37 protein-coding genes and 1 riboswitch (1 of these 38 running past the window's edge) are annotated in these 57,671 nt (G+C 63.9%); of the genes, 9 read left to right on the top strand and 28 right to left on the bottom strand.

The window, feature by feature from the left end; translation table 11 throughout:
* The 5 genes from Tam10B_RS09125 to Tam10B_RS09105 all read right to left on the bottom strand — a co-directional run.
* A protein-coding gene (locus Tam10B_RS09125; protein ID WP_198947571.1) for a glycoside hydrolase family 2 protein crosses the window boundary here: on the bottom strand, window positions 1-1,547 show its 5' portion. It extends 1,141 nt beyond the left edge of the window; the window shows 1,547 of its 2,688 coding nt (coding positions 1-1,547); its start codon is at window positions 1,545-1,547; its stop codon lies beyond the left edge, outside the window.
* 77 nt (window positions 1,548-1,624) lie between these two features.
* Window positions 1,625-3,004, bottom strand: coding sequence for a GH1 family beta-glucosidase (locus Tam10B_RS09120; RefSeq protein WP_093960928.1), 1,380 nt, complete (start codon window positions 3,002-3,004; stop codon window positions 1,625-1,627).
* A 4-nt stretch (window positions 3,005-3,008) separates the two neighbouring features.
* Complete coding sequence (locus Tam10B_RS09115) at window positions 3,009-3,956, bottom strand: carbohydrate ABC transporter permease (protein ID WP_233133678.1); 948 nt, start codon at window positions 3,954-3,956, stop codon at window positions 3,009-3,011.
* Window positions 3,956-5,023 carry a carbohydrate ABC transporter permease gene (locus Tam10B_RS09110; RefSeq protein WP_093960927.1) on the bottom strand — a complete coding sequence of 356 codons (1,068 nt, stop codon included), beginning with the start codon at window positions 5,021-5,023 and terminating at the stop codon, window positions 3,956-3,958. The genes Tam10B_RS09115 and Tam10B_RS09110 overlap by 1 nt, the downstream gene beginning before the upstream one ends.
* Window positions 5,024-5,162: 139 nt before the next feature.
* Window positions 5,163-6,557 carry an ABC transporter substrate-binding protein gene (locus Tam10B_RS09105; RefSeq protein ID WP_093960926.1) on the bottom strand — a complete coding sequence of 465 codons (1,395 nt, stop codon included), beginning with the start codon at window positions 6,555-6,557 and terminating at the stop codon, window positions 5,163-5,165.
* 656 nt (window positions 6,558-7,213) lie between these two features.
* On the opposite strand from Tam10B_RS09105, the gene Tam10B_RS09100 reads away from it, so the two are divergent.
* Together Tam10B_RS09100 and Tam10B_RS09095 are read left to right on the top strand one after the other, a co-directional pair.
* Window positions 7,214-9,043, top strand: a complete 1,830-nt coding sequence (locus Tam10B_RS09100) for a sialate O-acetylesterase (RefSeq protein WP_233133677.1) — start codon at window positions 7,214-7,216, stop codon at window positions 9,041-9,043.
* 63 nt (window positions 9,044-9,106) lie between these two features.
* On the top strand, window positions 9,107-10,270 hold the full coding sequence (locus Tam10B_RS09095; RefSeq protein WP_233133676.1) for an SGNH/GDSL hydrolase family protein: 1,164 nt from the start codon (window positions 9,107-9,109) through the stop codon (window positions 10,268-10,270).
* Window positions 10,271-10,324: 54 nt separating this feature from the next.
* On the opposite strand, the gene Tam10B_RS09090 is transcribed toward Tam10B_RS09095, so the two are convergent.
* From Tam10B_RS09090 to Tam10B_RS09055, 8 genes are all read right to left on the bottom strand, one after another.
* Window positions 10,325-10,585, bottom strand: a complete 261-nt coding sequence (locus Tam10B_RS09090) for a DUF2442 domain-containing protein (protein ID WP_233133675.1) — start codon at window positions 10,583-10,585, stop codon at window positions 10,325-10,327.
* An 8-nt stretch (window positions 10,586-10,593) separates the two neighbouring features.
* A complete protein-coding gene (locus tag Tam10B_RS09085; protein ID WP_093960925.1) occupies window positions 10,594-10,851 on the bottom strand; it encodes a DUF4160 domain-containing protein in 258 nt (85 codons plus the stop codon).
* Window positions 10,852-10,939: 88 nt separating this feature from the next.
* Complete coding sequence (locus Tam10B_RS13775) at window positions 10,940-11,872, bottom strand: hypothetical protein (protein WP_093960924.1); 933 nt, start codon at window positions 11,870-11,872, stop codon at window positions 10,940-10,942.
* A gap of 102 nt (window positions 11,873-11,974) precedes the next feature.
* The gene (locus Tam10B_RS09075; protein WP_093960923.1) at window positions 11,975-14,026 is read right to left on the bottom strand and encodes an isopeptide-forming domain-containing fimbrial protein; all 2,052 of its coding nucleotides are present in this window, start codon (window positions 14,024-14,026) and stop codon (window positions 11,975-11,977) included.
* A gap of 25 nt (window positions 14,027-14,051) precedes the next feature.
* On the bottom strand, window positions 14,052-16,982 hold the full coding sequence (locus Tam10B_RS09070) for an MSCRAMM family protein (protein WP_093960922.1): 2,931 nt from the start codon (window positions 16,980-16,982) through the stop codon (window positions 14,052-14,054).
* 610 nt (window positions 16,983-17,592) lie between these two features.
* A complete protein-coding gene (locus Tam10B_RS09065; protein WP_093960958.1) occupies window positions 17,593-20,364 on the bottom strand; it encodes a S9 family peptidase in 2,772 nt (923 codons plus the stop codon).
* Window positions 20,365-20,746: 382 nt separating this feature from the next.
* The gene (locus tag Tam10B_RS09060; protein WP_093960921.1) at window positions 20,747-21,937 is read right to left on the bottom strand and encodes a glycerate kinase; all 1,191 of its coding nucleotides are present in this window, start codon (window positions 21,935-21,937) and stop codon (window positions 20,747-20,749) included.
* An 85-nt stretch (window positions 21,938-22,022) separates the two neighbouring features.
* Window positions 22,023-23,324, bottom strand: coding sequence for a GntP family permease (locus Tam10B_RS09055; protein ID WP_093960920.1), 1,302 nt, complete (start codon window positions 23,322-23,324; stop codon window positions 22,023-22,025).
* Window positions 23,325-23,541: 217 nt separating this feature from the next.
* Between Tam10B_RS09055 and Tam10B_RS09050 the strand changes: the two genes are divergently transcribed.
* On the top strand, window positions 23,542-24,702 hold the full coding sequence (locus Tam10B_RS09050; RefSeq protein ID WP_158214184.1) for a CdaR family transcriptional regulator: 1,161 nt from the start codon (window positions 23,542-23,544) through the stop codon (window positions 24,700-24,702).
* A 136-nt stretch (window positions 24,703-24,838) separates the two neighbouring features.
* Here Tam10B_RS09050 and ilvC (Tam10B_RS09045) read toward each other — a convergent pair whose 3' ends face one another.
* From ilvC (Tam10B_RS09045) to Tam10B_RS09020, 6 genes are all read right to left on the bottom strand, one after another.
* Window positions 24,839-25,891, bottom strand: coding sequence for a ketol-acid reductoisomerase (gene ilvC, locus Tam10B_RS09045; RefSeq protein WP_093960918.1), 1,053 nt, complete (start codon window positions 25,889-25,891; stop codon window positions 24,839-24,841).
* A gap of 410 nt (window positions 25,892-26,301) precedes the next feature.
* Complete coding sequence (gene ilvC, locus Tam10B_RS09040) at window positions 26,302-27,354, bottom strand: ketol-acid reductoisomerase (protein WP_093960917.1); 1,053 nt, start codon at window positions 27,352-27,354, stop codon at window positions 26,302-26,304.
* 323 nt (window positions 27,355-27,677) lie between these two features.
* On the bottom strand, window positions 27,678-29,039 hold the full coding sequence (locus Tam10B_RS09035; RefSeq protein WP_093960916.1) for an MFS transporter: 1,362 nt from the start codon (window positions 29,037-29,039) through the stop codon (window positions 27,678-27,680).
* Window positions 29,040-29,528: 489 nt separating this feature from the next.
* Window positions 29,529-30,488, bottom strand: coding sequence for a class C sortase (locus Tam10B_RS09030; protein ID WP_233133674.1), 960 nt, complete (start codon window positions 30,486-30,488; stop codon window positions 29,529-29,531).
* 386 nt (window positions 30,489-30,874) lie between these two features.
* The gene (locus tag Tam10B_RS13740; RefSeq protein WP_093960914.1) at window positions 30,875-32,566 is read right to left on the bottom strand and encodes a SpaA isopeptide-forming pilin-related protein; all 1,692 of its coding nucleotides are present in this window, start codon (window positions 32,564-32,566) and stop codon (window positions 30,875-30,877) included.
* Between the two features lie 205 nt (window positions 32,567-32,771).
* On the bottom strand, window positions 32,772-37,346 hold the full coding sequence (locus Tam10B_RS09020) for a family 16 glycoside hydrolase (RefSeq protein WP_093960913.1): 4,575 nt from the start codon (window positions 37,344-37,346) through the stop codon (window positions 32,772-32,774).
* A gap of 678 nt (window positions 37,347-38,024) precedes the next feature.
* Between Tam10B_RS09020 and Tam10B_RS09015 the strand changes: the two genes are divergently transcribed.
* Window positions 38,025-39,449, top strand: a complete 1,425-nt coding sequence (locus Tam10B_RS09015) for a glycoside hydrolase family 88 protein (RefSeq protein ID WP_198947570.1) — start codon at window positions 38,025-38,027, stop codon at window positions 39,447-39,449.
* A 4-nt stretch (window positions 39,450-39,453) separates the two neighbouring features.
* Here the strand turns inward: Tam10B_RS09015 and Tam10B_RS09010 are convergent, their stop codons facing one another.
* On the bottom strand, window positions 39,454-41,082 hold the full coding sequence (locus Tam10B_RS09010; protein WP_093960912.1) for an MFS transporter: 1,629 nt from the start codon (window positions 41,080-41,082) through the stop codon (window positions 39,454-39,456).
* 205 nt (window positions 41,083-41,287) lie between these two features.
* On the opposite strand from Tam10B_RS09010, the gene Tam10B_RS09005 reads away from it, so the two are divergent.
* On the top strand, window positions 41,288-41,467 hold the full coding sequence (locus Tam10B_RS09005) for a hypothetical protein (RefSeq protein ID WP_093960911.1): 180 nt from the start codon (window positions 41,288-41,290) through the stop codon (window positions 41,465-41,467).
* A 24-nt stretch (window positions 41,468-41,491) separates the two neighbouring features.
* On the opposite strand, the gene Tam10B_RS09000 is transcribed toward Tam10B_RS09005, so the two are convergent.
* Both Tam10B_RS09000 and Tam10B_RS08995 read right to left on the bottom strand, forming a co-directional pair.
* On the bottom strand, window positions 41,492-42,679 hold the full coding sequence (locus Tam10B_RS09000) for a LacI family DNA-binding transcriptional regulator (protein ID WP_093960910.1): 1,188 nt from the start codon (window positions 42,677-42,679) through the stop codon (window positions 41,492-41,494).
* Between the two features lie 302 nt (window positions 42,680-42,981).
* Window positions 42,982-44,859 carry a glycoside hydrolase family 13 protein gene (locus tag Tam10B_RS08995; RefSeq protein WP_093960909.1) on the bottom strand — a complete coding sequence of 626 codons (1,878 nt, stop codon included), beginning with the start codon at window positions 44,857-44,859 and terminating at the stop codon, window positions 42,982-42,984.
* Between the two features lie 449 nt (window positions 44,860-45,308).
* Between Tam10B_RS08995 and Tam10B_RS08990 the strand changes: the two genes are divergently transcribed.
* Window positions 45,309-47,387, top strand: coding sequence for a hypothetical protein (locus Tam10B_RS08990; protein WP_093960908.1), 2,079 nt, complete (start codon window positions 45,309-45,311; stop codon window positions 47,385-47,387).
* A 217-nt stretch (window positions 47,388-47,604) separates the two neighbouring features.
* On the opposite strand, the gene Tam10B_RS08985 is transcribed toward Tam10B_RS08990, so the two are convergent.
* Window positions 47,605-48,378: a sulfite exporter TauE/SafE family protein gene (locus Tam10B_RS08985; protein ID WP_093960956.1), complete on the bottom strand. Its 774-nt coding sequence runs from the start codon at window positions 48,376-48,378 to the stop codon at window positions 47,605-47,607.
* A gap of 293 nt (window positions 48,379-48,671) precedes the next feature.
* Here Tam10B_RS08985 and Tam10B_RS08980 point away from each other — a divergent pair, with 293 nt between their 5' ends.
* Window positions 48,672-50,066, top strand: a complete 1,395-nt coding sequence (locus tag Tam10B_RS08980) for an NAD-dependent succinate-semialdehyde dehydrogenase (protein WP_093960907.1) — start codon at window positions 48,672-48,674, stop codon at window positions 50,064-50,066.
* Between the two features lie 643 nt (window positions 50,067-50,709).
* Window positions 50,710-52,098 (top strand): NAD-dependent succinate-semialdehyde dehydrogenase, encoded by a 1,389-nt coding sequence (locus Tam10B_RS08975; protein ID WP_093960906.1) that lies wholly within the window; start codon window positions 50,710-50,712, stop codon window positions 52,096-52,098.
* Between the two features lie 181 nt (window positions 52,099-52,279).
* On the opposite strand, the gene pdxT is transcribed toward Tam10B_RS08975, so the two are convergent.
* Window positions 52,280-52,900, bottom strand: coding sequence for a pyridoxal 5'-phosphate synthase glutaminase subunit PdxT (pdxT, locus tag Tam10B_RS08970; protein ID WP_093960905.1), 621 nt, complete (start codon window positions 52,898-52,900; stop codon window positions 52,280-52,282).
* A gap of 87 nt (window positions 52,901-52,987) precedes the next feature.
* Window positions 52,988-53,863, bottom strand: a complete 876-nt coding sequence (gene pdxS, locus Tam10B_RS08965) for a pyridoxal 5'-phosphate synthase lyase subunit PdxS (protein WP_093960904.1) — start codon at window positions 53,861-53,863, stop codon at window positions 52,988-52,990.
* A 268-nt stretch (window positions 53,864-54,131) separates the two neighbouring features.
* Here pdxS and Tam10B_RS08960 point away from each other — a divergent pair, with 268 nt between their 5' ends.
* A complete protein-coding gene (locus tag Tam10B_RS08960) occupies window positions 54,132-55,832 on the top strand; it encodes a ClC family H(+)/Cl(-) exchange transporter (RefSeq protein ID WP_093960903.1) in 1,701 nt (566 codons plus the stop codon).
* Window positions 55,833-55,845: 13 nt separating this feature from the next.
* Here Tam10B_RS08960 and Tam10B_RS08955 read toward each other — a convergent pair whose 3' ends face one another.
* From Tam10B_RS08955 to Tam10B_RS13005, 3 genes are all read right to left on the bottom strand, one after another.
* Complete coding sequence (locus Tam10B_RS08955) at window positions 55,846-56,232, bottom strand: fluoride efflux transporter FluC (protein WP_233133673.1); 387 nt, start codon at window positions 56,230-56,232, stop codon at window positions 55,846-55,848.
* Window positions 56,229-56,831, bottom strand: a complete 603-nt coding sequence (locus Tam10B_RS08950; RefSeq protein ID WP_093960902.1) for a FluC/FEX family fluoride channel — start codon at window positions 56,829-56,831, stop codon at window positions 56,229-56,231. The genes Tam10B_RS08955 and Tam10B_RS08950 overlap by 4 nt, the downstream gene beginning before the upstream one ends.
* A 272-nt stretch (window positions 56,832-57,103) precedes the next feature.
* Window positions 57,104-57,241: riboswitch (Fluoride riboswitch) on the bottom strand.
* Between the two features lie 303 nt (window positions 57,242-57,544).
* On the bottom strand, window positions 57,545-57,671 hold a 127-nt coding region (locus Tam10B_RS13005), incomplete at its 5' end, for an adenylosuccinate synthetase (protein WP_143248616.1).

Here is a 57,671-nt window from a genome sequence, read left to right as displayed (position 1 = left end):
ACGAACGGGGTGAAGCTCATCGGGGAGCTGGGCAGGTACACGTGCGTGGGGTCGAGTTCGGCGAGTAGGCGCGGGAACAGTTCGGCGTAGTAGTGGTCGCCCCAGCCTTTTTCGCCGTAGCCGTAGGCGTTGGCCGGCCTGTCGTCGTCTCGCAGTGCCTGCTTGTAGCCGCCCCATTCGGAGTAGGCCACGTAGTTCTCGTTGGATCCGTTCCATACGATCAGGCTCGGGTGCGGGCACAGTCGGGTGATCTGCTGACGGGCCTCGGCCTCGATCTCGGCGCGGGTCTCGGCGTCCTCCGGGTAGGCGGCGCAGGCGAGCATGAAGTCCTGCCAGACCATGATGCCGAGTTCGTCGGCCAGATCGTAGAAGTCGTCGGTCTCGTAGATGCTGCCGCCCCAGGCGCGCACCATGTTGGAGTTCGATTCGACGAGATCGCGGAACCGGCGTTCGTAGAATGCGCGGTCGCCGCGGGTGATGAACGCGTCGATCGGCACCCAGTTGTAGCCGCGCGCATGCACTGGCACGTCGTTCACGTAGATCTGGAACGGTCGGCCGACCTCGTCGGCGCGGGTGTCCACGTGCGTGGTGCGGAAGCCGACGCGACCGTGCCATGCGGCGGCGCCCTCCTCCGCGGTCACGTCCACGTCGTATAGCGGCTGGTCGCCGTAGCCGATCGGCCACCACAGGTCGGCGTTCGGCACGGTGGCGGTGAGCGTTGCGGTGGTACGGCCCTGTGCGATCTCGCCGCGCACGGTCACGTCCACGTCGTCGCCGTTCGCGTTGCGGCCGCGCACGCGCACGCTTACCGGCACGGCGGGCATGGATGCGGCCCTGTCGTACGGGCTCATCAGTCGCCCGTTGCCGGCGCGTTCGATCTCCACGGTGGTGGTAAGTAGTCCGGTGCCGTCGCCGGTCACGTCCACGAGCGGACGCACGGCGGCGAGACGTACGTCGGACCAGGAGTCGATGCCGATGGCCTGCCAGATGCCGGCGTTGGCCACGTCGATTCCCCAGTCCCAGCCGAACTGGTAGCTGGGCTTGCGCAGCTGGTTGAACGCGTGATGCTCGGTGTGCGGGTAGTAGCCGAGGCGCTGTTCGCGCATGTCTGATTCGCGTACGGACGACGCGAACGTGACGGTCAGTTCGTTCATGCCGTCGCGCAGCAGTTCGCGCACATCCCAGCGGTAGGTGCGGTGGTAGTTCTGTGTGGAGCCGACGTAGCGGCCGTTGACCATGACCGTGGCCACGGTGTCGAGTCCGTAGGCGACCAGATCGTGGCGGTCGGAGCCGTCGTCGTGCCATGCGAACGCGCAGGTGTATCGCCAGTCGACGTCGCCGATCCACTGCTGGCGGGTCTCGTTGTCGCCGTCGAACGGCTCGTCGATCAGTCCGGCACGGACCAGGTCGAGCGTCACCTCGCCGGGGACCACGGCGTCGATGCCGGCGGCGATCGCGTCGCGCACGGGCTCCGGCGCGACCTCGGGGTTCAGGGCCGCGACGGTCCAGCCGGACTGCAGTTCATGGAAGGTGCCGGGTGTGTTCATGATGTTCTCCGTTGAAAGTACGTGGGGTATTGGAATGCGTTGATGAATGCGGGACAGTTGGCGTGATTGCGGAACCGTCAGGCCGCGTCGGGTATCCGACGGTCGGAGATGAGTCGCCGGTACCAGTGGTAGCTGTCCTTCGGCGTGCGTTCGAGCGTCTCGTAGTCCACGTAGACGATGCCGAAGCGCTTGGTGTAGCCGAACGCCCATTCGAAGTTGTCCATGAGCGACCAGACGAAGTAGCCGCGCAGGTCGACGCCCTCATCCATCGCCCGCTTGGCCGCCTCGAAGTGCCGGCGCAGATAGTCGATGCGCAGGTCGTCGTGCACGGCCTTGGTGCCGTCCGGGTTCGTCTCCAGCGTGTCTGCCACGGCCATGCCGTTCTCGGTGACGATGAGCGGGATCTCCGGGTAGTCGTTGTGCACGCGGACCAGCAGGTCGTGCAGTCCGTCGGGATCGATGTTCCATCCCATCTCCGTGTGCGGGCCGGGGGTGGGCAGCCAGTCGACGTCGCTGGCGCCGGGCGCGGTGCTCGCCTCGGTGGACTGTGGGAACTGCGGGCGGTCGCTCATGGCGAGCAGGCCGGTGTTGTAGTAGTTGATGCCGAACACGTCGATCGGCTGGTGGATCTGTTCGAGATCGCCGTCCTGGATGAATGACCAGTCGCAGATGCCGCGCGTGATGGCGAACAGCTCGTCCGGGTAGTAGCCGCGCAGCATCGGGTCGAGCCACACGCGGTTGGCGATCAGGTCGAGGCGGTGCACGGCGTCGGCGTCGCCTCGGTTGAGCTGGAGGTTGCAGGTCACCGAGCATTCGGACCGTTCGCCTACCTCGGCGCGCACCGCCTGCGTCATCAGACCGTGGGCGAGATTGAGGTGATGGACCGCGGGGAATGCGCCGGGACCGAGCCCCAGTCCGGGCGCGTGCTCGGTGGCGCCGTAGCTTAGGTAGGAGGAGCACCAGGGCTCGTTGAGCGTGGTGTAGGTGTGGATGCGGTCGCCGAGCCTGGCGGCCACCACGCCCGCGTATTCGCCCAGACGGTAGGCGGTCTCGCGGTTCAGCCAGCCGCCCTTGTCGCCCAAGTACTGGGGTAGATCCCAGTGGTAGAGGGTGACGACGGGCTGGATGCCCTCGGCGAGCAGGGCGTCGGTGACGCGCTCGTAGAAGTCGAGTCCCCGCTCGTTGACCGGGCCGTTTTCGACCGGCATCACGCGGGGCATGGCGATCGAGAACCGGTAGGAGTTCACGCCCAAGTCGGCGAGCAGCTTGATGTCGTCGCGCCAGCGGTGGTAGGAGTCGCAGGCGATGTCGCCGGTGTCGCCGTCCACCACGCGGCCGGGCGTGTGGCTGAACGTGTCCCAGATCGAGTCGCAGCGGCCGTCCTCGTGCACGGCGCCCTCGATCTGGTACGAGGCCGTGGCCGTACCGAACAGGAAGTCCTTGGGGAAGTCGTTCATGCGATCACTCCTTGACGGCGCCGGCGGCGATGCCGTTGTAGATCTGCTTCTGGAAGGCGAGGAACAGGATGAGCATGGGCAGCAGCGTGATGATCACTCCGGCGCAGATCAGGTTGTACTTGCTGCCCTGCGGGCCGGTGAACGAGTACAGCGATATGGCCACCGTGCCGAGCGTCGATTTGTCCTGGAGGTAGAGGTTCGCCGCGTAGTACTCGTTGTACACGCCCACGCCCTTGAGGATCAGGCAGGTGACGATGGCCGGCTTGAGCAGCGGCAGCAGGATGCGCGAATATACGGTGAAGTAGGAGCAGCCGTCCATGATGGCGGATTCGTCGAGCGAGACCGGGATGTTCTCGAAGTACTGGATGAACACGTAGATCGAGATCACGTCGGTGCCGCACATCATGATGATGTATCCCCACAGCGTGTTGACCATGTGCAGGTTGGTCATGATCTTGTACATCGAGACCTGCATGGCGATGCCGGGCAGCAGGGCCGCCACAGTGAACAGCATGCGGATCACGGCGTTGCCGGGGAACTGGAATCGGCTGAGCACGTAAGCGAGCTGCGTGCCAATCAGCGTGGTGATGACGAGCACCACCACGAGCACGATCAGCGAGTTGCGGAACGCGACGGCCATGTTCGACAGGCGGAAGGCGTCGATGTAGTTCTGGAAGTTCAGCCAGTTGGCCGGCATCTGCATGACCGACGTGGTCTGGTATTCGCGTTCGGTCTTGGCCGCGGTCACGAAGCAGCTGACCACGGGCAGCAGGAACCAGAAGGCGCAGAACACCAGACTGAAGTACTTGAGGAAGAGGAAGAACCAGACCTTGGCGTTGTACAGGAACGTCTTCCAGTATTCGGCGTTCGAGACCTCGCCGCGGGCGACGTGCGACGGCCGGGGGGCGTTGGTCTTGTTCATGGTGCGAGGCGTTTCGGTCATGGCGGTCATCACGCCACCTCCTTGGTTGCTGCCGACGCGGTCGCGACGGCCGGGGAAGAGTTGCGGAACAGCGGGGCCTTGCCGGCGGCCACGCGCTGACGGGCGCGGCTGGCCTTGCGGGCCTTCTTGCGGGCCTTCTGCACGCCGTCGTCCGCGTCGCGGAACAGATAGTTGAAGAACAGCTGCTGCAGCATGGCGCAGATCAGGATGATGATGAGCAGCACCACGGCCATGGCCGAGGCGAGACCCACCTTCTGGTTCACGTGCGCCAGTCGGTCCATGAGCACGAAGTACGTGGCGGTGCCGTTCGCGCCGGAGGTAATCACGTACGGCCCCTCGAAGGCGGAAAGCGAACCGGTGATCGCCAGGATCACGTTGAGCACGAGGATCGTCTTGATGCTGGGCAGGATGATGTGGAGGAACTGCTGGAACTTGTTCGCACCGTCGAGTTCGGCCGCCTCGTACAGCGAACCGTCGATCGACATCATCGCGCCGATGAACAGGATCACGGTCTGGCCGAGGTAGCGCCAGATGGACGCGCCCACCAGCGACCAGTTGTTGATCGACTGGTCCATGAGCCAGTAGGGCAGGTTGTTGAGGTCGAACCCGCACCATTGCAGCACGGTGTCGAGTACGTAGCCGCGGGTGTAGAAGAACTTGAAGATGAAGCCGACTGCGATGCCGTTGATCAGATAGGGGAAGAAGAACGCTCCCTTGAAGAAGTTGCCGGCCTTCACCTTGAAGCTCAGAATGGTGGCCAGATACAGGGCGAGCGCCACCTGGATGAGCGCACCCACCGCGTAGTAGAGGCTCAGCTTGAGCGAGGAGAGAGTGTCGGGGCGGGTGAACACCTGCACGTAGTTGTCGAGGCCCACCCAGCGGGGCGTGCCGATGTACTTCATCTTGTAGAAGCTGTAGCTCACCATGCTGCCGAAGGGCAGGTAGGTGAACACGATGAGCAGGGTGAGCGGGATCGCAGCGAAGGCCACGATGATCAGTGCCTTGCGCCAATCCCTGGGGGTCTTGTTTTCGGGAACAGCGGCATATGCCGTCGCATCCATTGTTGTCGTCGTCATGACGTGCTCCATGTTGCCGATGCGGCCGACTCAGCCGCCGTTGTGATTGGGGATGGGAATGATGTGGGATGCGCCCCGGAACGGTTCCGGGGCGCATCGTCCGCATAAGCGGGAGTTGGATTGGAGATGCCGGGGCGGACTACTTGGCGGTGTCGTACTTCACGTCCACGCCTTCGGTGTCCAGCGCGGAGTTCCACTTCTGGTTCCATTCCTTGACCAGATCGCCGTAGGACTTGGTTCCGTTGGCGGCGGCCTCGATCAGGGCCTGCAGGCGGGAGCTTCCGTCGGCGTTGATGGCCAGCTCGGAGTCGGAGTTGAGGTCGTTGAACAGGTCCTCCTCACCGTCCACTGAGGGCTCGTCCTCGAGGAAGGTGACGTCCTTGAAGTGCTCGTACACGGCCGGCAGCTCGTCGTCTCCCTGCTTGACGGGGATGCCGCCCTCGTTCATGGCGTAGCCGGACTTCTCGGTCATCCACTTGACGAAGATCATGGAGGCCTCCTGGTTCTCCTTGGAGGAGTCCTTGTTGATGCCGTAGGCGTAGTCGGCGGAGGAGGAGCTGTACTGCTTGCCGTCAACGCTGATCGGGAACGGCATGTAGGCCACATCGTCGCCGTGGTCGCCGGCGGCCTTGATCTGGGAGACCGCCCATGCGCCGAGCACCATGGTGGCGTATTCGCCGTTGTTCAGCTTGGCCTTGCTGGACTCCCAGTCGGTGGTGGAGTAGTCGTCCTCGGTGAGCTTGTCGGAGACGGCGTCGTAGAGCACCTTGTACACGTTGTAGGGGTGGGTGCCGTCGCCGGGGTCGGAGAACGGGTTCTTGGTGTGCAGGAGCTTCTGGTTCAGGTACTTGGCGTCGCCGGTGGAGGTGCCGCCGATGTAGGCGTCCCATGCGGTCATGGTCCAGCCGGCCGCGTAGTTGGTGTACAGCGGCGTGACGCCGGGATCCTTCTCCTTGATGGTCTTCAGATCGTTGATGAACTCGTCCGGGGTCTTGGGCAGATCGGTGATGCCGGCGTCGGCGAACACCTTGGTGTTGTACACGATGCCCATGCCGTTGCCGGCGCTGGGCACGCCGTAGGTCTTGCCGTCGTAGCGCTGGTTGGTGGCGTACTTGATCACCTTGCCCATGTCATCGACCGAACCATAGGGGAGGAAGTAGGTGCCGAGTTCGGAGGCGTCGACGGCGGGGATCATCATGATGTCACCCCAGTCTCCACCCTGCAGACGGGTGAGCGCGTCACTGGAGTAGTTGGAGCTGGTCTGCACCTCCACCTTGATGTTCGGGTAGACCTTGTTGAACTCCTTGATGTAGGCGTCCCAGTTCGTGCCCGGATAGGTGGACTGTGCCATATCGGTGCGGTGGTTGAACATCTTGATGGTGGTGGAGATGTCCTTGCCGGTCTCCCCCAGCTTGATCTCGGGGTAGGTGAGATCGGTGGTCTCTCCGCTGGCGCTGCTGTTCCCGCAGGCAGCCAGGCTGATCAGGCAGGCGCCGGCGACGGCGGCTGCGGCGATCTTCTTCAGTACGTTCATGTGTTCGTCCTCTCAATCACTGAGATCTTCCCGGAGGTCTTCGCTGTCCCTCCGATCCGCATGGCATCGACTACGAACCATGTGGATGTCCAGTCTCGGAACGATGCGTCGTGAATGAGATGCCCGAAGGCATTGATCGGTTCATGTCATGACGTATCGCGTGCTCCGCGACTTGATGACTTTCACCATAATCCAATGTTTTCAGTATGTCAACCGCTTAAGTTGTTTCAGACGGCGACGTCGCTGTCTTCGTTGATATTCAACGCCAGCGCCGGCGTGTCTCGATTTCCATAACCAAGTCAACAAACACTGGTATTTCAACGATGATTGATTATTGGTCGAGATCGGAGATCGTATGTTCCGTATGTTTTTCGCCATCACCATCGCCATCACCATCGGCATATCGCACTTGCTTCAGCAATGAATCGATCAAGTTACAACTAACGTCGCTCCAGACAACGACACACCGCTGACCATATGATTGAAACATATATAAACGTTGAAAAATAAAGGATTGAGACACGTATCAGTTTTCAGATCACGAAATTATCGATGCACAATATGCCTTAATCGGTTAAGGTATATATCAGCAGTCGACATCAATGACGGGAAGATACGGATTCACCCGCCCACGACCATGTCAAAGGAGAATGAACGTGGCACAGACATCCATCGTCACCGGCCCCGCACCGGGCAGCACCCTCAGCGACGCCACCGCAGGTGACGCACACTCCGCACAGTCGGATAGTGCCACGGCACGCCGCAACGAACGCGCGAACTTCTCCGTGGCGGCGGTGTTCTCCGACCATATGGTGCTGCAGCGTCACCAGCCCGTCACCGTATTCGGAACGGCCACGCCCGGTGCATTCATCACCGTCAGCATCGCACTGTCCTCCGAGGAGTCTCCGATGAGCTCGGGCAGCGCTCTCACCGACCAGACCGGGCAGTGGACGATCACACTGCCCGCCATGGCGGCGAGCGCCGCACCGCACCGTCTCGCCGTGACCGACGGCACGGATGCGATCGTCTTCGACGACGTGCTCATCGGCGAAGTCTGGCTGGCCGGCGGGCAAAGCAACATGGAGCTCGAACTGCGCAACAGTCTGCACCCGGAATCCACGATGGCTGAGGCATTCGATCCGCTGCTGCGCTTCTATAACACCCCGAAGACCGGATCGATCGACCTTGACGCCGAGAACGCTTCCGGATGGGAGCTCTGCACGCCGGATGCCGTGGGCGTGATGTCGGCCGTCGGCTACTACTTCGCCAGCACGCTGCGTAACGGTCTGGCGGCCGAGCGTTCCGACGACATGGACGGCGTACCCATCGGCATCGTGGACTGCTACATCGGCGGCACATCGATCACCTGCTGGATGGGACGGGCACGCCTGGAGGAATCCGAAGCGGGACGCGAGTATCTGGATCGCTACGATCAGAAGGTCACCGGCCGGGATCTTGATGAGATGCGTCACGAGTGGAACCGGTGGCAGGTGGACTTCAACGCGTGGAACGCCAACATCGCGGCCGCGCGCGAGGTCGATCCGAATGCGACGTGGGAGACGTTGAACGCGCAGTACGGCGAATGTCCGTGGCCGCCGCCCATGACCCCGTTCAGCCAGTACCGTCCGTGCGGCGCGTTCGAGGCCATGGTCTCGCGCGTGGCACCGTACACCATCCATGGCGTGCTGTGGTATCAGGGCGAGGAGGACGAGGCGTACTGCGATCGATACCGATTCCTGCTCGGCGAGATGATCGACGAATGGCGCGGACTGTGGAACGACGCCAGCCGCGGCAACGGCCGCGATATCTCCGGCCCCGTCCACGCGCAGCTGCCGTTCCTGATCGTGCAGCTGCCGCGATGGATCGCCAGGACCGATGTCGGACGGGACTCGTTCCATTGGCCAGTCATCCGCGAGGCGCAAATGGATGCCGCCCGCACGATCGACGACGTGCATACCGTGGTGACGCTGGACTGCGGCGAATTCGACAACATTCATCCATTGGACAAGCAGACCGTGGGCGAGCGTCTGACCGCGATGGCACTGGCTCGGGTCTACGACGAGGAGAGCGTGGTCGCCGATGCGCTGCGTCCGGTCAATGGCCCGGCGGCTGCAACGATCACCGCCGATGGCGCCGATCACCTGATCGTGACATTCGCGCATGCCGATTCCCTGCACTTCGGCCACTACAACGGTGATGCACTCGGCACCGATGTGGATGTGCCGTTGGGCGAACCGATCGATGCGGACATGCTACCGGCTGGCGAGTCCGGCTTCGCGGTAGTCGACGAGCACGGCGACTGGCATACGGCGGAGGCACGCATTCTTGACGGTCATGGGGACACCGATTCCGTTCCTTCCGTGATGGTGTGGAGCAACGACGTGCCCCATCCCCAGGGCGTCCGCTACGGCTGGTTCAGCTGGGGCCCCGCTCCCCTGTTCAATGAGGCGGGCCTGCCCGCCGAACCGTTCACGTTCAGCCTCTGATCCGGCGTCTGTCCGCAGACACCACGCCTCCAACGTAACCATATCCATTCGAAGGTGATCATCATGCCTGACAACACCCAGTCCACGATCCGGGCCACGCCTCAACCCATAAGCATGAACCCCGATCTCATGAACGCGACGAGTGCCGGCACCGATACCGGCCGCGCGCTTCCCCATCATCTCGATATCCTGCCGAACGACCCGGTGCTGCGGTACACCGGCCGTGTGGATTTCGACGACCCTCTCCGCCCGGTACTCATCTACCCGTATACGCAGATCGCATTCCGTTTCCAGGGCACCGCGCTGCGCATGCGGCTTGTCAACCGGCACAACTACTGGGAGAACTCGATCGGCGTGGTCGTCGACGGATGTCAACGAAAGGTTGACATTCCCACCGACGACCGCGAGGTCGAGATCACGCTGATCGACGGACTGACCCCGGTGATGCATGACGTGACGGTGTTCAAGCGCCAGGACGCCTGTCACCATGTGGAACTGCTAGGCTTCACCGTCACGGGCACCGACGCCGGAGTACGAGCGCTGTCGCCGGCCGATCCCCGCCCGGCGCTGCGCATGGAGGTGTATGGCGATTCGGTGTCGGCTGGCGAGGTGGCGGAGGCGCTGCACTGCTGCGGCGCCACCGACCCGGCCGACAACAACGGACAGTACTCGAATTCGTGGTATTCGTATGCGGCGTTCGCGGCCCGCAAGCTCAATGCCGAACTGCATGACATCGCGCAGGGTGGCATCGCCCTGCTGCCCGGGACCGGCTGGTTCAACGGCCCGGACTACGTGGGCCTGGAGGACACGTACGACAAGCTGGAGTACAACCCGACATTGGGCGATGCCAAGCCTTGGGATTTCAGCCGGTTCACGCCGCATGTGGTCGTGGTGGCGATCGGCCAGAACGACAATCACCCTGACGATTACATGGCACGGGACTATCACTGCGAACAGGCCGAACAGTGGCGCACGCACTACCAACGATTCGTGGGGCAGCTGCGCGAACGGTATCCCCGTGCGCTGATCGTGCTGTCCACCACCATCCTGTGCCACGACGTGTCATGGGACCGGTCAATCGATGAGGTATGCGAACGGATCGACGACCCGCGAATCGTGCACTTCCTGTATTCGGACAATGGGTCGGGCACTCCCGGTCATATCCGCATTCCCGAAGCCGAACGCATGGGCCACGAACTCGCCGACTTCATCGCCGCACGCCTGTAGAGCCGTTGCGGGCAGCACACTTCATGGCATATTCGTTCCGATATGGCGCCGCAGTCAGTCCAACTGGATCGGCATCATATCGGAGCGAACGCGTTCGGGAGCGATGTCGATCCCGTTCGGCCATGTGGGCGCACCGGCCACCAGCCGAACGCCACGAAAGACCGCGGGATCGCGCAATGCCCGGAAGTCTCCTCGATCAAGGTACCCCGACATGTCAAAGACCCCGCAGGCCCCATCCGAACAGGTGACTTGAAGTCGGTATCCCTCCAAAGGCACGGCTTCCGTGACGTCACAGAGATATTCCATGAACGACATACATCCTCCTACCGCAATGGCTCGATGCGCATGGGCTGTTCTCCACCGTGACATACCGTCCGTGCCGCCTGCAACTCTTCCTGATGCAGCATGATCCACGCAACTACCAGTGTATGCTGCTTCCTTGGCAGCTTGCCGGTCAGGCATTCTCCATCGAACGCGTACACGGCCTTTTCGCTTTGGTATGCAACGTGGATGTGCGGCGGATTATGATCGTCGGCAAACATGCGCACGACAATGCCATAAAACATACTGACGATTGGCATAACAAGACTCCTTTCCCCCGAATTCTCATCGGTCGCGTTTCAGCTACGGCCTGGTGCCGCCGGCGGGGTGGGCGGCACGGGACTCGGCTCAGGCGGCGTGGTTTTCAGTTCGTGCGGATGCTGGCGACGCTGCGGTCGGTACCGACGCCGGACGTGCGGCGTGACGGGCGAAGGAGTGTTCCATGACGGCGGTGGAACGGGTCACGGCGTCGCGTAGCTGTGCGATCTCACGTTCCAGCTCGTCGATGCGGCGAGCCTGCTGGTCGATCAGCAGTTCGTGAAAGTCCGGCCTGACGCCGTTCCACATGTTCGACGTGTCCTCGCCATGGGCCGCGCTGGCCACGGCCTCCCCGCGAATATGAAGCACGTCGCCCTTGGACATCACCGTCGGCTCCCCCGGCAGCCTGGTGTGCAGGCACCCGTCGTCGTGCGTCATGCAGACGGTGCGGAACGCGGCGAGATCGACGTCAGAGCCGTTGTCGTCGGTACGATCGGTCGCGTCAACGTTAGTACTGGTGTCAGCGTCGCCGACACGGCCGGAGGAACGGCTGAAAACACCATCGGCGATGGCGTCTGGGAGACCGGCGTCGGAGGACGCCATGGCATCAGTACCAACCGACACCGAGCCGCCTACCACCATGCCGGCTGCGATCACGCCGTTGGGGGCGTCGGGCGGCGTCGCCCCGCCGGCCGACGTCGAGACCGGTCCGGCATCCGGCATCGTGCCAATCGGCATCGCACTGCCGGCGCGCTCCTGCTGCATGCGGATGCGGTCCACCGACAGCCGTCGGCGAATCCCCTCCGAATCACGCCAACGGGCGAAGCAGCGCTCGATGCGCTTGCGCCCGACCAGTTCCGGGTCGAGTCCGGCATCGCGAAAGATCGAGACGGGCGACTCACCGTCCATGTACCGGGCGATGCACGCGTACTTGAATTCGTCGGTGTACAGGATTCGTTCGGTGCCGACGTGGTACACGGCCGGCAGCGAGCTGAGATATTGGCGTTCCTCTGCGGTGAACATGACGATCTCCTTTGATCGATGTTGGGTTGATGTTGGCTGGTTGCGTTAGAAAAATTGACCGGCGGCGGCCGGCCGCGGCGCTATCGACAACGTCGATCGGCGTCACTCCGACGCATGCAGTCCGTTGCGTTGCAATGCGCGTCCGTGCAGATAGGAGATGACCGCTCCGGCCACGAGCAGCGCCGCGATCGGAACAAGCATCACCACGCCGGCCGCGCCAGTCTTCGGCAGCGCGGACACGTTGCGCACGTTGCCTACGGTGTACTGGAAGGTCGGTATAGCGTCCGATTCACCATTCGCATCACCATCAGCGCTGGCACCACCGCTCACGCCGCCCTGTTGCACGAGCTTCCACGTATCCCCTTCGGGCGCGCCGAAGATCACGTTCCCAAGATGATGGTCGCCCCACGCGGCCACGTCGTCCGGCCTGGTACTCGCATCCTGCCGGTACGCGGCAACGATGGTGAAGCTGAACGTGGGTAGCACGGCGTTCTGATAGCCGTCGGGCGCCCTGGTCTCCGTCACGGTATACGTGCCGGCGTCCAGCCCGTCCAGTCCGTCGATCATGCCGGCGGCGTCCGACGTGAAGATCATGGCGTCGGATTCGTTCGGCGTATATCGCCATCCGCCGGACCTGACGTCGCTACCCGCCCGATCGACATTCACACCCTCACCAGCACGCTCGGCGCTCGCCGGCTCGTACGCCCTGAGGTATCCGCGGTCTGCGGATTTCACGATGAACTCGGCGCCCTCGAGCGGTCGGCCCGTGCCGAGGTCGGTCTTGCGAATGCGGAATCGGAACGTGTATGCGTTCACCTCGCCGCCGGGGACCGTGGTCTGATCGGTCAGGTCCTCAGGATTGTGCGAGTAGATGAGATCCACCTTGTTCGGATTGCCCTGCGGCAGTCCTGGATCGGAGACGACGGCGTTGTCGTTGAGCGTGGCGTCGATCAGCACGGTCACGGTCGCACCCTCCTGCAATGGGTTGGCGTTGTTGGTCTGGTTCACGTAGTTACTCAGATCGACGGTGATCTCGGTGGCAGGTTTGCCGATCAGCGCGTCGGGCACCTGGCCGGTCGTCCCCTGCCGGGATTCGTATGTGACGGTCCGCACGCTGACCGTATAGTCGCCGGCACCGCCATTGGTCGATTCCGCGAGCGTCGTTTCGCCGATGCTCACCGAGGCGACATCGACGTAGGTGAGCCCCTGACTCATGGTGTCGAGTATGCGGTACACGCGGCCGGTGGGCGAATACCCGGTGTAGATGGGCACGGTGGAGGTGATTTCGTAGTGGATGGTGTCGCCGATCGTGTAGTCGGGTTCGGTCTGCGGCCGGCCGTCGGGGTCCACGATCTGCTTGTAGATGGGAACGGACTGGTTCTTGAGATTGACGACGCCGTCGGCGAGTGTGGTCGAGGAGTTTGCGACGGCGTCCCAGACCGCGAGTCGCGTACCGACCACCATGCGGGTGGAGTTGGTCCATGACGCCGTTCCGTCGTTCTCCGCGCTCTTCTCACTCCCCGTGTTGCCGACGTCTTCTGCGTTCCCCTGCGATTGCCGTCCGGTGACGTCGACGATCATATAGAGTCCGGGTTTGAGACCGTTGAACGTGACCGTGACCTGTTCTCCGGTGGTGACGATGCTGTCGTCGTTCGCGGTGACGGTGGTGGGAGTGCCGAGTTCGGCCGGATTGAGTGCGGTGGCGAGCGCGCGGGTGAGTCCGGTCCATGGCGAGGCCGTGCTGTGATCGAGTCGGCCTTCCACCTGCACGGCCCAGGCGAATGGGTCTCCGTCGCGTTCCGCGTTGTATGCCGGATTGGCTTGGGCCATGGCGTTCTGAATGTGCCGGTAGGCGGAGGCCGGTTCGGCGATGGTTGTCAGCCCCACGGCTCCGGCTGTCTGTGTGGTGTAGTCGGCGAGCTGGTAGACGGCGAACGTGTGGCCACGGATCTGTGCGCTTGTGTCGGCGGTAATGGTGATCGACGTGCCGATGATCGGATGGTCTGCGGTGACGTCGGCGTCTTCGCCGACTGCCGCATTGGCCGTAGGAATGGCGGATCCCGTCATGCCGATCGTCAGCAGCACGATGGCGAATGCCGATAGAGCGATGCGCGCAGCCGCCTCGAGACGGGTGTGGCGTGCGATGTGATTCATGATGTTGTCCCTTCGTGAATGGTTGTCAGCGTGACTGTTCCTTCCGCAACGCTGCGGCGAGAAGATGGGCGCCAACGGCCATGGCGAGTAGCGTGATTCCGGCGATCATGCACGGTATCAGCCCTCCGCTGCCGCCGGTCAGCGGCAGTTCCGCCACCTGGTTGACGCGATGGTTGGTGGCGGTGGCCACGCAGATCGGTGTCGTCGGCGTATCGTCGGCGGCGATCATGCCGGTTTCGGCGTTCGTGCAGCCGACGGCGACGTCGGGGCCGATCATTGCGGTGCCGTGAGTGTCGGATTCGCCAGCGCCGGCTCCTTCTGACGTACCGATGTCGTCGTCCTCGTCGGCGAGACGAATGGCGCCTTCGTGAACGGTGACGAGGAACCAGACGTCCTGCTTGTTGGCGTAGATCTCCCGACCGTCGGCGTCGATCGGCGCGCGGATCTCCCGAATCGTGTATGTGCCGTCGGGCAGGTTATGCACACGAATCGACCCGTTGCCGTCGGTGGCGAGATCGGTCACGGTGCCGTCAGCGTTGTCGACGTCGGCGGCTGGCGTGAAGTTGTATGATCCGACATTGCCGTCAACCGGCACGAAGGCCAATGGTTTGGCGGGAATTGTGCCGTCGTCGTTATCGTTATCCGGCAGTTGCCGGCCTTCGAATATTCGGAATATGGCGTCGCGCAGCGGATTGCCGTTGTCGTCGACCTTGAGGAAACGGAATCCGGAATTTACCACTATGAATCGGCAGTCGTCATCGTTACCGTTTTCGCATAGTGCGCCGGTGCGCTCGGAGATCGCACGGTAGACGATCGTGCCGTCGGAGTGAAGAGTCACCTTGAATCTTGGCGGCTCGCCGGCCGGCAGTACATAACCGGGCGGAGCCTTAGTTTCAGTGATCGTATAGCTGACGGAGTCACCACGCAGTTTGCCGTACCGGTCCGAATTCGGATCATCGTCGTAACCGAATATCTCGGTCAGATCGATGTCGGTGACATGCACCCGACCGTCGGCACCCGACGTCATGATGTGTGACGCATCGGGCGTGTTCTTGCCTGCGTATCGGTATGCGCCCGGCTTGTCGCCGGACTGGGTGACGGGCAGATCGTCGGCGGTGAATTCCGCGCCGGGCAGCGACGTTCCCTGCTCGTTCTGCTTGGTGAACGACAGATGCCCGCGTATGGAGTTGACGAATCGCGGTGTGAACGTGAGCGTTTCGGCATCGAATCGGCCGCGCTCGCCTTCCGTGGTGCCGCCATTGGTCAGATCGTTGCCGTGCCGGTCGTGTGTTCTGACGATGAAGCTGTCTGTGGACAGGCGCATGGCGTTGCGTTCGTCGATCTCGCCGCGCACCCAGATGACGTATCGGGACAGGTCGTAGGTCACGGTGTTGGCGCTGCCGGACTTGGTACTGCCGGGCGCATTGTCCTGCTGAGTGGCGCAACCGCCGTTGGGGCCCTGCTCGCACAGCTGGTAGGAGAACCAACGTGAGGATGACGAACCATATCCCGGCGAGACGTCGTACGTGGTGGTGGCGATGGTGAGGCGTGCGTCCAGACGGCTTGCGCCGTGGGACGATCGGGAATCGGACGAAGGGGCGTTGTCAGCAGCGTCACTGCGAGTGCCATCATTGCCATCATTGGGCTTGATGGTGAATGAGAGAGACTGATCGTTGGAACCGTACCAGTCCTCGCCCATCGTCATGCGATCGTCATTGATACGGAAACCGCGATTCGGCATGGGTGTCATTTCTGCCGTGGTCTGCACGCCATCGCGATCGTTGGGCAGCGCGGTCAGCAGCAGTTTGAACTCGCCTGGCTTCTGCGCCCGACCGACCATGAGCTTACTGGGGTTGAGGGTGATCGAGTCGATGTTGGAGACCTGCGGGGAGACGATGCCGCCGGTGGCAACAGCACTTTGGCCGTTATCTTGTTGGGGAACCGCATCGAGCAATTTTGGTTCAGCAAGAGAGCTTGAATCCTCCCCCTGAGAGGAATTCAAGTTCGGAGTATCCGGAGTATCAGACTGAGCTCCGATTTGGTCTTTTCCGGTAATATCGGTCAACTGCACGACATACGAGCTATTGACTCTCCAATATGAATCTTTTCGATGGCTAACTTCCGCCGTAATTTCGGTAACGTCACGGCCAAAGAACACATTCACATCAATCTCATCGGACGGGGCAGGCCGAGACAACGCCACACGATACTTAAACGGATGCGCCTCATATGGCTGCGTGTAATCATCAACTTCGACTGGGAAATGTACTTTCGACTTACTACCGTTATTCCCCCAATATGCATATCCAATCTTGTCCATCTGCGAGGCCGTGCAGTATCGAGCTCCATTGCTCAGTTTGCCGTCGCATCCTTGTGGCATTGGGGACCAGGACCCACCATCATCGAGGTTCGGCGGATCCGTTTCGATCCACGCATCACCCTCGAAACCGTCGGCGCTTAGCGTGCTCTGATACCAACGCCCCTCGTCCTTCCACGTACCGTCGCTGTTCCGCTCGGTGAAACGCTGTTCATAGACGTACCAGGTGCCGTCGGCGGCACGGTATTCGGGCCAGAGCACGAACTGCACGCCGCCATCTCGGACGCCGACAGTGCCGTCGGGATTGATGGCGTGAGTTTTTGAAGCGGCGACCACGTCATTGAAGTCCACCGCGTCCGGTTCGATCTTGGCGACGATGAATCGGCTACTGGAAATGTGTACGCGCTTGCCACCGGTGTCGGTGGCCCGCGTCTTTGCGGGGTCGACCTGAGCCTGGACGGAACCGCCGTCGGAATCACCGTTTCGTATGGAGATCGAGCGTGAGTCATCGTAGGCACCGGGAGGAACGACCAATGCGGCCAGAAACAGCAGCAGTGCGGCGACCAGTTTGCCGATCATGCTGCCAAGCGATGCGGTGAGCAGCGTGACGCACTTGACCAAAATGCGAAAACCCTTCATATTCAGCCTCCATTGCCGATCTCTCGTTCAGGTACGGCCCATCGTATGGCCCCCATTTCGGGAGATATGCCCCCTACGGGCTACATGACAAGGATCAGCAAGGAAGACGGAAATTCAAGCTCAATGATTGCAATGGCTGAGCTGGAGGGGGTTACGTTTGACCACATTGGGGAGCAGGGCCATGGCACCCGAGGAAGGGGGTATAGAGAGAGCAGGTGAATATGGAAAAGAACCCTTGTCGCAACGAAGCGACGTCATCTCATCCGTCCGACTCCGTCGGCCACCTTCCCCTCAAGGGGAAGGCCAGTATGTAGCGCAATGCCAACTTCCCCTTGAGAAACTGCGCTGCCAAGAAAACACCAAAGCCGTTTTTAGGCAAAGTCGGCTTCCCCTTGAGGGGAAGCTGTCACGCGTAGCGTGACTGATGAGGTGAACGTTTCGCGTCAACGAAACCATAATCACGCATCGCCCGCAAGGCGATACCAACCCCGTGGCGGTACAGGCCCGTACTCGTCCATCCGGCTATGCCATGCGGCAACGGCTTCCCTGTCAGGGGAAGCCGGCTGCACCATGCGCATCACGCGCCCCGGATACCCGCCGCGCGCCCCGACTACTCGGCGAGCGCCTTGCGGAGGAAGTCGCGCTGGAACAGCAGCAGGTTTTCGGCCACGGTCTCGTCGTTGGTCATGTGCGTGATGCCGGTCAGCGGCAGCACGGTGTGCTCACGGCCGGCGGCCAGCAGCGCGGAACTCAGGCGCAGCGAGTTCGCCACGGTCACGTTGTCGTCGGCGAAACCGTGGATCAGCAGCAGCGGTCGACGCAGGTTCGGCGCGTCCTTGATCAGGCTGTTGCGCTCGTACACGGTCGGGTTCATGCCGAGATAGCGTTCGGTGTAATGCGTGTCGTACAGCGTCCAATCGGTCGGCGGAGCGCCGGCGCAGGCGGCATGGAACACGTCGGGCGCACGCAGCACGGCCAGCGCGGACAGGTATCCGCCGTACGACCAGCCGATCATGGCCACATGATCGAGATCGGGCGCGGGCACTGTCAGGCCCTCCGTCCCGCCGAGCGAGGCCATCGCCTCAGGCAGGGCATGAACGGCGTCGATCTGATCGTCCAACGCGATGTCGAAACGTTCGAACATGGCGTGATCCCAGTGCAGGCCGCGCGCACCGGTGCCGTGACCGTCGGCAGCCACCACGATGAAGCCCTGATCGGCCCACCACTGCGAATCCCAGTAGTACGCCTGACTGAACATGACCTCGCGGTGCATCGGACCGCCGTACGGCTTCATCAGCACGGGCAGCTTCTCCGCATGCGCGTACGGGCTGGACTCGGACGGCAGCGTGATCGCCGCGTACATGCCCTGCGTGCCCAGCCGCACGAACTCGGTGCGGGGCGTGAATCCGGGAACGGCGGCGTGATTCGCTACGGTAGCGGAGTATCCGATGTCCGCGTTCTCGCCGTACATGTGCAGCATCACACTGTGATCGTCGTGCATGGTCCGGCCGGTCAGCACCATGCCGGTGCCGGAGCGCGACGCCGTCCACACGCCCATCTCCGGATTCATCACGATCGGCTCGGGACAGTCGCCGGACGCGGAATCGGCCGCGAAACGATTGCCGAAGCCACCGGCCCCATTCCCAGCGCCACTCCCCTGCGCCGCGGCGCCGCACGCGTTCTGCGCGTCGAAGTGCCTGTCGACGGTCAGCTCCTGCCAATACGAACCGATGAATTCCTGGCCCTCCTCGGGCAGGCGGAAGCTCACCACATCCACGGCGCGCGCATCACGGGTCGCGCGGGCGAGCACGTCATGATCAGTCACATCGAGCACGTCGAGAACCTGCCACCCGACGGGGGTGAACGCATGACCGTCCACCGCCAGACGCATGGTGTCGGTCTCCTCGTCGGGCATGGCGGTGATCAGGCGACCGCCGGGCGTCCACGCGGGGCAGCCGTGGATCAGATCCAGCCAATACCGGCTGCCGCTCACCGTCAGCGTGCTCGTCGGCAGCCAGCGTTTGCGCGCCTCCTCGCCCGCTAGCGAACCACCGTCGTCGGCGAGCGCGAACCCGTCGAGGATGCTGTGCTGCGATGCGTACCCCACGTGCGGGTCGCTGCCTTCGGGCTTCACGGCAAGCACCTGATCGGCGGTCTGGCGGCGGTTCTGCACGAGCAGCAGCGGGTCTCCGCCACGGCTCCAATGCACGTCTGCCAGATATTCGTAACCGCGACGATCCCACCACACTTCGGGCAGGTCCTCCACGCTGGCAAACGCCATGTTGCCGGCGCGGTGTTCGGCGGAACCGATGTCGAAACGGAACAGGCGCACGTCGGCGTTGCGTGTGAGCGCCTGCGGATAGTGGCGCGACTGTGCGGGCTTGGTCGGGTTGGCGGGGTCGGAAATGTGCCACAACGGTTCGGGCGACTCGTCGGCGCGTTCGATGAGCAGGCTGCGCGAGTCGGGCGACCACCAGAAGCCCTCATACCGGTCCATTTCCTCGCCGGCGGCGAATTCCGCCAGACCGACGGTGACGTTCGGGTCGTCGGCCACGCCGCAGATCGAACGCTCGTCGTCGGGCTGGCCGTGCTCGCCGATCACGACGAGGTTGATCATACGGCCGGTGGTGTAGGCGACCAGACGTCCGTCCGGGGAGATGCGCGGATTGAGCACCGGGCGGAACAGTCGTCCGCGGTGACCGCTGACCGCCATCGCGGACACGTACCAGGTGTCGCCGAGCTCACGGGTCACGGCGTGGAGTTCGCCATCCTCCACGGTCACGCGCACCGGGGCGTGGCGGGAGGGATCGTTGCGGTTCGCGTTCGGGGAATTGGGATTTGCAAGGCCGGGAATGTCAATGTTTTCCAGCACGATGTCTGCGTCGGTGCTCTCCGGCTCGATGTCGGAAAGGAATTCGATGTCGCCGTCGAACACGAACGTGGTGAGCCACAGTCGGCCGCCGACTGTGAACACCACACGGTTGCCGGATTCGTTGACGCTGTATGACACGATGCCGCCGGCGGATTCGCGCGCGCGTTCGCGACGGGCCTTCTCCTCGTCGGGGACGTCGGAGTCGGCGGGATCGGAGGCTGACGCGCCGGCGTAGGTTCCGTTGCCGGCGGACAGCAGCGTGCGCGGGTCGGCCAGCAGTGTCTCGTGATGATTGCCGGCGCCGTCGAACCAGCTCAGCCACAGGCAGGTGACGTCGTCCTCCGGGCCGCGCGAACGCAGGAACAGTGCGTGGGAGCCGTCGTCGAGCACCGTTGCGGAGCGCGGCGCACCGAGCGAGAACCGTTGGGTACGTGCCTTGGCCCGCGGGTATGCGGCGATCGCGGCACGGATCGCTTCGGACGATGATGCGGCGCTCTCGGGCGCTGCCATCGCATCGTCGGTCGTCATATCATCAGTCGTCTGTTCCGTCATAGTCACGCACCTCGAAATAAGTGAACCCCAAACCATTATGCGTGACGGACGGATGAACGACGCATCTGCCGAACATACCGTGTCGGCTTCGCCAACATGCCGCCGGGCACTCGCCTTCAGGCTGCGGACGCGTCGTTTTTCGCTGGATTTCTCGTCAGGAAACCGGTGATTCGCGGTGAGATGCCGAGTTTTGTGGTTTTCCCGGAATACGTAGTCATATGGTGAGGGCTCACACGGGGCTCCGCCCACGAATAGGCGCGGAGAAAAACCACAAAACTCGGCATTGCGATCGGTCGGGGAAGAAATCGCCTCGGATTTCGGGACTTTTGACGCCGGCAGGTCAGCGGGCCAGGGCGATCAGGCGGCCGACGTTCTCCGCGGTGCGTTCGAGGTTCGCCGGTCCGTCGGCGAGCGCGCGGTCTAGGGAGACGGCGGCGGGGACGATGCCGAACACCGCGTTGATGCCGAGATCGTACAGCTGGTCGATGCCCTCGCCCACGTATCCGGCGAGCGCGATCACGCCGATGTTCGGATTGTCACGGTGCGCGGACTGCGCCACACCCATCGGGGTCTTGCCGTACTGGGTCTGGAAGTCGATGCCACCTTCGCCTGTGAGGCAGTAGTCGGCGCCCTTGGCGCGATCGGACAGTCGCACGGTCTGTGAGACGATCTCGACGCCGGAGCGCATGGTCGACTTCGTGAAGGCGAGGAGTCCGGCGCCCAGTCCGCCCGCACCGCCGGCGCCCGGCGTATGCGCCACGTCGATGCCGAGGTCGCGCTTGATGATGGCGGCGTAGTGCGTCAGATTTGCATCGAGCTGCGCGACCATATCCGAGGTGGCGCCCTTCTGCGGGCCGAACACCGCCGACGCACCCTTAGGACCGACGAGCGGGTTGGTCACGTCGGAGGCGATGAGGATGCGGGTCTGTGCGATGCGCGGGTCGATGCCGGACGCGTCGATGCGGTCGAGCCGGTCGAGGAATCCGCCGCCGCGCGGGATCGGGTTGCCGTCTGCGTCGAGGAAGCGCACGCCCAGCGCTTCGGCCATGCCGGCGCCGCCGTCGTTCGTGGCGGATCCGCCCACGCCGAGGATGATCGTGCGGGCGCCGTCGTCGAGTGCGGAACGGATCAGCTGACCGGTGCCGTATGTGGTGGTGACGAGCGGATTCTTGGTGTCGTTGTTCACGAACTGGATGCCGCTGGCCGCGGCCATTTCGATGACGGCGGTGGGTCCGGCGGACTCGGTCTCGTCCGCGCCGGCATCCGCGGCACCCGTACCAGCGGCAGCTCCCAGCAGTCCGTATTCCGCAACGGTCTCCCGCTGCAGCGGGTCGAGTACACGGGCCTGACGCAGCGCGCCGCCGGTGGCGTCGACCAGCGACTGCACGGTGCCCTCGCCGCCGTCGGCCATCGGCACCATCACGTATTCGGCGTCGGGGAACACGCGGCGCAGTCCCGCGCGCATCGCCTCGGCGGCCTGCTTGGCGGTCATGCATCCCTTGAACGAATCCGGTGCGATAACGAACTTCATGACGATCTCCTTTGATTTCAACGATTGATGTTCAGTGGCAAAGCTTGGATATGGGAATTCGGGTAGAGAACGGAAATAGGAACGGTCAGAACAGGGTGTAGATGAGGGTGGCCACGATCGTCATCGTCAGACCGACGATCGATTCGAACGGCACGCTCTTCATGCGCTCGCCGACCGTCATCTTCATCGCCTGTCCGCTGACGTGGAAGTAATTGCCGTGCGGCAGGTGGTCGATCACCGTGGCGCCGGCCTGCATGGTCACGGCCGCGGCGACCGGGGTGACGCCGAAATCGAGGATCGACGAGCCGAACGAGCTGCTGCCAAGGATCACACCAGTGGAGGTGGATGCCGTGGCCGCCGCCATGAGGATGCCCGCGAGCGGAGCGAGCAGGGAGCCGGACACGCCCCACGCCTTGATGAGGTTCACGATCTGCGTGGACAGGTCCGAGTTCGTGATCAGGCCGCCGATCGCGCCGGCGCCGATCAGGATGAGGACCACGTCGGTCATGCGTGCGAGTCCGGCCTTGGTGTAGTCGAGCAGGTGACGGCCCTGCCCCATGACGAACAGACCGACCACGGCAGCGAACGGCAGAATGTACATGGCGTCCACCTGGAAGCGCGTCAGCAGACCGATGCCCAGCACGCTGCCGATCGGGTTGACGAGCAGCAGCACGATGGCGATGACCGGCGCGACCAGGGCGCGGCCGATCGTCGGCAGTTCGCGAGTGGATTCAGCGGAATCACTGTTGCCGGCTTCGGCAAGAGTCGGCGCGGCGCCATGATTGCGCAGCAGTGTGGCCAGCAGAACCGCCATGGCAAGGCCGCAGACGGCCGGAATGAAGCTGCCCACCATGACCGCGGACGGCTGGATGCCGAAACCGGAGGCCGCGGCGATGGTGTTCGGGTTCGGGGAGATGATGTTGCCGGCCTTGCCGCCGCCGGACAGCGCCACGAGCAGCGCCAGCTTGGAGATGCCCAGACGATTACCCACCTCGAGGGCGATCGGCGCAACGATCAGCACCGCCACGGGAATGAACACGCCGACCGCGCAGATGATCATCGTGGCGAACGCCAGCGAGAAGATCGCCAGACTTTCGCCGAACTTCGCGACGATGGTCTTGGCGATGCGGTCGGCCGCACCGGACTCCATCATCACACCGGCCAGCACGCCGGCGGCGAGCACGCGCACGATGGTGCCGACCACGCTCTGGCCGCCGGCGACCACCACGTTCACCGTCTGCGCGAGCGACGCGCCGCCGATCAGGCAACCGACCACCGCGCCCAGCAGCAGCGCGTACGTGGCATTGAGCTTCTTCAGAATCAGCACGATCGCGACGGCAAGGCCGACCAGCGCCGCCCACCATGCGATCGACACACCCTCCACCATGGGAATCTCCTTTGACTGTAGTACACGAACCAACATCGATTCCGGAAGGCCGCTCCCGCATTGGAGCACCCATCCGTCACGATTGATCTTGATAGCTCTATTTTCCAAGGAAAAACGACTGTTTTCCATATTCCAAGGAACGGAAAACCAGTAGAAAAACCATGGTGGAATGGTACGCGTACTATTTTCATGCCGGAAAATCCTCTACACTGACGGCATGAACATCGATCCGCGCATCGCACAGACCATAGTGGAGAATCTCAAGGGCATCATCCGGCACGACATCAATTTCTTCTCCCCCGACGGCACCATGATCGCCAGCACCGATCCGACGCGCATCGGCACGCTGCACGACGCGGCACTGCTCGCCGCGCAGCAACGACGCACCATCGCCGTCGACAATGACGAACAGTTCGCGGGCGCACGGCATGGCATCAACGCGCCCGTACTGCTCAACGACGACGTGGTGGCCGTGATCGGTGTGACCGGTGAACGCGCGCAGGTCGAGCCGTTCAGCGACGTGATCCGCAAGATGACCGAGATTCTGGTGCGTGAAAACACGGAACAGATCAGCCGGTTCGACGAACGCATGATGACCACGAATCTCATCAGCCTGCTCACCGCCGAGCAGCATGACCACGGATTGGTGACCTATCTCGCCGATGCGCTGAACGTCGATCTCAACATGCCGAGGCTGGTCGCCGTGGGACGATGCACAGCGCAGGACGCCGATCATTCCGGTCGGGACACGATATACGACGTGCTGCACCGGCATCTGGGGCAGCGGAGCGGAACCCTGTTCACCGTCTCCGCGCAAGGGTTCTGCGTACTCATGCCCGACGGCGACACCGCAATCAACGAAGCTGCCGCGACCGGCGCTTCCACGGAAACGCGCACGCTGATGGATGCCATGAGAGTCGATATGGAACGTACGCTGAACCGGCCGATCAGTCTGGGACTGGGGTGCGTGGCGGATACGGCCGACCAGTACTGGGTCAGCCATCGCCAGGCCGGCACGGCAGTCGACTGGCTGCGATTCATCGGCAGCGCCAGCACGATCGAATATGACGAGCTCGACTACGGGCTGCTGTTGTCCGCCATCCCCCAGACGGACGCGGCACGATTCGTCGAGCATGTGTTCGCCGGCATTCCCGACGCCGACATCGACGATCTGCAGCGCACGTTCGACGTCTACACGAAGCACAACGGCAGCATTTCGCGCGCGGCCGACGAACTGTTCCTGCACAAGAACACCCTGCAGAACCATCTCAACGCCATGGCGCGCCGCACCGGATACAATCCGCGCACGCTCGACGACCATACGGTGCTGGCGCTCGCGTTCCTGCTGCGCCGGTATCTGGCGTTCCACAGGGCATAAAAAGCAAAACCGCCGCACCCGAATGAACGGGGCGGCGGTTTGATGCGCTTGATACGCCCGATTCGTCAGTCGGTATCGGACCGACGGATCGGCGAGCGGGTCAGTGAATCACCGAGCGGTGCTCACTGCACAGTGCTCACTGAACCTGGGCGCGGGCGATCTTGCCGGTGAAGGAGTTGGCCTCGTCGGCGTCCTTCACGCCATCCTTGTTCCAGGAGAACATGGCGCGCAGCTTCGGGCCGACGGTCTCGATGCGCTCGTTGGAGTACTTCTCCTGCAGCTCCTTGAAGTGCGGGGCGCCGGCGTCCTGATCGTCGATGAACTCCTTGGCGAAGGAACCGTCCTGGATGCGGCCCAGGTGGTACTCCATGCGCTTGCGGCAGTCCTCGTTGATCACGGTGTTGGTGTAGTCGCCGTACTGAGCGGTGTCGGAGCAGGACCAACGGGCCTTGTTCAGACCACCCTCGTTCATCAGGTCGACGAGCATCTTCAGCTCGTGGCAGACCTCGAAGTAGGCGATCTCCGGCTGGTAGCCGGCGTCGGTGAGGACCTCGAAGCCCATCTCGACGAGCTTGTTCACGCCACCCATGAGCACGTTCTGCTCGCCGAAGAGATCGGTCTCGGTCTCTTCCTTGAAGGTGGTCTTGATGGCGCCGGCGCGCAGGGCGCCCAGAGCCTTGGCGTAGGCGAGGGTCAGAGCCCAGCCGTCGCCACGCGGATCCTGCTCCACGGCCACCACGACCGGGACGCCACGGCCAGCGGCGTACTCACGACGCACGATGTGGCCCGGGCCCTTCGGGGCAACCATGAACACCGGGTGATCCTCGGTGGGCTTGATGTAACCGTAGTGAATGTTGAAACCGTGGGCGAAGGCGACGGCGGCACCCGGCTTGATGTTGGGCTCGATGTCGTTGGCCCAGATGGTGCGCTGGTACTGGTCGGGGGCCAGGATCATGATCACGTCGGCCTCGGCGGCAGCCTCCGGCACGGACTTGACCTCGAGGCCCTGCTCCTTGGCGAACTCGACGGACTTGGAGGTGGGGCGCAGGCCGACCACCACGTCAACGCCGGAATCACGCAGGTTCAGCGCGTGAGCGTGACCCTGGGAACCGTAACCGATGATGGCAACCTTCTTGCCCTGGAGAACGGACAGATCACCGTCGTTCTCGTACCAGATCTGTGCAGCCATGTAAGCACTCCTTAACTACTGCGAATGTTGTTGTGGTTGCGCATAGTGCGCCGCGCGTGACGCGCGTTTGTCCGATGCGTGATTGCCGCGATCCCGTTGGACCGGCCGAATCACTTACCCAGACGAGCTCATCTGAGGATTTTGTCCTGCAAACTGCCCACTATCCTACCGATAATGTCGCTTTCGTCACATTCCCGTCCACAACGTGGGCGCACTCCTGAGTCGGCGCAACTCAACCTGCATCGTTTGACGCACGCCGATACGCGGTGAACGACGAACCGTCGTCCGCCGCAAACCGTCACGATACGCAAAAGCCGCCGCCCCGAATGAACGGGAGCGGCGGCTTTTATGCGTTTTATTTTGCCGCACTCAACGGAGAGCGGCAATCACGACCGGTTGGTCGGCGGCAATCACTGAACCTGGGTACGAGCGATCTTGCCGTTGAAGGACTCAGCCTCATCGGCGTCCTTGGCCGGGCCGTTGTTCCAAGAGAACATGGCGCGCAGCTTCGGGCCAACGGTCTCCAGGTGCGGGTGAGAGTACTCTTCCTGCAGCTTCTTGAACTTCGGAGCGCCGGCAGCCTGGTCATCCATGAACTCCTTGGCGAAGGAGCCGTCCTGGATGCGCTTCAGCTGGTACTGCATGCGCTTCTTGGTCTCCTCGGTGATGACCGTGGAGGTGTAGTCGCCGTACTGAGCGGTGTCGGAGCAGCTCCAGCGAGCCTTGTTCAGACCACCCTCGTTGGCGAGGTCCACCAGCATCTTCAGCTCGTGGAACACCTCGAAGTAGGCGATCTCCGGCTGGTAGCCAGCCTCGGTCAGCACATCGAAGCCCATGTCGCACAGGTGGTTGATGCCGCCCATGAGGACGTCCTGCTCGCCGAACAGATCGGTCTCGGTCTCCTCGGTGAAGGTGGTCTTGATGGCGCCGGCGCGCAGAGCGCCCAGAGCCTTGGCGTAGGCCAGGGTGATGGCCCAGCCGTCACCGCGAGGATCCTGCTCAACGGCCACGACCACCGGGACGCCACGGCCAGCGGCGTACTCACGACGCACGATGTGGCCCGGGCCCTTCGGGGCAACCATGAACACCGGGTGATCCTCGGTGGGCTTGATGTAACCGTAGTGGATGTTGAAGCCATGAGCGAAGGCCAGAGCGGCGCCCGGCTTCAGGTTCGGCTCAACGTCCTTCTTGTACACGGCGGCCTGGTACTGATCAGGCAGAAGGATCATGACGATGTCGGCCTCGGCCACGGCCTCCGGCACGGACTTGACCTCGAGGCCCTGCTCCTTGGCGAACTCCACGGACTTGGAGGACGGACGAAGACCGACCACCACGTCAACGCCGGAATCACGCAGGTTCAGCGCGTGAGCGTGACCCTGGGAACCGTAGCCGAGGATGGCCACCTTCTTGCCTTCGAGCACGGACAGATCGGCGTCCTTCTCGTACCAGATAGTTGCTGCCATGATTGGCACTCCTTTATTAGTTGGTGATTGCCGAGCGATGGCGTCCGGCAATCGGTTGAGATTGCTGACGGCCTTCGGCGAGAAGGATTGTGTCCTAGACGTTGAAAGTCATCGATCACTGGGAACTATTTCTAGTCCTCCAGCGGCCGGCAGAAAAGCCGGCGTCCAAATATTGAATTGTTTTTGCCCGGGTTGCGGACTGGGGGTGGGAGCGGTCACATGCGACCGTTCCCATCATGTGTCTCCCCCATCGAGTTTCCCCGATGGAGAAGGCACCGGTCAAGTAGTCGAAGATGACTTCTTGGTGAATTTATTGGCTGACTTCACTTGGTGAAGTCGACGTTCTTAGTCTCATGGCAGGAGAGCACGGCGACGAGGCAGCACAGGGCCATCACGCCGAGGTAGATGCCCACGGAGTGCACGCCCCAGTGGGAGCTCAGCCAGGTGGCGATGGTCGGCACGAACGCCGCGCCGACGATGGCGGCCAGGTTGTAGCCGATGCCGGAGCCGGAGTAGCGCACGTTGGCGTCGAACAGCTCGGGCAGGAACGCGCCGATCGGGCCGAACGCGGTGCCCATCAGGGCGAAGCCGATGCACAGGAAGGCCATGTTGGCCACGAAGTTGCGCTGGCCGACGATCTCACCGTTCAGCAGGAACGGGAACAGGGCGGCGAACACGACGAGCAGCACGGAGGAGGTGATGATCACGCGCTTGCGGCCGAACTTGTCGGCGTTCACGCAGGAGATCACGATGAAGGCCGCGAACACGCAGATGGCGATCATGAGCATGAGCAGGTATTCCTGGTTGGTGAAGCCGAGGCTGCCACCGCCTTCGCCCTTCTCCTTGGTGCCCCAGGCGAGGGACCAGGTGGCGAGCGTGTAGAACAGCGTGTAGGTGACGGCGACGAGGAACGTGGCCTGCAGGACCTGCTTCCAGGACTTGCGGAACACCTCGGTGAGCGGGGACTTGACGACCTTCTTCTGCTCCTGGGCGAGACGGAAGATCGGGGTCTCCTCCATGTGGACTCGAACGACGAGGCCGATGATCACGAGGATGGCGCTCAGCAGGAACGGCACGCGCCAGCCCCAGGCGAGCATGGCGTCGGAGTCGTTGAAGGACTCGAGCACGAAGTAGGTGCCGTTGGACAGGAAGAAGCCGATCGGGGCGCCGAGCTCCGGGAAGGAGCCGTAGAGGGCGCGCTTGTCTTCAGGAGCGTTCTCGGTGGCGACCAGAGCCGCGCCGGACCACTCGCCGCCCAGGCCGATGCCCTGGACGAAACGCAGCAGGCAGAGCAGCGCAACCGCGGCGATGCCCCAGGTGTTGTAGGTGGGCAGGCAGCCGATGAGGAACGTGCCGATACCCATGGTCATCAGGGAGACGACCAGCGTGGTCTTGCGGCCCATGCGGTCACCGAAGTGGCCGAACACGAGGGAGCCGAGCGGACGAGCGATGAACGCGATGGCGAAGGTCAGCAGGCTCATCAGCAGGGCGACCGTGGGGTTCGCCTTGTCCGAGAAGAAGATGTGCGGGAAGTAGTTCGCCGCGGCGGTGCCGTAGGCGTAGAAGTCGTAGAACTCGATGGCCGTGCCGACCATGGAGGCGGCGATCACGGTCTTGACCGAGTCGCGCACCAGGGTGGCGGGATTCGCGGAGTTCTCCGCGACAGTCTTGTCGACTGCTGTCATTTCTCTAATCTCCTGTTAATCACATGCGCGTGAAACATCGCCGAGCTACCGCAACGTATGTTTGCGTTCGCATGTGTGGTAATCAGTAATTTCTCTTCTGTTCTAAATTGACTTTGCTGAACGATTTCGCCCGGTAAAACATCTGCCGAGCATTAAAAAAGCCCCGCTTTTGGCAGGGCTAAAACAGATTGTGTCCGTTCGGGCCCCGCCTTTCGCTGGCGTGCTCGAACAGTGTGAATGCCGAATCAGTCCGCCAACGAAGACGGAATAATAATTCGGCCGGACACAGCGGCAAACGCGGTCATTCCGTACATCATGGCGAACCTCCCTTCGGTATCAAAGTCATTTCCACGGGCCTTGCGACCCGAACCACTTGAGAAGATAGGCCCGTGCCGAAGCGTATGCCACCCGGGGGTCACTATGTGGACGCGGTCGGTGTCACTATGCGACCGCAGTAAGCCGGAGGCGTTGTGGGAGTAGGGCTCCGCGTCACTGCGCGGCGGAGGCGAGGTGGGAGCCGAGGGGCGGTTCGGGCGGGCGGGAGACGAGCAGGTACATGACGCCCAGCATCACGATCACGGCGGTCACGCCGGCCGCATACTGCCATGAGTGGCGTATGCGTGCCGGGGATACGCCGGTCGATGCGGGCGTGGAATCGGACGTGCGGATGGCGGAGACGAGCAGCCGGTGCGTATTGACGCCGTACGGCGTGCACGTGACGAGCGTGACGCGGTCCTCGCCGGGCGTGATCTTGAGCTGGCTTACGTCGTCGGGGTCGACCACGCTGATGCGGTCCACGCGATAGTTGAGGGTGTTGCCAAGCACGTGAATGGAGAACGTGTCGCCCTTGCGCACCTCGTCGAGACGCGTGAACAGGTCGGCGGTGACGAGTCCGCGGTGGGCGGTGAGCACGGCGTGCGAGTCGGTGCCGCCCACGGGCAGCGACGTGCCGTACAGGTGGCCTGCGCCGGACGACAGCGCCTCGTTGGACGTGCCGTGATAGATGGGCATGGTGGCGTCGATGGATGGGATGGTGAGGGATCCCATGATGCCGTCGCCGATGTTGACGAGTCGGTTGTAGTCGGCGTCGGAGGCTGATTTTTCGCCCTGATCGGCGGCGACGACCTCGGCATCGGTGCGGCGGGCGGAGGATGCGCCGGCTCCGCTGCCGCCCGAGCCCGCGGTAGCTTTGCTGACGGCGGCCTTCTGCAGTTGGATGGCGGCGTACGGATCCTGGATGGAACCGAGATCATCCTGACCGTCTTCGAAAAGCTGGTGATTGTAGGCGCGGGCTTCCTTGAGCGCGCGCGACGACTGCTCCCCGGTGAGCTGGGATGCGGCCTGATTGGCCTGTTCGACGGTGCGCTGCTGCGTGACGTCGGACTGCATGCGCGAACTGATGAGCCAGCCGGCGAGCGCGACGACGAGAACAAGAAAAAGCACCGCCATGATCCCGCTGATCCACGTTCCCGCTCCCCCGCGGCGCGCCCGCGATGGTTGCCGTGTGGCGGGCGCACCGGATTCGCCGCGCCGGGCGTCCGGGCAGTCGGATCCGTGAGGGTTGGAGTGTGGATCAGCTGAGATCATGGTCGGTGCTTGGATTCGTTGTGAGATTGGGGGTGGGGCTAGTTGGTTGGACACCTCATCAGTCACGCTGCGCGTGCCAGCTTCCCCTCAAGGGGAAGCCGGCGTCGCCGCCATACCTGCCTTCCCCTTGAGGGGAAGGTGGCCGGCGAAGCCGGACGGATGAGGTGGGGCGTTTCCGTGTCAGCGAAAACGGGGTTCAGTATCGCCCGCAGGGCGATGCCTCACCGCAACCCGCGCCCCGACCGCTGTTACATGCGGGCGGTGCGGCGGTTGCGGATGGTCTTGGCGGCGAAGAAGACGCTGCCGCCGGCGGCCAGCACGATCGCGGCGGTGATCACGCCGAGGCCCATGCCGCCGGTGCTCGGCAGCTGGGTGACCTTGTTCACGTTGGTCACGGTGACGTTGGCCTGATCGGCGTTGTTCACCAGATCCCACGTGGCGTCCTTGCCGAAGACGATCGTGCCGTTGTCGTTGACGGTCATCTCGAAGCTGGGCTTGATCTCGCTGTAGTAGCCGTCCGGCACGTTGGTCTCGGTCACCACGTAGGTGCCGGCGCCCAGGCCGGTGAAGGCGACCACGCCGTTCTCGCCGGAGGTGACGGTGCGCAGGGCGGTGGTGGAGGTGGAGCCCTTGAGCTTCAGGGAGAAGGTTGCCCCGGCCAGCGCCTTCTTGGTGTCGGCGCCGATCTTGGTGAACTGGCCGCCCTTGAATACCTTGACGGTGGCGGCAGCGGACTCGGTGGACTTGACCGTGGTGGCGGCAGCGGCCTCAGCGGACTGCGTGGAGGCGGAGGCGGCAGCGGGGCCGTACTCGATGTGCGCGGCGTTGGACACCTCGCCCACGCCGGCCTCGTTGTACTCGGGTTCGGCGGTCACGTAGCCCTGGTAGGTCACCTTGACGGTGGCGCCGGGGGTGAGCTTCTCGACGTTCTTCAGCGCGATTTCGAAGGTCTTGGCGCCGTCGCCGACGACCTGGCGGCGCGGGGCGGTGACGTAGGTGGCGGAGAGGTTCTCGTACACCGAGTTGCCGTCGGCATCCACCTTGAGCTTGCCGTTTTCGTCCACGGACTGGATCTGCGCGGTGAAGCCGCTCGGGGTGACGGTCAGGCCCTTCTGCGGCACGTCGACGAACTTGTAGGTGTAGCCCGCGGTGGCGTTCTTGGGCAACACGCCGGTCAGCGTGTAGGTGATCCAGTTGGCGTCGCCCTTGGCCGGGGCGCTCGACACTACGGACACGGACGTCTTGTCGGCGGTCTTGGTCGGGGCGGCAACGGTGTCGGTCTCGGACGGCTTGACCGTGGCCTCGCCGAGGTCGACGCCGTTCAGCGAGACCTTGCCGGTCCAGGTGGAGCCCACGAGGATCGGGGAGCCGAGCTGGGCGCCGTTGGCGTCGGTGTCGGTGATCACGAACCAGCCGGCGTTGGCGGCCACGTTGCCGAAGTCGAAGACGGCGGAGTCGGCGCCCTCGGCGCCGGTCACGGTGGCGGACGGGTCGCCGAGATCGTCGGAGGCGACGTACTTTTCGGTGAACAGACGAACGGCGGTGGCATCGTTGGTGCCGTCGGCGCCGGTCCAGCTGGACAGCCAGCCGGCCGGGTTGCCGGTGTAGGCGGCGGGCAGGGCGGTGGTCTTGTCGGCGCCCACTCCGCCGGCTTCGGCGGCGGCCGCTTCGGCGGTGGTCTTGATCAGGTCGGCCTTGGCACCCACGGTGGCGAGCTCCATGGAGGTGATGTCCGTGCCATCGGACTTGACCTTCTCGTACGTGGCCAGCTGGTAGGCCTTGAACGTGTGGCCGGCGACCTCGCCGCTCAGCGTGATCGTGGCGTCGTTGGGGTCGGTGTCCGCGGCCTGCGCGGTTCCGGCACCGAGCGCGAAGCAGCCGAGCGAGATCGCCGCGGCGGCCATGCCCGCAAGGGTGCGGGAGACTATGTTGCGCTTCATCTGATTCCTTTCCTCTGTTGCTGTCAGATGTCTGTGTGGTCTGTTCCCCGACGGGCCGCGCGTTCCGTGGAGCGTGGCGGCCCGTGAAAGTATTGGTTTGGGTGGGCTGAGGGAGGGGTGTTGAGTAATGCCCCTCCCTCAGCCCGGCTTCGCCGGACAGCTCCCTCCCTAGGAGGGAGCACGAGAAGGCGCCCGGCTTGTTCAGTTATTTGTGGGTGGCGACGGCGACCCAGCTGATCACCGGGTCGGCGCTCACGCCGCTCACCGTGAGGGTGACGGTCTGGTCCTTGTCGAGGGTGATGGTGCTCGTGGAGGTCACGTCCACCGCGTCGGAGGACAGATCGGCGTTGCCGTTCGACAGTTCGGTGCCGTCGGCGGCGGTCACGATCACCTTCATGTTGCGGCTGACGCCCCACCACTCGTGGAATCCGGCGGACAGATCGTACGTACCGGCCTTCAGCGGCAGGTAGTAGGTCGTGGACTTACCCTTGCCGGCCCACAGGCCGGTGGAGGACTTGTCGTTGATGTCACCGGAACCGTAGGTGTTCTGGCCGTCCGCGTTGTAGCCCCACGTGGAGCCGTCGGACGTCTGGTCCACCTTGTCGTTGAGCAGGCCCTTCACCGCGTTCTTCACGGCCGTGTACTCCGGGGAGTCCTTGCCGTTCGTACCGGAATCGATGAAGTACTGCACGCCGTCGGGGATCACCTCGACCTCGGCGGTGAAGGCGCTACCGTTGGCCTTGATGCCGGAGACCTTGACCTTGCTGTAGTTCGCGGCGTTGGCGATGGCCTCGGTGGCGGACTTGTCCCACGACTTCACATCGAAGGTGAGGCCGTCCACGCTGACCTGCTTGGGCAGATCGGCGCCCTTGACCACGGCGGTGGCCAGTCCGTAGTCGGCGGTCTCGGCCACGCCGAGCCAGCTGATGACGGGCTTCTGCGCGTCGCCCACCTTGGAGACCACGTACTTGACGGTCTGGTCGGTAGGCACGCTGAACTCGACGGTGCCGGTCAGGCTCGGGTTGGCCTTGCCCAGCTTCACGTTGTCGCCGGTGGCGAGCACGGTGCCGTCGGCGGCGACCACGGACTGCGCGGACTCGCGGTTGTCCATGCCCCACCATTCCTGGAATCCGGCGGTGAGCTTGTACTTGCCGGCCTTGAGCGGCAGGTAGTAGACCACGTCGTCGTCATCGGAGTAGAGTCCGGTGGACTGCTTGTCGTTGATGTCGGTGCTGCCCTTGACCCTCATGGCGTTGGCGTCGTAGCCCCACGTGGAGCCGTCGGACGTCTGGTCCACCTTGTCGTTGAGCAGGCCCTTCACCGCGTTCTTCACGGCTGTGTACTCCGGGGAGTCCTTGCCGTTCGTACCGGAATCGATGAAGTACTGCACGTTCGCGGGGATGGCCTCCACCTCGATCGTGAACTTGTACTTGTTGCCGTCGGCCTGCTTGTCGGTGGTGATGCCGGAGAGCTTGACCTTGCTGTAGTCCGCGGCGGCGGCCAGCGCGGTCTTGGCGTCGGAGTCCCACGTCACCGCGGTCTCCTTGCCGTCCTTCACTGCCAGCTTGGCCGGCAGCTTGGAGACGTCGGTCTTGTCCACGGCGAGTCCGGTGAAGCCGAGCTCCTGCACGTCCTCGGAGATGGAGCCGTCGACCAGTCCGTCGCGGGCGGCGGCGAGACGATCGATGATCGCCTGTGCGCCCTCGGCGTCGAGTCCGTAGCCGGCCGGATCGGCGAGCGCGGCCTTGGCGTCGTTGAGGTTGTTCTCGAACACCTGCCAGGTCTTGATGTTCCAGTCGGTGGCCTTGAGGCCGGCGTAGGAGTCCACGGCGGTCTTGAGGGCGGTGGTGTCCACGTCGCCGACGGCGGTGTTCTGGACCACGCCCACGGTGTCGACGGAGATCGCGTCGTCGGTGGCGGTTTCGAAGGTCACCGTGTGTTCGCCGTCGGACAGGCCGCGCAGCTCGTACGTGGTGAGCATGCTGCTGGCGCTCTGCGTCTTGCCGGCGGCGACGATCTTCTTGCCGTCCACGGTCACGTTGAGCTTGGTCTTGCCGTTGTTGGCGCCGTTGATGTCCAGTCCGGTGCCGGTGAAGGTGTAGGTGAGCTGGGCTCCCTTGCCGGTGGAGTTGGAGATCGAGCGCTTGTAGACGTACATGCCCTGGCCGTTGAGGTGCTGCCACTTGTCGTTGTACTGGAGCACGGGGGTGGCCACGTCGTCCCAGCTGCGCATGTGCATGTTGTCGATCAGGTCGGTGTAGTACGGCGTGTAGCCGTCCACGGTTTCGACCTTGAGGTTGTCGTACTGCACGTTGGTGTAGCCGCTGCCGATCTGGATGCGTCCGGTGGCCTGCGGACTGGCGTCCTTGTATTCGGCCACCTGCACGCCGTTGACGTACGCGGTGTACACGTTGCCGGCCACCTGCACGGCGATGTTGTTCCACTGGTTGGATCCGGCCTTCCAGTTCACGCCCTCGACGTCGGCCGCCTTGCCTGAGGCGACGACGGCGCCGAAGCGTCGCAGCGTCCAGTTGCCGTCGGGGTCGATGCGGATCTCGGCCGCGGAGATGCCGACGCCGTTGTTGCTGTTGCCCTGTTCGCGGGCGCCAAGCGTGGCGTACCGGCCGGAGCCGTCCTCGAACAGCACGTCGGTGGACACCTTGTAATTGGCCCAGCGGTTGTCGCCGATCGTGGTGATCGGATCGCCGCCGTTCCATGCGCCGCCGTTCCAGCCACCGTTCTGCATGCCGGCGGAGAGCTGCTGGCGCAGCACGTAGTTGCCGTCGGAACGCTTGACGACCTCGAACGCGCCGTTGGTGTCGTTCGTGTAGAGCGGGGTCGCGCCGGTGTCGCCGCCGCGGGACTTGAGGAAGTCCTCGGTGATCATCTTGCCGGACTTGGGATCGTACGACTGCACGGTCTTGCCGCTGTAGTCGAAGTCATCGGCGTACAGGGTGTTGTCCCAGGTCACGCCGTTCTCGTCGCCGGACTCGTCGGTGTCGAGCACTGCCTGGTCGGCGCCGTTGGTGTACTCCTTGGACGCGGCGACGCGGCTGCCCTGGCCGTCCTTGGCGGCAAGGGTGCCGTCGGCGCTCTTGGTGGCCTTGTCGAGCGTGGTGGCGGTGGCGATGGACCACGGGGCGATGGTGAACGTGTAGTAGCCGTCGGCGTCGGCCTTGGTCTCGGCCACGGGCTTCATGTAGTTGGAGGCGTAGCTGCCGGACGTGCCTGCGGCCTGGGTCTCCCACAGTTCCATGGTGTCGCCGACGTTCATGTCGGTGGCCTTGATCTTGTAGGTCTTGGTGTACTGGCTGTCGTTGACGATCACCGTGGAGAAGGCGGACTTGTCGGGGGCGGCCAGCGTCATGTAGCTGGTGGCGCCGCCGCGGGAACGATTGCTGCCGGTACCGCGTCCCGGCGGGTTGCCGTCGGTGATATCGCTCCTGGAAGCGGCGGGAATGCCGCGCCAGATGCCGTCGGCGTCCACGTCGTCGGCGTTGGTCTCGTAGCCGGTCTTGGCAAAGCCGGAGACGTGTTCGAGCACGCTCATGCCGGTGTCGTAGTACAGCCATCCGCTCCACGGGTCACGGGCGGAGACCAGCTCCTTGGAGGAGTACTGGAAGCCGTCGTAGAACGAGCCGATGGCGGGCTGGTACACGAAATTGGTGCGACGGGAGCTGGTGAAGCCCTTGACGAAGGTGTTCGCCATTTCGAGCGGCGAGTTGATGCCGCCGATGCCGGTGCCGGACGTGCCGTCGTACTTGCCGTTGTTGGTGCCGTTGCCTTCGCCCGAACCAAGGTTCATGGTGTTGTTGGGTCGGTCGGCGCCCACGGAGAACGTGGACTGGGCCTCGGAGTTCCAGATCTCCTTGTCGTACTGGTCGGCGAGGGTCTTGAAGTTGTTGCCCTGGTCGGCGGTGTTGTAGTGGTAGCCGGCGATGTCGACCGCGTCGCGCAGCGCCTTGTCGCTGATCATGTCGTCGCCGAACGAGCCGGTGCTCACCTCGTCGGAGATGACGGTGCGGATCTTGTGGAAGGCTTCCTTTTCGGCGTCGCTGCTCCACGCGGGCACGTCGTTGCCGTTGAGGTCCTTGGTGGTGTCGGCGCCGATGAAGCCGACCTCGTCGGTCTTCACACGGTTGGCGAAGTCCTTGGTCCAGCTGAAGTTCGGACCGGTCTCGTTGATGTGCGGGTTCACGGAGTCGACCATGTAGCCGTACTGGCGGTACACGGCGAGGATCGTGTTCTTGTACCACTTGTAGACGTCGTCGTTGCTCTTGACCCAGGCGGGGCTGCGCCAGCGCAGGATGCTCACCCTGACGTTCGGGTTCACCTTCATGGCGTCGGCGGCCAGCTGGAAGCCGGGCTCGCGCGCCACGTCCGGATACTCGTCGGAGGAACGCATGGTGGCGGCGTTCGGACCGGTGGAGTTGTTCTGGTCGTTGCCCATCTCGATCTTCACGGTGTTCATGATCGGGTTGTCCCCGCCGAACAGCGTGTTGATGAGATCCCAGTAGGCCTCGGGGTTCTGGGACTTGTAGTCCATCAGCAGGGCGCTGGTGGAGTTGGCGCTTAGCACGCCGAAGCCCTTGAATGTCAGGCCGTTGCGGTTCTTGGCGGCGGCCGCGACGTCGCTGCCGTTGACCGTCACCTCGACCGGGTCGGTCGGCGCGGCGGATGCCGTTCCGACGGCCACGAACGGGGCGAACATCGCCACGGACGCGACGGCCACCGCAAGTTTCTTGGGAGAGGAGAAACGCCTGGGCTTGTGCTTGCTCATACGATCCCCCTCCCCCGATTGATATGCATACGCATATGCTTCACCTCCTCGTGTAGGGCGAAGACACGCTCCTCAATGTGCCTCCGTCTTTCATTACGATCAGAGCCGATCAACCTCAATCGTCAGTAATCGTTACCGTTCAGGATAGTCGTAAAACATTCACTTCCGCAAACCGAACAATGTCGCTGTGCATTCAAATTTCAAGGGTTTTCAAGGGCTCGGGGGCGATGGGGGTCGCGACGTCACGAGGAAATAAAACGATCAATTACATGCATGTTTACGCAAACACAATACTTGAGTTGGGGACGCAAGGGGTGGTTGACGACGATCCCGAATTTTCGAAATCCCACGCGACGCTCCGCATTTTTCTCCGTCCCGCCGAACTCCGCAAAACCTCGGCATTGCAAACGTCGCCACCGACGCATACGACGACGCTCAACGCAAACCGGCCGCACCCATCGCACACCCAATTGCCGTCACCCCCGCCAAGCGATCAACCGCCGCCGACGCCGATCTGCCGACTCAGGTAAACACGTTTACGGAATTATCAAAAATGATCAACTTTGATCTCAATTGACGGTACAATGGCTGGCAGAATGTTCGCGTGCACAACGGACCGCCCGCAACGGGCGTGCACGCAGACGATACGACGATGGATGACGGCCCAAAGGAGGGACGATGACGTTCGATGCGCGTGGCGTGTTCGGCACGCAGCTGCCTGATGGAGAATCCGCATGGATCAACAAGACCACCGATCGACTGGTCGAGAAATTCGCCGCCGAACGCGAACGCGTGGGAGCGCAGATCCCGTACATCGCGCACGACGGCCGTTACGACGAGAACATGGCCGAGGTGTTCCCTGGCTGGTGGGTCAACGGATTCTGGCCCGGCATCCTATGGCAGATGACCGTCGCCACCGCCTGCCTGGACAAGAAGGCGGCCGCAGACGCGGCGAACGGGACCGGAAACCCGACCGCCGACCGCGCCGCGAACGCCGTGCTGTTCGGACGCTCCGAACGCGTCCGCGTCTCCGGCGACGATCCGGCTGACCCGAAGGACCGTCTGGCCGATCTGCGCGATCCGCACGAACCGGGAAGCCTGTCCCGACTGCCGTCGTGCGCGTTCGCGTTCGCCGCGCCGGCACGAGAGATCGAGGAGACCGTGCTCTACCCGGTGCTCGCCGACTACGAACGCGTGGACCACGATCTCGGATTCATCTGGCTGCTTTCGGGCGTGGCCGACTGGCGCGTCACCGGCAACCCGACCGCGCGCATCCACGCGCTGCACGCCGCCACCATGCTCGCCGGCCGGTTCAACCCCATGGGCCGGTTCATCCGCGCATGGAACGAGCCGGGCCGCGAAGGATGGGCGATCGTCGATTCGATGATGAACCTGCCGCTGCTGTTCTGGGCGAGCCGTGAGACCAACGACCCACGGTTCGCAGCCATCGCGCGCATGCACGCCGACACCATGCTGCGCACCATCGTGCGCGACGACGGCTCGTGCAACCACATCGTGCAGTTCGACCCGGAGACCGGGGAGTTCGTGGGCGCGCCCGCCGGTCAGGGGTACGCGGCGGGATCGTCGTGGAGCCGCGGCCAGAGCTGGGCGATCTACGGGTTCGCGCTCGCCTACCGTCACACCGGCGACCGTCGGTATCTTGACGCCGCATGCCGTGTGGCACGGTACTTCGTGGAGCAGGTGAAGGTCACGGACGGTCTGGCGCGACTGGACTTCCGTCAGCCCGATGAACCGCTCGACTACGACGCCATCGCATCGTGCGTGGCGGCCGACGGACTGCTGGAACTGGCCCGCGCGCTCAAGGAGGCCGGCGAATCCGAAAACTGCGCCGACGTTGTTGACGCCGCCGGGGACGCCGACTCGCTCACCCCCGACTGGTGCGTCTCCAACGCGCTGTTCATGCTGCACGCCGTGGACGATCGCGCCTGCGACTGGGATCCCGATCGCGACGGTCTGGTGCAGCTGTGCTCGGTGGAGTACCACGACCCGGAACGCATTCACATTCCGATCGTGTACGCCGACTACTTCTTCCTCGAGACGGTGCTGCGGCTCAAGGGCCTCGCCGCGGACCTGTGGTGGTGAACGGTCAGCGGACGGCGCGCATGGTGGACAGCAGCACCACGGCCACGGCGATCATGGCCAGCGCCACGATGAACAGCCACGAATAGCTGCCCAGCACCACCGCACCGGCGCCGACCACGGCGGAGACCACCACGCTCAGCGTGTTCGTCAGATTCAGCACGGCCAGCTCACGGCCGGCGTCGGACGGGTCGGGCAGCACCGTCATGCTCAGCGCATGGTCGACGGCGTTATACAGGCCGTAGCCGAATCCGGCGACCGCGGCGAACAGCCACATGCCCAAGCCACTGGGCAGGATCCACGGGAAGACCACGCCGATCAGGCACAGCAGGCAGCACACCATCACCAGATTGCGGCTCACGCCGAACCGGTCGACCAACGGCCCGGCGACGAACGCGGCGATCAGCGAGGCGGCGAGCGCGATCACGGCCATGACCGCGATGACGACGGCGACCGGCAGCAGTGCGGGCGCCGAGGTGACGAACGCGCCCGGTCCGGCGATCACGCTGGCCAGCGAATAGTACTTGAGGATGTACAGCTCGTACATGGGGATCATGCCGTAGCCGGCCATCATCAGCGTGCGGGCCACCAGCATGCGGTAGTAGTCGGGCGCGTGGCGCGGCGGACGGAAGTCGGCGAGCAGCGCGTGCACGTCGAAGCGCGTGTTGGCCTGCTCCACGCTGGAGGGTTCGCGCGGCCAGATCAGCACGACGGCCAGACCGATGAGCGCGAACAGGATCGCGGCCGGAACAAATCCGATGCGCAGCGGCGAAAGATCGGCGGCGAGATTGACCGGGCCGGCGGGACCGGCCGGATTGGTGATGAGCGACGGGTCCATGCCACGCCCGGAACCGGCGAGGATCACGGCGCCGACCAGCAATCCCAGCATCTGGCCGACGGCGATGCCCGTGCCGTAGCAGCGGGCGACCCGGCCGCGCACCTTGTCCGGCACACGATCGGCCATGGCCGCCACGAACGGGGCGAGCATCATGTTGTAGCCGAACTGCATGCCGCACCAGGCGAACAGCATCGCCGGGAACGCGCTCGTGACGCCGAACAGCAGCACGAACAATGCGGTGAGTACGCCGCCGCCCACGATCCACGGGGTGCGACGGCCGAACGGAGTGCGCGTGGTGTCGGACAGCGCGCCGAACAGTACGTTGGAGATCAGGGCCACGATCGCACCCACGGCGTTGATCGCGGCGAACATGGCTTCGCGGCCGGCCGGGTCGATGCGGTCGAGCATCTCCGGGAGCACGACCGACCCCAGGGCCATCCACGGGATGGCGCACAGCACGGCGCTGAGCGTGAATGCGATGGTCAGGCGTGTGATGGAGAGCTTGTCGGGACGGGTGCCGTCGGCGGCCACCATCGGATCGCGCATGTCGAGGAACGCGGAGTTCGGATCGGGCACAGCGGCGTCGACGGTGGCGAACGATGCGGCGGCGGCCATGGGCGCGGCGGCCTCGGCGGCGAGCTTGGTGGACTGCACGGCGGCGTCGGCGCGGCTCGACTCGGGAGTCGTGGATTCAGGCAATACGGCCAGACGCGCGATCGACGCCTTGTCCTGATCGGTCAGCACTTCGTCGGGGTCGGGCCTGTCGTCGATGCCCGGACGTTTGAAATCCTCGTTCATGGGTCTTTGGTCTTTCCTTCTCGTTTCCGCGCGCTCCCGCGCACGTCACGCACACGCGCATACCACTCTCGCACATGCGTACTCCCTACTTCCGCTTCGCATATTAGACCGTGCACTTGTCCATTTCACTAGACAGAGTTCACTAGCCAGAGCGTCCGCATCTCTGATTAAATGGAGAGTGACGACGCAGCAAGGAGGCTCGATCATGAAAAAACCGGACGACCGCGCTCGAAGGGGTTGGATTCGCACGGCGCTGATCTGGGTGGCACTGATCGCCGGCGTCATCGTGTTTCTCACCACCGACTTTCTTTGGCTGACGTTCTCGCTATTGACGATCGCCGCTGCCGCCGGGCTTTTCGGCATTCCCGGAAGAAAACACGACTGACATGTTCAACGGCACGTTCAGTGCCTAGCGCGTGGTCTCGCCACGCATCAGGGTGACGGGCACCAGATCACAGGATGCGGCGACCTGGGCCGGGGCATCGGCGGTGCCGTAAACGTCGACGGCCGATGCGGACACGGACTCGGACGCGGCGGACTCGGACGCATGCTCGTCGGCGATGGCCTCCTTCATGCGTTCCACCAGTTTCACGGCGATGGCGTCGAGATCCTGATGCACCGACGTGACGCGCATGCCCGCGAGATCCGCGACCGGGGTGCCGTCGTAGGCGATGATCTGCAGATCGTCGGGAATGCGGCGGCCGACATCACGACTCCCCCGCGTGTCCGCATCACGCAGCTCCCGCAGCGCCAGACGCACGCAGTGCGCGGCAGCCAGATCGGGCGCGATGATCGCGTCTGTATCGGGGAACCGGCGGAACACCTCCTCGGCGGCGCGCTCGAACAGCGACGTATCGCTCACATGCTCCACGGACACGTAGTCGCAGCGCACACCGGCCGCCGCCATCTCCCGCTCGAACGTCAGGTGGTAGCGCACCGTGGGAAATGTCGTATCGTTCACATCCGTCACGGCGTCGGCGGCGGCCGACAGCACCGATTCGAAACTGCCGTCCGCGGTCTGCGCCTCGGCAAGATCATGGAACTGCGAGCGCGGTCCACCGATCTCAACCACGTGCCGCACGCCGGATTCGATGAGCAGTCGCGCGGCCAGATGCGCGCCCTGCACGTGATCGGAGCAGACGGAGGGGATCTCCTCGCCGAGGAATCGGTCGAACGCCACGACCGGACGGCCGATGCCCTGCCAGTATTCGGGGCGCTGGTTCGTGTGCGAGCCGATGATGATGCCGTCCATCATCTGCCGCTTGAGCATGTCGATGTATTCGCTTTCGCCGCGCTCCTGGTCGGCGGTGGAGCACAGCATCATGCGCAGGCCGGCGTCGTGCAGATGACGCTGCAGGCTGGCGGTGAGCTGCGCGAAGAACGGGTGGGCGACGGTGGGAATGGTCACGCCGATCAGATTGGTGCGGCCGCGGAACAGATTGCGGGCCAGTTCGTTCGGCACGTAGTTGAGTTCGGCCATGGCCTCCTCGATGCGTGCGCGTGTGGACTCGGCCACGTATCCGGTGCCGTTCACCGCCAGCGAGACGGTGCTCAGCGAGACCCCGGCCCTGCGCGCCACGTCACGCATTCCGACCATTCGCAACCTCCTGAAAGCATGATTCGTCCGGTCGCGATCGGGGTCCGGTCAGTGTCGGATGAGATCGCGTCGTTTCACCGCACGTCAACATTGTCGGCGGGAAAACGCATCCGCCAACGTTTCATTGTAACGGATGGGCGACGGCGACGAAGCGGCCGCCAGCGGCACCACGCCCCCGCTTCCCCTCGAGGGGAAGCTGTCAGCCGTAAGGCTGACTGATGAGGTGTCCCGAGCGATCCCTCCCCTCAGTCGGCTAACGCCGACAGCTCCCCTCCCTTGGAGGGGAGCCGAAACGGGTGGGTCTACAGCTCGTAGGCGAAGGCCTCCCAGGGGGCGAGCTTGCCGAAGAGCAGGTCAGCGGCCGTGTCCTCGGTCGGGTAGGTGCTGATCAGGATGCGGTCGGCGCTCACGCCGCCCAGCGTGGTGCCAGCCAGGCCGAGTCCGAGCATGTCCGCGGCCTCGGCCGGGATCTTCGCCGACTCGCTCGACATGTTCACCACCACCACGATCCTGCGCTCGCCGGACCCGTCGATGCCGCCGCCGACGCCGTCCTCGCGCAGCGTGCGCACGAACGCGTACACCTGCGGGTCGTCGGCATCGAGCATCTCCCATTCGCCGGCGGCCACCACCGGGTTCTCGTGGCGCAGCGCGATCAGCTTCTTGTAGAAGTTGTACACGGAGTCGGGATCGCGCTGCTCCTTCTTCGCGTTCACCACGTCGCGGTTCTCATTGACCGGCAGCCACGGGGCGGCGGGCGCGTACGGCGCGGTGAAGCCGGCGTACTTGGTGGCGTCCCACTGCATGGGCGTGCGTGCGTTGTCGCGGCTGATGGCCTTGAGCGCGTCCATCATCTGCTCCGGGGTCATCACGCCGGCCTCGGTGAGCTGATGGTACATGTTGATCGACTCGAGGTCCTGGTACTGGTCGAGCGAATCGAAGTAGGCGTTGGTCATGCCCAGTTCCTCGCCCTCGTACACGTACGGGGTGCCGCGGTGCATGTGCAGCAGCAGGGCGATGGCCTTGGCGGAACGCACGCGCAGCTCGTCGGTGGAGTCGTCGCCCCAGCGCGAGACGACGCGCGGCTGATCGTGGTTGTTGAAGAACAGGCTGGTCCAGCCGGTCTTCTTCACCGCGTGCTGATGTCCGGCGAGGCAGTGCTTGAGATGCGCGAGCTTCCACGGTTCGGCGGTCCACTTGGACTGGCCGCCGCCCGGCTCCACGTGGTCGAACAGGAACAGCATGTCGAGCTCGCGGTTAGCGGGATCGGTGATGTGCTGGTTGCGTTCGGCGGTGATGCCCGGCGCCTCGCCCACGGTGAGCGTGCCTTCGCGGCCGTCGAACACCTCGCGGTGCATTTCGGCGAGGAACTCGTCCTGACGCGGACCATCGGCGCAGAACGGGTTGGGGCTGGAGTAGCCGTCGGGGCCGATCGGGCCTTCGGAATCGGTGTTCGCACCCACGCCCGGCAGTTCGCCGTTGGCGTCCACATGCTTGGAGATCAGCGTGATCACGTCCATGCGGAAGCCGTCGACGCCGCGGTCGAGCCACCAGTTCATCATCTTGTACACGGCGGCGCGCACCTCGGGGTTCTCCCAGTTGAGGTCGGGCTGCTTCTTGGAGAACTGGTGCAGGTAGTATTCGCCGCGCTTGGGATCGTACTGCCACGCCGATCCGCCGAAGTACGAGCCCCAGTGGTTCGGTTCGGCGCCCGGCGTGCCCGGCTCGTGGCCCTCCTTGGCGGGACGCCACCAGTACCAGTCGGCGTGCGGATCGTTCTTGTCGCGCGACGCCTGGAACCATGCATGCTCGTCGGACGTGTGGTTGACCACCAGATCCATGACCACCTTGATGCCGCGGTCGTGCGCTTCGGCGAGCAGTTCGTCCATGTCGTCGAGCGTGCCGAACATGGGGTCGATGTCCTGATAGTCGCTGATGTCGTAGCCGTTGTCGTCCTGCGGGGACTTGTAGACGGGCGACAGCCAGATCACGTCCACGCCCAGATCGGCGAGATAGTCGAGACGGCTGGTGATGCCGGGCAGATCGCCGTAGCCGTCGCCGTTGGTGTCCTGGAAGCTGCGCGGGTAGATCTGGTAGACCACCGCGTTGGACCACCACGGGTTCTGTTCGGCGCCGTTGGTGCGGATCGTGTCGGGTAGCGGTTTGCGCTGTTCGGTCGTCATTGTCGCTCCTGTCTGTCCTGTTTCGTGCTGCCTGTCGTCCGCCCGCCCGTCTTGTGCCGATCGTCGACTGCTGACGATCACGGACGGGACGGGCGGCGACGGTATCGTTCGCCACGCATTCGTCGCGATATGGACGAACGTACCACCGTGATTATTTTAACGTTCAAAACGCCGATTGCGAGAAACCCCTCGTTCCATTGGCACCTCTCTCTGGGAGGGGAGCTGGCCGCCGTATGGCGGGCTGAGGGGAGGGATCCAGAGGAAGAGACGAGCTCGACTCCCGTCCAGAAAGGACGAATCCTCAGCAAGGGAGTCAATGAGGCGATCTTTCTGCGAAACACTTGTGTCTCCGGCACAAATCGGGCCTAAGATGAGGCACTTGGAATCCGAACGAGGGACGGGCGACCGCACGAGGAACGGCCGACCCGGTTATGTGGGGAAGTGAAGACATGACCGGCAGCGGAAACAGCGAAGATCGCGACAACATCGGCAGCGCATCAGGCAATGGCAACGCATCGAACAACGGCAAGCGTGACAACGATATGACGGATGGCAGTGTCGGCTCTTCCGAGCACGACGCATCTAATGCGCGTAAGGGCGCCACGTCGTCAACGGGTTCCTATGATCTCCTTGACGATTCATGGGATATTCCCGATCTGACATTCCCCGAACCGTCCGGTAGTTCGGCAGCGGCCGACTCCGGCCATGAGGGCACCGACCATAACGCGATACCGGACCTGGGATCGCTGGCATCCGGCACATCGAATGAATCGATGCCGACCACGGCAGTCGCCAAGTCCACGGAACCCAAGGCGGCCACGGAACCCAAGGCGGATGCAGAATCTGCCGATGAGTCAGTCATGACAGCGTCGGCAGACGAAACCACCCCGACGGCTGCGCCCACCATGACGCCCGAATCGGAGCACTCGGCAGAGTCGGCTCCGGCAGCCGAGACCGCAGCCCCCGCAGAGCCGGTATTCGCATCGAATGACGCAAACGGCACCGGGGACATTCCCGATACACTCAAGTCCGATCTGTCCGCCGACACGGAGGTGATCGGTAATCTGCCGCAGGAGCTGGACCATCTGTCCGCAACGCTGGACGATTTCAGCACGCCGATCGCGGCGGCGGGCGATGTGGAGGAAGGCGCCACCACGCCCGTGGCCCCGGCGTTCGCACCGACGGGGAACGTCCGTGAGACGGCCGAACCCACCACCGTGGTCGCGCCCGGAGAGCATGTGGCCGCGGAGGCCGGAACGGAACAGCCCGCGGCGGCTGGATCCGGAGCGTCATCGGAAACCGTGGTCATGCCGAAGATCTCTCCGGCGACGGAAGCGACCGCAAACAACAACGGCGGCAAGCGCGGCGGCAAACCCCGCACCTCACATCCGGGCAAGGGCGGCGTCAAGCAGCGCAAGCGTCGCCTACGCATGATCATCGCGGCCGTCGCGGCCATCGTGCTGGTCATCGCCGGCACATTGGTCTGGAAATACGTGAGCGACAATCAGGCGCATTCCACGGCGATGATGGACTGCTCCGCGTCCGCGAGCGCCTACGACAAGGCCAAGAAGCAGTTGGACATCGCCATCAAGAACGCGCAGGACGAGGCTGCGACCGCCGCCGGGGACGTGTCCGACGCGACGACGGTCAGCACGCTCAAGCAGACGATCAGCGATTCGAACATCTCCGGTCAGGTGCGCGACTGCCGCAACTCCATGCCCACGTCGGAGCTGCAGGCGGCCACGGACGCGAACAGCAAGCTCGCCGCCGCGGCGAGCAAGGCGGCCAAGAACGTGAACGCGGCGGCCAAGAAGGTATCCACCAGCAAGGACGCACAGAAGACCAACGCGCTCAAGCAGCAGATCACGGCACTGCTGCCCGGCGCGCAGACGGCGTACGAGGACAGCGACGGCGTGGTTGACGACGTGACGCGCGCCACGCTGAAATCGGCGATCGACGAGGCGCAAAAGGTGGAGAAGAAGTCCGGCGCCACGGTGGCCGAACTGGAGAAGGCGAAGAGCGCGCTGGAGACGGCCAAGACGAACGTGGAGGATTCCATGCCGAGCGAGGAGTCGACCGCAGGCAGTGGTTCGGGTTCGTCGAGTTCGGGCAGCAGCTCCACGCGCCGGCGTTCGAGCAGCGGATCAAGTTCCAACGGCTTGTCGTCGAACGGTTCGAACAGTTCAAACGGCAACGGTTCCGGCAGCTCGTCGAACAACCGGTATTCGGGCAACGGCTACTACAACCGCCGCCAGTACAGCAACCAGAGCGACGGCGGTTCGAACAGCCAGACGCAGGGCAACACCAATTCCACGCAGGGCAACACCACCACGCAGCAAGGTCAGCAGGGCGATCAGAACTCGACCCAGAGTGGCCAGTCGGGCCAGGGCGGCAACGGCGGCTCCGGCAATTCAGGCAACCAGTCGAACAGCGGCAACGGCGGTTCAACCCAGACCGGCGGCAACCAAGGCTCCAGCAATACCACGCAGGGCAACACTGGCACCTCGACGCAGTCCAACCAGCAGTAGGGCGGATATCCGCCCTTCGCTAGGTTCTTTTTCGCCTCATGCGGGGTCTAACCATCGTTCGCTAGGTTGTTATTCTGCAAAAACCATCCCGGAATATCTGCAGACTGAAGTCCTATCGGGAAAGTCTTCTTTGCCAAGGACCTAGCGAACAGGGGGTTAGGCTCGTGCAACAAGGCTGAGCCACCTAGCGAAGCGGGGATATCACCGGGCACATTCCCTACTTGCGCACGAAGCGCTCGCGCAGACCCGGGGTGATCTTCACGGCGGTCCAGAGGCTGCGCACCAGCAGCACGCACAGGTACAGCGCGAACAGGTTGGCGCCCATGCGCGGCGAGACCGCGCCCGCGGCAAGCGTGCCGAGCGGCGCGATGATGGCCGCGGTGATGCCGATGGTCAGTCCGTTGCGCAGATGCACGAGCTTGCGCTTGGTGTTGGCGATGGTGCCGGCGATCGAACTGGGGAACATGGCGAGCAGCGACGTGCCGCGCGCAATCAGATCGCTCGCGCCGAACAGCACGGACAGCGCCGGAACCATCACCGCGCCGCCGCCGATGCCGAGCAGGCCGGCAAGCGTGCCGATGCCCACGCCGAGCAGGGCGAGCAGCACGCCGGTGATCACGGTCATATGGATCGTATGGTCGCGCGACGGCGTGAACACAATCTGCGACGTGATCACGAACACCAGGAACACGACGAACACCCAGCGCAGCACCACTTCGGGCAGTCGCGCGAGCAGCCAGCTGCCGATCTGAGATCCGACCACGAGTCCGCATGCGAGCAGCAGCGCGGCGATCCAATCCACGTCGTTGCCGGTCGCATACGAGATCACGCCGGTGATGGACGTCGGGATGATCGCGGCCAGCGACGTGGCGGCCGCATGGCGCTGCGACAGTCCGAGGAACACCAGCGCGGGCACGATCACCGTGCCGCCGCCGATGCCGAACAAGCCGGACAGGAATCCGGACAGAACGCCCACGCCGATGAGCATCATCCACACGTGGCTCGCGGGACAGCCATCGCCGAGCGTGGACGATCCCTCGCCGTTGTCGGCGGGCTTGTCGGACTTCACGAACTCCACGCCGTCCACCGTGTCGTTCCCGCCGTTCTTCGTATCGTGCTTTTCGTTCTTTGCCTCACTCACGTCGGACACATTACTCTCCGCCGTTCCCGGCAAAGACCTCACTCCGAGGGATAATGGCATCGTATCGGCACTGACGACAACAACGGCAATATTGTCGGCAACGATCGGCAGTCGCACGGCAGGTTCTCAGAGAGGAGACCGCAATGGCATACGCAACAACCAATCCATACACCGGGGAAACGTTGAAGACCTTCCCCATGGCCACGTTCGAGGAGGTGGATACCGCGCTCGACGTGGCGCATCACGCGTTCGAGTGGTGGCGTGACGAGCCGATCGCAGAACGCACGAAGGTGCTGTCGGCCGCGGCGGACATCCTCGAGCACGAATGCAACGCGTTCGCCTCGATGCTCACACTGGAGATGGGCAAGATCACGAGCGAGGCCGTGGCTGAGGTCAACGTGTGCGTGGCGATTCTGCGCTACTACGTGAAGCATACGGAGACCCTGCTCGCGCCGAGGCTGCTGCCCACCGTCGGGTTCGGCGACACGAACGTGCAGCTGGTGAACGATCCGATGGGCATCATCTTCGCCGTCGAGCCGTGGAACTTCCCGTACTATCAGGTGATCCGCGTGGCTGCGCCGCAGCTGGCGGCCGGCAACGTGGTGATGCTCAAGCATGCGTCGAACGTGCCGCAGTGCGCCGCGCTCATGGCCGACCTGTTCCGCAGGGCGGGCGCGCCGGACGGCGTGTTCACGAACCTGTATCTGCCGCACGAGCTCACCGAGCACGTGATCGCCAGCCCGTACGTGCGCGGCGTGGCGCTCACCGGATCCGAGCATGCGGGCGCGGTGATCGCGTCGCTGGCCGGCAAGCATCTGAAGAAGAGCACGCTCGAGCTGGGCGGCATGGACGCGTTCATCGTGCTGAAGGATGCGGATGTGGCAGCCGCGGCGGAGTGGGCCGTGCGTGGTCGTTGCCGCAACGCGGGTCAGGTGTGCGTCTCGTCGAAGCGGTTCATCGTGGTCGACGACGTGTATGACGAGTTCGTGGAACGCTACCGCGCCGAGGCGGCGAAGCTCGTGGCCGGCGACCCGGCGGATCCGGCGACCACGCTGGCGCCGCTGTCGAGCGTGGGAGCGCGCATTCAGGTGGAGCGTCAGGTGGCGGACATCGTGGCGCAGGGCGCGTCGGTCGAGTATCTGGCGGACGTGCCCGGGTGGCACGCCGACGGCACGCCCGGTGAGGGCGCGTTCTATCCGCCGGCGCTGATCACGGATATTCCCGAGGGCACGCCAGCCGCGCGTACGGAGATCTTCGGACCGGTGGCGCAGCTGTATCGCGCAGCCGACGAGGAGGATGCGATCCGCATCGCGAACGATTCGCCGTACGGTCTGGGCGGTTCGGTGTTCAGCGAGAACGTGCATCATGCACAGGAGATCGCGCGCCGACTCGACACCGGCATGGTGACGATCAACCGTGCGAGCGCGTCCGGACCGGATATTCCGTTCGGCGGCGTGAAGAACTCCGGATACGGTCGCGAACTGGTCGATCTGGGTCTCAAGGAGTTCGTGAACCAGAAGGTCGTGATCAACGGATAGCGTCCGGCAGACGTCATGCTGCGAGCGCGGGCATGAGTCCCGCACAGGATCCGCGGTTTGTGGAGCACAACGATCGTCCCCTGCACGGGTGTCTCCGGTCTCCGCGAACCGCGGATTCGCATGACAATGCTGGCAACATAGTGGCGCATCGCCTCCCCGTGTCCGCATAATGATGGCGTTACATTCACCGTCAATGCAGACGATCAAGGGAGACAACAATGGCATATCCATAGTGATGGCAGATCCGCAACGAGAACATTCCGTCGGACGATCCACAGCCGACGAATCCACGCCGATGCCAGGCCGGCGGCCGCGGTAGCCGTCTTGTGCCGTTCATTCCATGTAATCGTCAATAGCGGTATCGTATCGGCAATGTTTGGGAAAGCGTTTTCCAAATAAAGGCCACGGCGCTGTCTGACAATGAGTTGAACGATGACGGCGACGCTGGAATCATGCTTGCCGATCACTCATATTTCAATAATCATACAAAAAACAAAGTATACACAGACGTAATCGCATCGACAATACAACACCATATCTTCGGTAAGCGTTTTCTCATTGAGCGGAAACCACTACCGACGAAGTCCATCCTTCAATACCATTGGCATTGGCTGCCGACGACGACAGCCGGAAGGGGAAAATCATGGCATACGCCACAATCGATCCGTACACCGAACAGACCATCAAGACGTTCCCGGACGCCACCGAAGCCGAAGTGGATGCCGCGCTGCAGACCGCGCACGACACGTTCCTCGAATGGAGGAACAAGCCGATCGCCGATCGCGTGGCCGTGCTGGCCAAGGCCGCGGACATCCTCGAGCAGAACCGCAGCGACTACGCCGCGACGCTCACCCTGGAGATGGGCAAGATCACGGCCGAGGCGGAGGCCGAGGTCGACCTGTGCGTGGGCATGCTGCGCTACTACGTGAAGCACGGCGAGGCGCTGCTGGCCCCGCGCCTGATCCCGGCCAAGGGCTACGGCGACACCGACGTGCAGCTGGTCAACGACCCGATGGGCGTGATCTTCGCCGTCGAACCGTGGAACTTCCCGTACTATCAGGTCGTGCGCATCACCGCGCCGCAGGCGACCGCCGGCAACGTGGTCGTGCTCAAGCACGCGTCGAACGTGCCGCAGAGCGCAGCCCGCATGGAGCAGCTGTTCCTCGAGGCCGGCGCGCCCAAGGGACTGCTCACCAACCTGTATCTGCCGCACGATCTCACCGAGCACGTCATCGCCAGCCCGTACGTGCGCGGCGTGGCGCTCACCGGTTCGGAGAAGGCCGGCAGCATCGTGGCATCGCTCGCCGCGAAGCATCTCAAGAAGAGCACGCTGGAACTCGGTGGTGCCGACGCGTTCATCGTGCTGGACGACGCCGACGTGGACAAGGCCGCCGACTGGGCGGTGTTCGGCCGCAACTGGAATGCCGGTCAGGTGTGCGTCTCGTCGAAGCGTCTGATCGTAGCCGACGCCATCTACGACCGCTTCCTCGCCCGCTACCGCGAGGGTGCCGCCAAGCTAGTGGCCGGCGATCCCACCGACCCGAAGACCACGCTCGCGCCACTGTCCAGCACGGGCGCCGTCGAGAAGCTGAAGAAGCAGGTGGCCGCCGCCGTGGAGCAGGGCGCCAAGGTCGAGTATCTGGCGGAGGTGCCCGAGCAGGGTGCGTTCTTCCCGCCGGCGATCGTCACCGGCATCACCGAGGACAACGACGCCTTCCACACCGAATTCTTCGGACCGGTCGCGCAGGTCTACCGCGCCAAGGACGAGGACGACGCCGTACGCATCGCCAACGACTCCCCGTTCGGACTGGGCGGTTCGGTGTTCAGCAACGACATCCATCACGCGCAGCAGGTGGCCCGCCGCCTCGACACGGGCATGGTCGCCATCAACCATCCGACCGTCGTCGCGGCCGACATCCCGTTCGGCGGCGTGAAGAACTCCGGATACGGCCACGAACTGCTCGACCTGGGCCTCAAGGAGTTCGTGAACCAGAAGGTCGTCGCCGTGGCCGACATCGACGGCACATTCTGATCCTTACGCACTCTTTTCAGAGCCGTAGGAAGAGTGCGCCGAAAAGCCAAGTCACATGAACACGAAAGAGCTGCGGGAATTCCCTGATTCTCACAGCTCTTTCGCTTGCAATCGCGCTTTTTCCCAAAAACGCCATGGCGCACTCTTGTTCAGCGCGACTGAAGAGTGCGCTGAAGATGTGTCACAAACTCAGGAAAAGCTCATGAATCCTGGTGTCGTCGGTAAGCTCGGGGTGGAAGGCGGTGGCGATGATGTTGCCCTGACGCAGGCCCACCACATTGCCGTTCACCTCGGTCTCCACGGTGGCGTCCGGGCCGACGGACACCACGAACGGCCCGCGGATGAACACCAGCGGGAAGTCCTTGATATCGCCGAAGTCGGCGTTCGCGGCGAACGAGCCGAGCTGACGGCCGTACGCGTTGCGACGCACCACGGCGTCGAGCGCGCCGAAGTACACGTTGTCGTCGTTGTCGAGCTTCTTGGCCAGCAGGATCATGCCGGCGCAGGTGCCGAACACGGGCTTGCCGGCGGCGATGTGCGCGGCGACCTTGTCGAACAGTCCGGTGGAGTGCAGCAGCTTGCCCTGCGTGGTGGACTCGCCGCCGGGCAGGATCACGCGGTCGATCGACTCGTCGAAGTCCTCTGCCGCGCGCAGCAGCTTCCACTGCGCGCCCAGACGGTCGAGCATGGCCGCGTGCTCGGCGAACGCGCCCTGCACGGCGAGGATGCCCGTCACGCCATGCTTGGCGGATTTGGCCTCGTCGGACTCCTCCTTGGAGATGTATTCAACGGCTACTACCAATGTTGTGTCCTTTATGCAAAACGATGAATAGTAATTGGCTCCCCTCAAAGAGGGGAGCCAGACAATGTCAGTTCGGGAACGATCCGATCACTCGCCGCGGGCGGCCATGATGGTTTCGATCTCGTCCTCGTTGATGCCGACCATGGCCTCGCCGAGGTTCTCGGAAAGCTTGGCCAGCAGATCGGCGTCCTGCCAGTTGGCGGTGGCCTGAACGATGGCGGCGGCGCGCTTGGCGGGGTCGCCGGACTTGAAGATGCCGGAGCCCACGAACACGCCCTCGGCGCCGAGTTCCATCATCAGGGCGGCGTCGGCCGGGGTGGCCACACCGCCGGCGGCGAAGTTCACGACGGGCAGACGGCCGTTGTCGTGCACGTACTTGGCCAGATCGTAGGGCACGGCCAGCTGCTTGGCGGCCTCGAAGATCTCGTCGTCGCGCAGGCCCACGAGCTCGCGGATCTGCTTGTTCATGGTGCGCATGTGGCGCACGGCCTGGATCACGTCGCCGGTGCCGGGCTCGCCCTTGGTTCGGATCATGGCGGCACCCTCGGCGATGCGGCGCAGGGCCTCGCCCAGGTTCTTGGCACCGCACACGAACGGCACGTCGAACTGGGTCTTGTCGATGTGGTAGACATCGTCGGCCGGGGACAGCACCTCGGACTCGTCGATGTAGTCGATCTCGATGGCCTGCAGAATGCGGGCCTCGGCGATGTGACCGATGCGCACCTTCGCCATCACCGGGATGGACACGGCCTCCTGGATGCCCTTGATCATGGCCGGATCGGACATGCGGGAGACGCCGCCGGCAGCACGGATGTCGGCCGGAATGCGCTCCAGCGCCATCACGGCGCACGCGCCGGCATCCTCAGCAATACGCGCCTGCTCGGGCGTGGTCACGTCCATGATCACGCCGCCCTTGAGCATCTGGGCAAGGTTCTTGTTCAGCTCAGACCTGTTCTCGGCCATGCTATTCCCCTTTTTATCCTTTGTCGGTCGTCGGCCAATCCAGCCGATCGTCATTCATCCCCACCACGTTCCACGTGAAACGCTGCCCCATGAAGCGCAGATGATAGGACACGTAACGCCCAATGCTATGAACGCCACGTTACGGACACGCAAAGCCGCCCATATTTCGGCGCCGATTGGCAATAACCAAAACCGATAACGCGTTCAAAAGCAAGCAATGCGCACCCCGCGCGGCGTATGCTGGACGCGGCTACGAAGGAGATGGGCAATGAGCGGTTCGGATCGGCGTAACGTTCCACGGAACGATTCAGACGATGTTTCACGTGAAACATCGACCTCACTCCATGCTTCACGCAAACACGATACGTCGCATGCGCCGCACATCGCACCGCGGCACCCACGCCGACGCCAGGCGCAGATCCACCGTTTTCTCTCCGACTTCAGCCGCGTGAAATGGCGCATCGCCGCCAAAGGTATTATCAGCGGATTCGCCGTCGGCCTGCTCGTGGTGCTCTATCGTCTCGGCATCGGCTACGGCACGCGCTTCGCCACGGCCATGTACGCGTGGCTGCGCGACAATCCGCTCTGGATCGCCGCATGGGCCGCGGCCGCCGTGCTTGCCGGCCTGTTCGTCGCTTGCCTGATCCGCTGGGAGCCCATGGCCTCCGGCAGCGGCATCCCCCAGACCGAGGGCGTGGTGACGCGCGGCATGCGCATGCGGGCGTGGTCGATTCTCGTGGTGCGCTACGCCGGCGGACTCCTCTGCGGCCTGTTCGGCCTGTCGATGGGCCGCGAGGGACCATCCGTGCAGATCGGCGCCGCCACCAGTCAGGCCACCGGCGGCCGGCTCGCACACGGTCAGGTGGACCGCAACGCGCTGATCACATCGGGCGCGGCGGCCGGACTGTCCGCGGCGTTCTGCGCGCCGCTATCCGGCGCCATGTTCGCGCTCGAGGAGATCCACCGCAGCTTCTCCCCCACGATTCTGCTCACCGCCATGAGCGCATCCCTCACCAGCGACTTCGTGGCCAAATACTGCTTCGGACTGCGCCCGGTGCTCGACTTCGCTGCCATCCAACAGCTGCCGCTGACCCACTACTGGTGGCTGCTGCCGCTCGGACTGGCCACCGGCGTGATCGGCGTGGTCATGAACCGTCTGCTGCTCGGGCTCCAGACGCTGATGAGCCACGTACCCGCCATGGCACGCCCCATCATCTCCCTCGCCGTGGCGTTGCCATGCGGCATGCTGCTGCCGCTCACGCTCGGCGGCGGCGAAAACCTCATCGCCTTCATGGAACGCGGCGGCGCCGGACTCGGGATGCTCGCCGCACTCCTGATCGTCAAGATGCTGTTCACCGCAACCAGCTTCGCCAGCGGCGCCCCCGGCGGCATCTTCATGCCGATCCTCGCGGTCGGATCGATCACCGGCGCACTCGTGGCCACACTGGGCGGCATGCCCGACCTTCCGATCGCTCTGGATGCGCAGTACGTGTCCGTCTTCGCTGTGATCGGCATGGCCGGCACGCTCGCCGCCGCCACCAAGGCACCGATCACGTCGATCCTGTTGATCGTCGAGATGTCCGGCAACATCACGCACATGCTGCCAGTGGCCGCCTGCGTGCTGATCGCACTGTTCGTGGCCGACGTATGCAACACGAAACCGATCTACGAGGTATTGCTCGACCGATATCAGGCCGGTCACCCGGACAACGCGGGCGCACAGCCGACCGCCGTACGCAGCGGCGTGGTCGAATACCCGGTGGAGATCGGCAGCCGCATGGCCGGATCGGCGCTCGGCAACGTGCCTCTGCCCGACGGCATGATGATCATCACGGTCCGCCGCGGGAGCCGAGACTTCGTCCCCAATCCGAGTTCCGTGATCCTCGCCGGCGACTACGTGGTCGTATTGTTCAGCGGATGTTCCGAATCCATTGCGCGCACCACACTGTCCGGCCTGTGCCGCGGCTGACTCGGCGGATAGCTCACATGCTCATGAGCTGCCAGCCGAGCGCGGCGCAGACAACCGGCACCACGATGCACGCGATCAGATAGTAGCCGGCCATGGCCTTGTGCTCGCCGCGGCCGAGCGTCACCACCTCGTTGATGGCGGTGGAGAACGTGGACAGACCGCCGAGGAATCCGGTGACGGCCATGAGATGCCACGGTTCGGGGAACGCCGACGCCGCGGCCGCCGCACCGGCCATGCCGGCGAGGAACGACGCGATGATGTTGATGATCAGCGTGGACAGCGGGAACGCGTTCTTCCACGCCAGTTTCACGGCCGTGTCGAGCACGAACCGTGCGGTGGCGCCCAGACCGCCGGCCACGCATACGCCGAGGAACGTCAATACCGTTGCGAAGAACATCATCGGGCGCCTCCCTTGGAAGAGCCCTCGGAGGGCTTCCTGGCCGGTTCTTCGGATGAGCGTGAGGGCGTAGTCGACCCACTCGCGGCCATGCCGTCCCACACGCTCGACGCCATATGATCGGCCCGTACGCGTGTGATCGCCAGCGACATGCGCACGCCGCCGTACGCGGCCACCACGCCGACGCCGAAGCTCAGCAGCACATACACCAAGACGCCGAACACGTTGCCCGACGCCAGATCGCGCAGCTGCTCGAACGCGAGCGTGCTCATGGTGGACAGGCCGCCGCACATGCCCATGCCGAAGCCGCGCGACACCAGATCACGGCTGCGCTTGCGCACCCACGCCGCGCGCGACACATATGTGCTCAGCGCCGCGTACACGAAGCACGCCACGATGTTCGCGGTGAACGTGCCCAAGTGGATCGCGTCCCACACGCTGGGCTGGGCGCCCTCGATCGTGGCCGGCGAATTGGCCAGCGTCAGTCCGTATCGCATGCCGGTGCCGAGACAGCCTCCCAGAAACACCACCAGATAGATCATCGGGTCGGCCAGCGGCGGGCGATCCTGCCCTGCCGAACGTTGACGTATGGGTTTGCTCATCTTCCCCTAACCTTCTCTCTCCACGCTGCGTCTCGCAGACTCCGCAACGCATGCGGCATGACAATACCGTACTCCGCGCAGCGCCCTCGGGCGTCTGGGGTAGGGAGGGGAAACGGCGAAAAGTATGAACGCAATCCGCTGAATCCGACCGTCCCACGCATCGCACGCGCTTCCACGTGCCGCACACATCGTCGCCGCGCGCGCCTGCACACGTATGCGCCCGACGCACCGACGCTCTGCATATGGCCTCGGGAATCCGGGCCATCGCCTGTCGAATCGTAGGAACCATCAGCGGAAATGCGGTTCGGACGCCCGACTCGCACGACCGGCCTCGCATGCGCCGCATGCATTCGCTCGCGGTCGTGAAATCACCGTCAGACATCCCGGTGAGTTCCATCACCGCGGCCCAATATAGGTCGCCCGTGGGGTATGCGCAAGCTCGGGTGGGAGGAAATGTGCGGAATCATACAGAAAAGGGAACAATTCCGCACAGGGGAAAAGCCGGTCGGGTGGGAGCCCGGTTCACAAATCGAAGATACCGAAATTCTTCCGCCATTTTTCAACAGTCCCGCTCAGGTATCTTCGATTTGTGAACCGCTCCGCCCCGAGCCCGCCCAGAAAACCACAAAATATCTCACAACAATAAAAAAATCCCGTTCCAAACCCCACTATGCAGGGCCCGGAACGGGATTACGAAATCGCGGAAGCCTCGACTAGTCGATCAGCGAGTGCACCGAGATGATGTGGTCACGCTGCGGACCGGTGCCGATCGCGGAGATGCGGCAGTTGGAGATCTCCTCAAGGCGCTTCACGTACGCCTGGCAGGTGGCCGGCAGGTCC

Source organism: Bifidobacterium vansinderenii, assembly GCF_002234915.1.
Lineage (GTDB): Bacteria > Actinomycetota > Actinomycetes > Actinomycetales > Bifidobacteriaceae > Galliscardovia > Galliscardovia vansinderenii.
Note: the sequence above shows the minus strand (reverse complement) of the source record. Positions and strands in the feature narration are given on the sequence as shown.

Coding starts and splice junctions, on each gene's coding strand:
- Tam10B_RS09120 (WP_093960928.1), bottom strand. CDS start 3,004: ATGAACGACTTCCCCAAGGACTTCCTGTTCGGTACGGCCACGGCCTCG.
- Tam10B_RS09115 (WP_233133678.1), bottom strand. CDS start 3,956: ATGACCGCCATGACCGAAACGCCTCGCACCATGAACAAGACCAACGCC.
- Tam10B_RS09110 (WP_093960927.1), bottom strand. CDS start 5,023: ATGACGACGACAACAATGGATGCGACGGCATATGCCGCTGTTCCCGAA.
- Tam10B_RS09105 (WP_093960926.1), bottom strand. CDS start 6,557: ATGAACGTACTGAAGAAGATCGCCGCAGCCGCCGTCGCCGGCGCCTGC.
- Tam10B_RS09095 (WP_233133676.1), top strand. CDS start 9,107: ATGCCTGACAACACCCAGTCCACGATCCGGGCCACGCCTCAACCCATA.
- Tam10B_RS09090 (WP_233133675.1), bottom strand. CDS start 10,585: ATGTCGTTCATGGAATATCTCTGTGACGTCACGGAAGCCGTGCCTTTG.
- Tam10B_RS09085 (WP_093960925.1), bottom strand. CDS start 10,851: ATGCCAATCGTCAGTATGTTTTATGGCATTGTCGTGCGCATGTTTGCC.
- Tam10B_RS13775 (WP_093960924.1), bottom strand. CDS start 11,872: ATGTTCACCGCAGAGGAACGCCAATATCTCAGCTCGCTGCCGGCCGTG.
- Tam10B_RS09075 (WP_093960923.1), bottom strand. CDS start 14,026: ATGAATCACATCGCACGCCACACCCGTCTCGAGGCGGCTGCGCGCATC.
- Tam10B_RS09070 (WP_093960922.1), bottom strand. CDS start 16,982: ATGAAGGGTTTTCGCATTTTGGTCAAGTGCGTCACGCTGCTCACCGCA.
- Tam10B_RS09065 (WP_093960958.1), bottom strand. CDS start 20,364: ATGGCAGCGCCCGAGAGCGCCGCATCATCGTCCGAAGCGATCCGTGCC.
- Tam10B_RS09060 (WP_093960921.1), bottom strand. CDS start 21,937: ATGAAGTTCGTTATCGCACCGGATTCGTTCAAGGGATGCATGACCGCC.
- Tam10B_RS09055 (WP_093960920.1), bottom strand. CDS start 23,324: ATGGTGGAGGGTGTGTCGATCGCATGGTGGGCGGCGCTGGTCGGCCTT.
- Tam10B_RS09050 (WP_158214184.1), top strand. CDS start 23,542: ATGAACATCGATCCGCGCATCGCACAGACCATAGTGGAGAATCTCAAG.
- ilvC (WP_093960918.1), bottom strand. CDS start 25,891: ATGGCTGCACAGATCTGGTACGAGAACGACGGTGATCTGTCCGTTCTC.
- ilvC (WP_093960917.1), bottom strand. CDS start 27,354: ATGGCAGCAACTATCTGGTACGAGAAGGACGCCGATCTGTCCGTGCTC.
- Tam10B_RS09035 (WP_093960916.1), bottom strand. CDS start 29,039: ATGACAGCAGTCGACAAGACTGTCGCGGAGAACTCCGCGAATCCCGCC.
- Tam10B_RS09030 (WP_233133674.1), bottom strand. CDS start 30,488: ATGGCGGTGCTTTTTCTTGTTCTCGTCGTCGCGCTCGCCGGCTGGCTC.
- Tam10B_RS13740 (WP_093960914.1), bottom strand. CDS start 32,566: ATGAAGCGCAACATAGTCTCCCGCACCCTTGCGGGCATGGCCGCCGCG.
- Tam10B_RS09020 (WP_093960913.1), bottom strand. CDS start 37,346: ATGAGCAAGCACAAGCCCAGGCGTTTCTCCTCTCCCAAGAAACTTGCG.
- Tam10B_RS09015 (WP_198947570.1), top strand. CDS start 38,025: ATGACGTTCGATGCGCGTGGCGTGTTCGGCACGCAGCTGCCTGATGGA.
- Tam10B_RS09010 (WP_093960912.1), bottom strand. CDS start 41,082: ATGAACGAGGATTTCAAACGTCCGGGCATCGACGACAGGCCCGACCCC.
- Tam10B_RS09005 (WP_093960911.1), top strand. CDS start 41,288: ATGAAAAAACCGGACGACCGCGCTCGAAGGGGTTGGATTCGCACGGCG.
- Tam10B_RS09000 (WP_093960910.1), bottom strand. CDS start 42,679: ATGGTCGGAATGCGTGACGTGGCGCGCAGGGCCGGGGTCTCGCTGAGC.
- Tam10B_RS08995 (WP_093960909.1), bottom strand. CDS start 44,859: ATGACGACCGAACAGCGCAAACCGCTACCCGACACGATCCGCACCAAC.
- Tam10B_RS08990 (WP_093960908.1), top strand. CDS start 45,309: ATGACCGGCAGCGGAAACAGCGAAGATCGCGACAACATCGGCAGCGCA.
- Tam10B_RS08985 (WP_093960956.1), bottom strand. CDS start 48,378: ATGATGCTCATCGGCGTGGGCGTTCTGTCCGGATTCCTGTCCGGCTTG.
- Tam10B_RS08980 (WP_093960907.1), top strand. CDS start 48,672: ATGGCATACGCAACAACCAATCCATACACCGGGGAAACGTTGAAGACC.
- Tam10B_RS08975 (WP_093960906.1), top strand. CDS start 50,710: ATGGCATACGCCACAATCGATCCGTACACCGAACAGACCATCAAGACG.
- pdxS (WP_093960904.1), bottom strand. CDS start 53,863: ATGGCCGAGAACAGGTCTGAGCTGAACAAGAACCTTGCCCAGATGCTC.
- Tam10B_RS08960 (WP_093960903.1), top strand. CDS start 54,132: ATGAGCGGTTCGGATCGGCGTAACGTTCCACGGAACGATTCAGACGAT.
- Tam10B_RS08955 (WP_233133673.1), bottom strand. CDS start 56,232: ATGATGTTCTTCGCAACGGTATTGACGTTCCTCGGCGTATGCGTGGCC.
- Tam10B_RS08950 (WP_093960902.1), bottom strand. CDS start 56,831: ATGAGCAAACCCATACGTCAACGTTCGGCAGGGCAGGATCGCCCGCCG.